This is a genomic window from Mesocryomonas lacus, from assembly GCF_055730135.2.
On record NZ_JBUZWE020000001.1, the window covers coordinates 57,211 to 111,598 of the forward strand.

General features: G+C 69.4%; 57 protein-coding genes (1 of these 57 cut by a window edge). 41 read left to right on the top strand and 16 right to left on the bottom strand.

Going from position 1 to position 54,388, the window contains the following annotated elements:
• The 8 genes from ACZLZY_RS00265 to ACZLZY_RS00300 all read right to left on the bottom strand — a co-directional run.
• A protein-coding gene (locus tag ACZLZY_RS00265; protein WP_472931395.1) for a histone deacetylase family protein crosses the window boundary here: on the bottom strand, positions 1–543 show its 5' portion. Its footprint begins 510 nt before the window's first position; 543 of the gene's 1,053 nt are visible here — the first part of the coding sequence; the start codon lies at positions 541–543; its stop codon lies off the left edge, out of view.
• Between the two features lie 500 nt (positions 544–1,043).
• A complete protein-coding gene (locus ACZLZY_RS00270) occupies positions 1,044–1,934 on the bottom strand; it encodes an NAD(P)-dependent oxidoreductase (RefSeq protein WP_472931397.1) in 891 nt (296 codons plus the stop codon).
• Positions 1,935–2,030: 96 nt separating this feature from the next.
• Positions 2,031–3,017 carry a branched-chain amino acid ABC transporter permease gene (locus ACZLZY_RS00275; protein WP_472931398.1) on the bottom strand — a complete coding sequence of 329 codons (987 nt, stop codon included), beginning with the start codon at positions 3,015–3,017 and terminating at the stop codon, positions 2,031–2,033.
• Positions 3,018–3,905 (bottom strand): branched-chain amino acid ABC transporter permease, encoded by an 888-nt coding sequence (locus ACZLZY_RS00280; protein ID WP_472931399.1) that lies wholly within the window; start codon positions 3,903–3,905, stop codon positions 3,018–3,020.
• A 4-nt stretch (positions 3,906–3,909) separates the two neighbouring features.
• Positions 3,910–4,647, bottom strand: coding sequence for an ABC transporter ATP-binding protein (locus ACZLZY_RS00285; protein WP_472931400.1), 738 nt, complete (start codon positions 4,645–4,647; stop codon positions 3,910–3,912).
• Positions 4,640–5,431 (bottom strand): ABC transporter ATP-binding protein, encoded by a 792-nt coding sequence (locus tag ACZLZY_RS00290; RefSeq protein WP_472931401.1) that lies wholly within the window; start codon positions 5,429–5,431, stop codon positions 4,640–4,642. The genes ACZLZY_RS00285 and ACZLZY_RS00290 overlap by 8 nt, the downstream gene beginning before the upstream one ends.
• Before the next feature lie 14 nt (positions 5,432–5,445).
• Complete coding sequence (locus tag ACZLZY_RS00295; protein WP_472931402.1) at positions 5,446–6,669, bottom strand: ABC transporter substrate-binding protein; 1,224 nt, start codon at positions 6,667–6,669, stop codon at positions 5,446–5,448.
• Between the two features lie 138 nt (positions 6,670–6,807).
• On the bottom strand, positions 6,808–7,281 hold the full coding sequence (locus ACZLZY_RS00300; protein WP_472931403.1) for a hypothetical protein: 474 nt from the start codon (positions 7,279–7,281) through the stop codon (positions 6,808–6,810).
• A gap of 198 nt (positions 7,282–7,479) precedes the next feature.
• Between ACZLZY_RS00300 and ACZLZY_RS00305 the strand changes: the two genes are divergently transcribed.
• Together ACZLZY_RS00305 and ACZLZY_RS00310 are read left to right on the top strand one after the other, a co-directional pair.
• On the top strand, positions 7,480–7,956 hold the full coding sequence (locus tag ACZLZY_RS00305) for a helix-turn-helix domain-containing protein (protein ID WP_472931404.1): 477 nt from the start codon (positions 7,480–7,482) through the stop codon (positions 7,954–7,956).
• A complete protein-coding gene (locus tag ACZLZY_RS00310; protein WP_472931405.1) occupies positions 7,953–8,471 on the top strand; it encodes a DUF6456 domain-containing protein in 519 nt (172 codons plus the stop codon). Before ACZLZY_RS00305 ends, ACZLZY_RS00310 begins: the two co-directional genes overlap by 4 nt.
• Before the next feature lie 34 nt (positions 8,472–8,505).
• Here the strand turns inward: ACZLZY_RS00310 and ACZLZY_RS00315 are convergent, their stop codons facing one another.
• The gene (locus tag ACZLZY_RS00315; RefSeq protein ID WP_472931406.1) at positions 8,506–8,928 is read right to left on the bottom strand and encodes a SufE family protein; all 423 of its coding nucleotides are present in this window, start codon (positions 8,926–8,928) and stop codon (positions 8,506–8,508) included.
• 62 nt (positions 8,929–8,990) lie between these two features.
• On the bottom strand, positions 8,991–9,512 hold the full coding sequence (locus ACZLZY_RS00320) for a DUF5330 domain-containing protein (protein WP_472931407.1): 522 nt from the start codon (positions 9,510–9,512) through the stop codon (positions 8,991–8,993).
• 431 nt (positions 9,513–9,943) lie between these two features.
• On the opposite strand from ACZLZY_RS00320, the gene ACZLZY_RS00325 reads away from it, so the two are divergent.
• The 4 genes from ACZLZY_RS00325 to ACZLZY_RS00340 all read left to right on the top strand — a co-directional run bounded on the left by ACZLZY_RS00325 (position 9,944) and on the right by ACZLZY_RS00340 (position 13,288).
• Positions 9,944–11,773, top strand: a complete 1,830-nt coding sequence (locus tag ACZLZY_RS00325; RefSeq protein WP_472931408.1) for a sensor histidine kinase — start codon at positions 9,944–9,946, stop codon at positions 11,771–11,773.
• Positions 11,712–12,530 (top strand): peptidoglycan-binding domain-containing protein, encoded by an 819-nt coding sequence (locus tag ACZLZY_RS00330; RefSeq protein ID WP_472931409.1) that lies wholly within the window; start codon positions 11,712–11,714, stop codon positions 12,528–12,530. The genes ACZLZY_RS00325 and ACZLZY_RS00330 overlap by 62 nt, the downstream gene beginning before the upstream one ends.
• Before the next feature lie 46 nt (positions 12,531–12,576).
• A complete protein-coding gene (locus tag ACZLZY_RS00335; RefSeq protein WP_472931410.1) occupies positions 12,577–12,918 on the top strand; it encodes a DUF1491 family protein in 342 nt (113 codons plus the stop codon).
• A gap of 118 nt (positions 12,919–13,036) precedes the next feature.
• Entirely contained in the window at positions 13,037–13,288 is a 252-nt protein-coding gene (locus tag ACZLZY_RS00340; RefSeq protein WP_472931411.1) for an amino acid transporter, read from the top strand.
• Between the two features lie 202 nt (positions 13,289–13,490).
• Here ACZLZY_RS00340 and ACZLZY_RS00345 read toward each other — a convergent pair whose 3' ends face one another.
• Entirely contained in the window at positions 13,491–14,669 is a 1,179-nt protein-coding gene (locus ACZLZY_RS00345) for a hypothetical protein (protein ID WP_472931412.1), read from the bottom strand.
• A gap of 294 nt (positions 14,670–14,963) precedes the next feature.
• Here ACZLZY_RS00345 and ACZLZY_RS00350 point away from each other — a divergent pair, with 294 nt between their 5' ends.
• Positions 14,964–15,125 (top strand): hypothetical protein, encoded by a 162-nt coding sequence (locus ACZLZY_RS00350; protein ID WP_472931413.1) that lies wholly within the window; start codon positions 14,964–14,966, stop codon positions 15,123–15,125.
• 45 nt (positions 15,126–15,170) lie between these two features.
• Here ACZLZY_RS00350 and ACZLZY_RS00355 read toward each other — a convergent pair whose 3' ends face one another.
• The 3 genes from ACZLZY_RS00355 to ACZLZY_RS00365 all read right to left on the bottom strand — a co-directional run bounded on the left by ACZLZY_RS00355 (position 15,171) and on the right by ACZLZY_RS00365 (position 18,587).
• Positions 15,171–15,755 carry a DUF1254 domain-containing protein gene (locus ACZLZY_RS00355; protein ID WP_472931414.1) on the bottom strand — a complete coding sequence of 195 codons (585 nt, stop codon included), beginning with the start codon at positions 15,753–15,755 and terminating at the stop codon, positions 15,171–15,173.
• Positions 15,748–16,332, bottom strand: coding sequence for a DUF1214 domain-containing protein (locus ACZLZY_RS00360; RefSeq protein WP_472931415.1), 585 nt, complete (start codon positions 16,330–16,332; stop codon positions 15,748–15,750). Before ACZLZY_RS00360 ends, ACZLZY_RS00355 begins: the two co-directional genes overlap by 8 nt.
• 107 nt (positions 16,333–16,439) lie before the next feature.
• Entirely contained in the window at positions 16,440–18,587 is a 2,148-nt protein-coding gene (locus ACZLZY_RS00365) for a transglycosylase domain-containing protein (RefSeq protein WP_472931416.1), read from the bottom strand.
• A 131-nt stretch (positions 18,588–18,718) separates the two neighbouring features.
• On the opposite strand from ACZLZY_RS00365, the gene ACZLZY_RS00370 reads away from it, so the two are divergent.
• The 30 genes from ACZLZY_RS00370 (at position 18,719) to ACZLZY_RS00515 (ending at position 45,275) form a co-directional block, all read left to right on the top strand.
• Positions 18,719–19,195 (top strand): YcgN family cysteine cluster protein, encoded by a 477-nt coding sequence (locus ACZLZY_RS00370; RefSeq protein ID WP_472931417.1) that lies wholly within the window; start codon positions 18,719–18,721, stop codon positions 19,193–19,195.
• A gap of 175 nt (positions 19,196–19,370) precedes the next feature.
• On the top strand, positions 19,371–19,745 hold the full coding sequence (locus tag ACZLZY_RS00375) for a hypothetical protein (RefSeq protein WP_472931418.1): 375 nt from the start codon (positions 19,371–19,373) through the stop codon (positions 19,743–19,745).
• Positions 19,746–19,813: 68 nt separating this feature from the next.
• Positions 19,814–21,220 (top strand): DNA-packaging protein, encoded by a 1,407-nt coding sequence (locus ACZLZY_RS00380; RefSeq protein WP_472931928.1) that lies wholly within the window; start codon positions 19,814–19,816, stop codon positions 21,218–21,220.
• 307 nt (positions 21,221–21,527) lie between these two features.
• The gene (locus ACZLZY_RS00385) at positions 21,528–22,757 is read left to right on the top strand and encodes a phage portal protein (RefSeq protein WP_472931929.1); all 1,230 of its coding nucleotides are present in this window, start codon (positions 21,528–21,530) and stop codon (positions 22,755–22,757) included.
• Positions 22,758–22,794: 37 nt separating this feature from the next.
• The gene (locus tag ACZLZY_RS00390; RefSeq protein WP_472931419.1) at positions 22,795–23,139 is read left to right on the top strand and encodes a DUF6107 family protein; all 345 of its coding nucleotides are present in this window, start codon (positions 22,795–22,797) and stop codon (positions 23,137–23,139) included.
• A gap of 2 nt (positions 23,140–23,141) precedes the next feature.
• Complete coding sequence (locus tag ACZLZY_RS00395; protein WP_472931420.1) at positions 23,142–23,966, top strand: HK97 family phage prohead protease; 825 nt, start codon at positions 23,142–23,144, stop codon at positions 23,964–23,966.
• A 91-nt stretch (positions 23,967–24,057) separates the two neighbouring features.
• Positions 24,058–25,326, top strand: coding sequence for a phage major capsid protein (locus ACZLZY_RS00400; RefSeq protein WP_472931421.1), 1,269 nt, complete (start codon positions 24,058–24,060; stop codon positions 25,324–25,326).
• A 129-nt stretch (positions 25,327–25,455) separates the two neighbouring features.
• The gene (locus ACZLZY_RS00405; RefSeq protein WP_472931422.1) at positions 25,456–26,016 is read left to right on the top strand and encodes a head-tail connector protein; all 561 of its coding nucleotides are present in this window, start codon (positions 25,456–25,458) and stop codon (positions 26,014–26,016) included.
• Complete coding sequence (locus ACZLZY_RS00410; RefSeq protein ID WP_472931423.1) at positions 26,016–26,348, top strand: phage head closure protein; 333 nt, start codon at positions 26,016–26,018, stop codon at positions 26,346–26,348. The genes ACZLZY_RS00405 and ACZLZY_RS00410 overlap by 1 nt, the downstream gene beginning before the upstream one ends.
• Complete coding sequence (locus ACZLZY_RS00415; RefSeq protein WP_472931424.1) at positions 26,345–26,578, top strand: hypothetical protein; 234 nt, start codon at positions 26,345–26,347, stop codon at positions 26,576–26,578. The genes ACZLZY_RS00410 and ACZLZY_RS00415 overlap by 4 nt, the downstream gene beginning before the upstream one ends.
• 80 nt (positions 26,579–26,658) lie before the next feature.
• Entirely contained in the window at positions 26,659–27,069 is a 411-nt protein-coding gene (locus tag ACZLZY_RS00420) for a DUF3168 domain-containing protein (RefSeq protein ID WP_472931425.1), read from the top strand.
• A gap of 116 nt (positions 27,070–27,185) precedes the next feature.
• Positions 27,186–27,599 (top strand): phage major tail protein, TP901-1 family, encoded by a 414-nt coding sequence (locus ACZLZY_RS00425; RefSeq protein WP_472931426.1) that lies wholly within the window; start codon positions 27,186–27,188, stop codon positions 27,597–27,599.
• Complete coding sequence (locus tag ACZLZY_RS00430) at positions 27,599–27,934, top strand: gene transfer agent family protein (RefSeq protein ID WP_472931427.1); 336 nt, start codon at positions 27,599–27,601, stop codon at positions 27,932–27,934. The genes ACZLZY_RS00425 and ACZLZY_RS00430 overlap by 1 nt, the downstream gene beginning before the upstream one ends.
• Entirely contained in the window at positions 27,931–28,149 is a 219-nt protein-coding gene (locus ACZLZY_RS00435) for a rcc01693 family protein (RefSeq protein WP_472931428.1), read from the top strand. The genes ACZLZY_RS00430 and ACZLZY_RS00435 overlap by 4 nt, the downstream gene beginning before the upstream one ends.
• A gap of 3 nt (positions 28,150–28,152) precedes the next feature.
• Complete coding sequence (locus ACZLZY_RS00440; RefSeq protein WP_472931429.1) at positions 28,153–28,731, top strand: phage tail tape measure protein; 579 nt, start codon at positions 28,153–28,155, stop codon at positions 28,729–28,731.
• Between the two features lies 1 nt (position 28,732).
• Complete coding sequence (locus tag ACZLZY_RS00445; RefSeq protein WP_472931430.1) at positions 28,733–29,359, top strand: phage distal tail protein, Rcc01695 family; 627 nt, start codon at positions 28,733–28,735, stop codon at positions 29,357–29,359.
• A complete protein-coding gene (locus tag ACZLZY_RS00450; protein WP_472931431.1) occupies positions 29,356–30,243 on the top strand; it encodes a phage/gene transfer agent baseplate hub protein in 888 nt (295 codons plus the stop codon). The genes ACZLZY_RS00445 and ACZLZY_RS00450 overlap by 4 nt, the downstream gene beginning before the upstream one ends.
• On the top strand, positions 30,240–30,770 hold the full coding sequence (locus tag ACZLZY_RS00455; protein WP_472931432.1) for an NlpC/P60 family protein: 531 nt from the start codon (positions 30,240–30,242) through the stop codon (positions 30,768–30,770). Before ACZLZY_RS00450 ends, ACZLZY_RS00455 begins: the two co-directional genes overlap by 4 nt.
• A 3-nt stretch (positions 30,771–30,773) precedes the next feature.
• Positions 30,774–34,673 carry a baseplate multidomain protein megatron gene (locus ACZLZY_RS00460; RefSeq protein WP_472931433.1) on the top strand — a complete coding sequence of 1,300 codons (3,900 nt, stop codon included), beginning with the start codon at positions 30,774–30,776 and terminating at the stop codon, positions 34,671–34,673.
• 95 nt (positions 34,674–34,768) lie between these two features.
• Positions 34,769–34,975 carry a hypothetical protein gene (locus tag ACZLZY_RS00465; protein ID WP_472931434.1) on the top strand — a complete coding sequence of 69 codons (207 nt, stop codon included), beginning with the start codon at positions 34,769–34,771 and terminating at the stop codon, positions 34,973–34,975.
• A gap of 254 nt (positions 34,976–35,229) precedes the next feature.
• Positions 35,230–35,586, top strand: coding sequence for a hypothetical protein (locus ACZLZY_RS00470; protein WP_472931435.1), 357 nt, complete (start codon positions 35,230–35,232; stop codon positions 35,584–35,586).
• 75 nt (positions 35,587–35,661) lie between these two features.
• On the top strand, positions 35,662–36,333 hold the full coding sequence (locus ACZLZY_RS00475; protein WP_472931436.1) for a response regulator transcription factor: 672 nt from the start codon (positions 35,662–35,664) through the stop codon (positions 36,331–36,333).
• On the top strand, positions 36,314–37,696 hold the full coding sequence (locus ACZLZY_RS00480) for an ATP-binding protein (protein WP_472931437.1): 1,383 nt from the start codon (positions 36,314–36,316) through the stop codon (positions 37,694–37,696). The genes ACZLZY_RS00475 and ACZLZY_RS00480 overlap by 20 nt, the downstream gene beginning before the upstream one ends.
• A gap of 79 nt (positions 37,697–37,775) precedes the next feature.
• Entirely contained in the window at positions 37,776–38,171 is a 396-nt protein-coding gene (locus ACZLZY_RS00485; protein ID WP_472931438.1) for a hypothetical protein, read from the top strand.
• A gap of 208 nt (positions 38,172–38,379) precedes the next feature.
• Positions 38,380–39,615 carry a c-type cytochrome biogenesis protein CcmI gene (gene ccmI / locus ACZLZY_RS00490; RefSeq protein ID WP_472931439.1) on the top strand — a complete coding sequence of 412 codons (1,236 nt, stop codon included), beginning with the start codon at positions 38,380–38,382 and terminating at the stop codon, positions 39,613–39,615.
• Positions 39,612–40,109 carry a cytochrome c maturation protein CcmE gene (ccmE, locus tag ACZLZY_RS00495; protein WP_472931440.1) on the top strand — a complete coding sequence of 166 codons (498 nt, stop codon included), beginning with the start codon at positions 39,612–39,614 and terminating at the stop codon, positions 40,107–40,109. The genes ccmI and ccmE overlap by 4 nt, the downstream gene beginning before the upstream one ends.
• Positions 40,106–42,097, top strand: coding sequence for a heme lyase CcmF/NrfE family subunit (locus tag ACZLZY_RS00500; protein ID WP_472931442.1), 1,992 nt, complete (start codon positions 40,106–40,108; stop codon positions 42,095–42,097). The genes ccmE and ACZLZY_RS00500 overlap by 4 nt, the downstream gene beginning before the upstream one ends.
• Before the next feature lie 53 nt (positions 42,098–42,150).
• Complete coding sequence (locus ACZLZY_RS00505; RefSeq protein ID WP_472931930.1) at positions 42,151–42,618, top strand: cytochrome c-type biogenesis protein; 468 nt, start codon at positions 42,151–42,153, stop codon at positions 42,616–42,618.
• Positions 42,619–42,940: 322 nt separating this feature from the next.
• Positions 42,941–44,473 carry a Do family serine endopeptidase gene (locus tag ACZLZY_RS00510; protein WP_472931443.1) on the top strand — a complete coding sequence of 511 codons (1,533 nt, stop codon included), beginning with the start codon at positions 42,941–42,943 and terminating at the stop codon, positions 44,471–44,473.
• A gap of 127 nt (positions 44,474–44,600) precedes the next feature.
• Positions 44,601–45,275, top strand: a complete 675-nt coding sequence (locus tag ACZLZY_RS00515) for a winged helix-turn-helix domain-containing protein (RefSeq protein WP_472931444.1) — start codon at positions 44,601–44,603, stop codon at positions 45,273–45,275.
• Positions 45,276–45,281: 6 nt separating this feature from the next.
• On the opposite strand, the gene ACZLZY_RS00520 is transcribed toward ACZLZY_RS00515, so the two are convergent.
• Positions 45,282–45,671 (bottom strand): winged helix-turn-helix transcriptional regulator, encoded by a 390-nt coding sequence (locus ACZLZY_RS00520; RefSeq protein ID WP_472931445.1) that lies wholly within the window; start codon positions 45,669–45,671, stop codon positions 45,282–45,284.
• 98 nt (positions 45,672–45,769) lie between these two features.
• Between ACZLZY_RS00520 and ACZLZY_RS00525 the strand changes: the two genes are divergently transcribed.
• From ACZLZY_RS00525 to ACZLZY_RS00540, 4 genes are all read left to right on the top strand, one after another.
• Positions 45,770–46,501, top strand: a complete 732-nt coding sequence (locus ACZLZY_RS00525) for an SDR family NAD(P)-dependent oxidoreductase (protein WP_472931446.1) — start codon at positions 45,770–45,772, stop codon at positions 46,499–46,501.
• 112 nt (positions 46,502–46,613) lie between these two features.
• Complete coding sequence (locus ACZLZY_RS00530) at positions 46,614–48,044, top strand: sensor histidine kinase (RefSeq protein WP_472931931.1); 1,431 nt, start codon at positions 46,614–46,616, stop codon at positions 48,042–48,044.
• A complete protein-coding gene (locus ACZLZY_RS00535) occupies positions 48,019–50,988 on the top strand; it encodes a bifunctional [glutamine synthetase] adenylyltransferase/[glutamine synthetase]-adenylyl-L-tyrosine phosphorylase (RefSeq protein WP_472931447.1) in 2,970 nt (989 codons plus the stop codon). Before ACZLZY_RS00530 ends, ACZLZY_RS00535 begins: the two co-directional genes overlap by 26 nt.
• Positions 50,989–51,028: 40 nt before the next feature.
• A complete protein-coding gene (locus ACZLZY_RS00540; RefSeq protein WP_472931448.1) occupies positions 51,029–51,793 on the top strand; it encodes an EF-hand domain-containing protein in 765 nt (254 codons plus the stop codon).
• 111 nt (positions 51,794–51,904) lie between these two features.
• Here ACZLZY_RS00540 and ACZLZY_RS00545 read toward each other — a convergent pair whose 3' ends face one another.
• Positions 51,905–54,142, bottom strand: coding sequence for a sensor histidine kinase (locus ACZLZY_RS00545; protein WP_472931449.1), 2,238 nt, complete (start codon positions 54,140–54,142; stop codon positions 51,905–51,907).
• Positions 54,143–54,388: the final 246 nt, after the last annotated feature.

Sequence of the window (54,388 nt, forward strand, 5' to 3'; positions counted from 1 at the left end):
GGCATTGTTCAGGAAGCAGAAGCCGTTGGCCCGGTCGGCATAGGCGTGGTGGCCGGGCGGGCGGCAGAGCGCAAAGCTGGCCCTTGCCCCCGCGCGCACGCTCTCGGCGGCGCTCACCGCCGTCTGGGCCGAGGCATAGGCGGCCCGCCAGGTGCCCTCCATCATGGCGCAGGAGAGATCGCCGATGTACCAGCCGGTGCGCCCGAGAATGCCGGTCGTGCGCGGCTTCCCCCGCGGCGCGAAGTCAGGCCCGGCCGAGACATAGGGATGGACGTTCGGAAACACCTCCGGCCCGGCATTCGGCAGCTCCTGGAACAGCGCGAAGGCTTCCTGGAGATAGGCGAGGTAGTGGTCTTCATGCACTTTTAGGATCGGGCCGAGGCCGTGGTCGACGGGCGTCTCGTGGATAAGGCCGAGCTTGGCGAGCCCCTCGACCAGCGTCGCCGCCCGGTCCGGGTTCTCCAGCGGCCGGATGAACTTGCCGTGCACGCCGTATTGGGTCGGGCGGTGGTCTGCCTGGGCGGGATCGAAGAAGAGCTGCATGGGGCGTCCTGCGGTGGGAGATGCTCAGGGGAGCCTAGGCGAGGCTCGGCGGTTCGTCATCCCGGTGGGTGTGTTCGTGTGGGTGTGGGTGTGTGTGTCTGCGTCTGCGTGTGCGTCGTCGCCGCCTTGCGGTTCGGCGTCTCCAGAGGCACCGGTCTCCCTCGACGTTCGTCATCCCGGACTTGATCCGGGATCCATTCCAAACCGCCGGGCATGACTGCTTGGGTGGACATTCCCGCTTCAACAACGCCCCGTTCTAACGGGGAGAGCGGCGCAACCGCTGAGGAATGGATCCCAGCGAAACCGTTGGTTTCGCAGAGATCAAGTCCGGGATGACGAATTCTTCTGATGGGTCGCCGACGCCTCTCCACCGCTTTCCGGCGCCTAACCGCCGCCCTCCGACGCCTGACGGCCGCTCTCCAACGCCTGACCGCCGCTCTCCGGCGCTTGGTCGCCCGCACCCCCTCTGCCTGCCGGCATCTCTCCCGCAAGGGGGGAGATCAGGCCCGCTTGATCCCGTTCAGCTCCGCCACGATGTCCGACAGCATCGGCACGAAATCGTCGCCGCGGCCGATGGCTTCGGCGGTGGCGAAGCTGTTCTTCACGGCGCTGGCGACATGGCTGGCGATGCCGGCCTCGTTGGCCATGGAGACGAGGTAGCGGGTGTCCTTGTGGGCGTTCTTCAAGGTGAACTTGTGCGCGTCGCGGTCGCGGCCGACGACGTATTGCATGAAGGTCTGGTAGAAGCCGCAGTCCATCCGGCCGCCGGAAAGGACGCCGTGGAAGGTTTCGGCCGAGATGTCGGCCTTGGCGCCGATCGCCAGCGCCTCGGAATAGAGCGCGGCGTAGCCGAGCGAGACGAAGTTGTTGAGGAGCTTCATCGTGTGGCCGGAGCCGGGGCCGCCGGTGTGGACGATCTTGCCCGACCAGGTCTCGATCAGCGGCTTCACCGTCTCGAACATCTCGGGCGTCGCGCCGACCATGGTGTCGAGCGTGCCGGCCATGGCCTCCTTCGGCGTGCGGCCGAGCGGCGCGTCGATGAGCGTCACGCCCTTCTCGGCGCAGAGGTCGAACAGGCGCCGGGTCGAGACCGGGTTCGAGGTCGAGCTGTCGAGGATGATGAGGCCCTGTTTCGGGTTCGTCAGCAGACCACCGGGACCGGCGATGACCGCCTCGACCTGGTCGGAGCCCGGCAGGCACAGCACCACCCGGTCCGAGGTCGCGCCGATGGCGGCGATGTCGGCGTTCTCCGTGGCGCCGCGCGCGATCAGATCCTCGATCGCCTCGCGCTTGGTGTTGGCTTTCGCCTGCAAGGCAAAACCCTTCTCGACGATGTTCTTGGCCATGCCGTGGCCCATGAAGCCGAGCCCGATGAAACCGATGGTGGTCATGTCATGCTTTCCGGAAGGGGAGCGCGGAACGGCGCTTCGGGAGGCTTAAGGGAAGCGCCGTTCGGCGCTTCCGGAGAGGAAAAGGCAAGCGCCGTGTCAGCGCTTCAGGAGGCGGATCGCCTCGCCAACGATGCCGCGGCGGAAGACAAGGACGCAGAGAACGAAGATCATGCCGATGAGAACGGTCACAGGGAAGCCGACGGCGGCCAGATAGTTCTGCAGGAGGATGACGAGGCCCGAGCCGACCGCCGGGCCGAGGATCGTGCCCATGCCGCCGAGCAGCGTCATCAGGATGACCTCGCCCGACATCTGCCACTGCACGTCGGTCAGCGTCGCGATCTGCGTCACCAGCGCCTTGGTCGAGCCGGCGGTGCCGGCGAGCGCCGCCGACATCACGAAGGCGCCGAGTTTGTAGCGGTGGACGCGGTAGCCGAGCGACACCGCGCGGTTCTCGTTCTCGCGGATCGCCTGCAGGATGTGGCCGAAAGGCGAGTGCACGATCCGCCAGACCGCGCCGAAGCCGGCGAGGAAGATGGCCAGCACGAAGAAGTACATGGCGAGCGGCTGGTTGAGGTCGATGACGCCCAGAAGCATGCCCCGCGGAATGTTCTGGATGCCGTCCTCGCCATGGGTGAAGGGCGTCTGCAGGAAGATGAAGGCGATCATCTGCGACAGCGCCAGCGTGATCATGGCGAAGTAGATGCCCTGGCGCCGGATCGCCAGCAGCCCGATGACGAGCCCGATGCCAGCGGCGCCCGCGGTGCCGAGGAGGATCGCCGAGAGCGGCTCGAAACCCCATTCCTTCACTGCATGGGCGGTGAAATAGGCCGCGCCGCCGAAGAAGGCGGCATGTCCGAAGGAGAGGAGGCCGGCATAGCCGATGAGGAGGTTGAAGGCGCTGGCGAAGAGCGCGAAGCAGAGGACGCTCATCAGGAAGACGGGGTAGACGAGGAAGGGCGCGGCAACGAGCCCGACCAGCGCCAGCAATGCCACGGCAAGGCCGATGCGGCCGAGCGGCCGCTGGCCGGCGCGGCGGGCGGGGGACGTCACGGGGACCGCCGGGGCGGTTTCGGCAGCGGACATCTAGGCCTCCCGTCCGAACAGGCCGGCCGGCCGGGCAATCAGCACCACGGCCATGACGACGAAGATGACGATGTTCGAGGCCTCGGGGTAGAAGACCTTGGTGAGGCCCTCGAGTAGGCCGAGCAGGTAGCCGGTGACGATCGCGCCTATGATCGAGCCCATGCCGCCGACCACCACCACCGCGAAGACGACGATGATGAGGTTCGTCCCCATCAGCGGACTCACCTGGTAGATCGGCGCCGCCAGCACGCCGGCGATGGCCGCCAGCCCCGCCCCCAGCGCGTAGGTCAGCGTCAGGAGCAGCGGCACGTTGACGCCGAAGGCCTGCACCAGCAGCGCGTTTTCGGTTGCGGCGCGCAGATAGGCGCCGAGCCGCGTCTTCTCGATCAGGAACCAGGTCGACAGGCAGACCACCAGCGAGGCGAGGATGACGAAGCCGCGATAGTTCGGCAGGAACATGAAGCCGAGATTGGTGCCGCCGGCGAGTAGGGCGGGCGCGGCATAGGGCTGGCCGGCGGCGCCGAACTGCCAGCGGAACAGGCCCTCGAGGATCAGCGCGAGGCCGAAAGTGAAGAGCAGGCCATAGAGCGGATCGAGGCCGTAGAGCCGCGACAGCATGGTCCGCTCTATCACGCCGGAGATGACAGCGACGATGAGGGGCGCAACGACCAGCGCCGGCCAGAAGCCGATGCCGCCATGGTGCAGCAGGAGATAGGCGGTGAAGGCGCCGAGCATGTACTGCGCGCCATGGGCGAAGTTGATCACCCGGAGCAGGCCGAAGATGACGGCAAGGCCAAGGCTCAGCAGCGCGTAGAACGAGCCGTTGATCAGCCCGACCAGCAATTGGCCCGCAAGCGCGGGAAGCGGGACCCCGAAGATCATGGTCATCGCGTCAAACCCCCACGACCTGGCGCAGCCGGTCCATCTTGGCGTCGAGCTCGGCGGTGGCGAAACTCTCGAGGATGTGGCCGTCCTCCATCAGGAAGAAGCGGTCGGCGACCTTGCGGGCGAAGCGAAAATTCTGCTCGACGAGGAGGAGCGTCATGCCCTTGGCCTTCAGCTGCACCAGCACGTCGCCGATGCGCTGGACGATCACCGGGGCAAGCCCTTCCGTCGGCTCGTCGAGGAGGATGACGCGGGCGCCGGTGCGCAGGATGCGGGCGATGGCCAGCATCTGCTGCTCGCCGCCGGAGAGCTTCGTGCCGGGCGAGGCGCGGCGTTCGGCAAGGTTCGGGAAGAGCGTGTAGATCTCCTCGACCGACATGCCGCCCTCGGCGACCTTCGGCGGCAGCATCAGGTTTTCCTCCACCGAGAGGCTGGCGAAGATGCCGCGCTCCTCGGGCACGTAGCCGATGCCAGCATGCGCGGTGCGGTGGAGCGGCACCTTCGTCATGTCGCGGCCGGCCATGCGGATGGTGCCGGTGCGGCGGGAGAGGAGGCCCATGATGGCGCGCAGCGTCGTCGTCTTGCCGGCGCCGTTGCGGCCGACAAGGGTAATGGTCTCGCCCTCGAAGAGGTCGAGCGAGACGCCGTGCAAAACGTGGCTCTCGCCGTACCAAGCGTCGAGGTCGCGTACTTCCAGCAAGGGCTGGCGGGTCTGCGGCGAGGCAGAGACGGCGGCGCTATTCATGCTCGGTCCCGAGATAGGCTTCGCGGACGCGCGGATCGGCGCTGACCTCGGCATAGGTTCCCTGCGACAGGATCTCGCCGCGGGCGAGCACGGTGACGTGGTCGCAGAGGTCGGCGACGACGTTCAGATTGTGCTCTACCATCAGCACAGTGCGGCCCTTGGCGATGCGGCGGATGAGGGCGGAGATGCGGCCGATGTCCTCGGCGCCCATGCCGGCCATCGGCTCGTCGAACAGCATCATCGGCGGGTCGAGCGCGAGGGTGGTGGCGATCTCCAGCGCGCGCTTGCGGCCATAGGAGAGCTCGACCGCCGGAAGGTCGGCACTGTCCGCAAGGTTCACCGCCTCCAGGAGCTCCATCGCCCGCTCGTCGAGCCGGCGCAGCAGGCGGTTGGAGCGCCAGAACTGGGTGGAGAGGCCCTGCGGGCGCTGTAGCGCGACGCGGACATTGTCGAGCACGGTGAGGTGGGGGAAGACCGCCGAGATCTGGAACGAGCGCACGAGGCCAAGCCGCGCCACCTCGGCTGGCGCAAGCTTCGTGATGTCGCGGCCGGCGAAGGTGATGGTGCCCGACGTCGGCGCGAAGAACTTCGTCAGCAGGTTGAATACCGTCGTCTTGCCGGCGCCGTTCGGGCCGATCAGCGCGTGGATCGTGCCCTCGTGGATGTCGAGGTCGACGTCGCGCACGGCGTTGAAGCCGAAGAACTGCTTGGTCAGGCCCCGCGCCGAGAGGATCGCCCCGCCGGACGGGGCGGGACGGGGGACGGGGGCTGCAGCTGTCGTCATCGCGCCGCCGCCGGTTATTTCGGGAAGCTCGCGGTGTCGCAGCCGGCCTTGTCGACCGGCAGATACGCCTCCGCGCCCGGGACGACGGAGACCTGCTTGAAATAGTCCCAGGGCTTGGTCGAGTCCGCCGGCGCCTTCACCTGGAAGAGGTACATGTCGTAGACCATGCGGCCATTGGCCTGGACCACGCCCTTCTTGGCAAAAACGTCCTCGACCGGCATTTCGTGCAATTTTGCCGCGACCGGCTTGGTGGCGTCGGTCTTCGCCGCATCCACCGCCTTCAGGTACTGCAGCACCGCCGAGTACGTGCCGACCTGGATGGTGTTCGGCATGCGCTGGGTGCGCTTCATGAACTTTTCGGCGAAGGCGCGGTTCTCGTCGCTCTGGTCCCAGTACCAGCCTTCGGTGAGGTTGATGCCCTGTGCCGCCTCGAGCCCTAGGCCGTGCACCTCGGCGGCGGTGAAGAGGAGGGCGGCGAGCTGCTGGCCGCCCTGCACGATGCCGAACTCGGCCGCCTGCTTGATGGCGTTGGCGGTATCGAGCCCGGCATTGGCGAAGCCGATCACCTTCGCGCCGGAACTCTGCGCCTGCAGCAGGAAGGAGGAGAAGTCCGTGGAGGCGAGGGGATGGCGCACCGAGCCGAGGATGGTGCCGCCGTTCGCCTTGACGAAATCGCCGGTCTGCTGCTCCAGCGAATAGCCGAAAGCGTAGTCGGCGGTGAGGAAGAACCAGCTGTCGCCGCCGGCCTTGACCAGCGCGCCGCCGGTGCCGACGGCCAGCGCATGGGTGTCGTAGGCCCAGTGGAAGCCGTAGGGGCTGCACTGCTTGCCGGTAAGTTCGGTCGTCGCCGCGCCGGTGACGATGTCGATCTTCTCCTTCTCCTTCGACAGGCCCTGGACGGCGAGGGCGACGGAGGAGGTGGTCAGCTCCATGATGGCGTCGACGTTCTGCACGTCGTACCATTCGCGGGCGATGTTGGAGGCGATGTCGGCCTTGTTCTGGTGGTCGGCGTCGATGATCTCGATCGGCTTGCCGAGGACGGTGCCGCCGAAATCCTCGACGGCCATCTTCGCCGCCTCGACCGACCATTTGCCGCCGAAATCGGCGTAGACGCCCGACTGGTCGTTGAGGATGCCGATCTTCACGACGTCGTTCGATACCGCTTGCGCCGAAGCGCCGACGGGGGCGAGCGCAAGCGCGGCAACGGTCGCGGCGAGCATGGCGGTGTAATGGCGCATATCGATCCTCCCAGATCCCAAGGGCCGGCGTGAGGTTTTCCTCTTCCGCCTGGCCCGCATTGCCGCGGGATTTGGGCTGGTGCGGCAAAACCTGTCAAGGCGGGACGGCGAGATAGGCTGTGGGATCATCCGAAAGGACTAGCCGCCGCCAAGCGGTGCCGGCATCCCTTCCGGCGTGAGCCGCTGCGGCGAAGGACGGCGGCTGCCGCGAGTCCGGCGAAAGCGCCCGTTCAGCACCCAGCCGGAGCGCTTCTCGCCCGGTGTGCCAGGCATCACCCGGGGCGGTGCCGCCTTCGCCCAGCCGATCGCCCGGCGCACCGCGATGTGCCGGTTGATGTCGTAGCCGGGGCTGGCGGCGCGGGCGAGCCGGGCAAGGCGCGTCGCCTCGGCCGCCAGCCGCTGCCGCAACCGTTCCCCCAAGGCCGGCGGCAGCGCCGCGGCGTCCGGGCTGGCGGCGATGGCGTCGAGGTCCTCCGCCGCAAAGCCCAGCCGGGCGCAGAGGAACCGCAGCTCGAACCCGTTGGTCTCCGATTGCAGACGCGCGTGCAGCGCGATCCGGTGCGCCAGGACGGCCGCCCGGAGCGCCGCTTCCATTTTCTCGATCTCGTCCATGCTGCCCTCGCCGGTGGTGGTCGGACGAGCATGCACCGGCGGCGAGGGGTGGAGGAAAACTATCCTTAAATCTTGTTGGGCGTCGACGGGATGCTGCCGGTCCGCCGTAGTTAGGCGCGACCTGCAAAATTTCTAAAAGATATTATTCCTATATTTTCGGATTGGGTGCATGCTGTCTGCGATTCCCAAGGAGGTCCCATGTCGCACACCCTTTCCCGCCCGTTGGAACGCATCCGTCCGTCCAGCCGCATCCCTTCGAAGGCCGAAACTCGCACCTCGGATGGCGGACGTCCGCACTCCGCTCCGGACAATCAGTCCGTCCTACCGGTGGGAGCCGCCGGCTGCCGCGACGACGCCGTCCGCCGTTGTTGCGACCTTGCGCGGGCGGTCGCCGGGATGATGCTGCGGGTTCCCGCCGCGGCGCTCGTCGCGCCCGGCCGGTCGCGGCAGGAGGTCTGCGCCGCGCGGCACGTCGGCATGTATCTCGCGCATGTGGTGTTCCAGCTGTCGCTTCGGGCCATCGCGAGGGAGTTCGGGCGTCACCGCAGTTCGGTCGGCTATGCCGTGCGCCAAGTCGAGGCGCGGCGCGACGATGGCGGGTTCGATGCGCTTCTGACCCGGCACGAGCGGCAAGCGGAAGCCCTGCGCGACCAGCTGGCGGGAGGCCTGCGTTGAGCCCGCGGCCGCCCGCAGCTTCCGGCTTCAACGCCGACGAATCGCCGCTCGCCCGGCTCTCCACCCGGTGCGGCAAGGACGGGGCCCCGTTCATCGGCGCGGCGGAGGCGATGGCGGGGGAGCGGTTGCGGGTGGATTTCACCCGGGCCCGCCTGACGCCGAGCGTCACCCAGCGTTGGTCGCTGACGCCGCGCGCGTCCGGAGTGGCGGGGGGCGCGGGGGACCTCTCCGACAGCGCGCTAGACGCCAAGGCGCGCGTCTTTACAGCGCTCGACGCGGTCGGGCCGGAGCTTGCCGGCGTCGTCCTCGACGTCTGCTGTTTCCTGAAGGGCCTGGAACTGGTCGAGCGGGAGCGGCAATGGCCGGCACGGTCCGCCAAGCTGCTCTTGAAGGCCGGGCTCGGCGCGCTGTCGCGGCACTACGGCTACGCCGCCGAGGCCGGGGGATCCGGCGAGGGCAAGATCCGGCGCTGGGGATCGGCGGATTACCGGCCGACGGTTGGCGGCGGCGGTTGAGGCCGGGCGGGCTTCGCGTCGGGCGGTGGGCGGCTCAGGCCGGGCTCATCGCCTTCTTCGCGTCTTCCTTGATGCGGCCGACCATCGAGCGCAGGCCGTTCGAGCGCTGGGGCGTCAGATGTTCCTGCAGCCCGAGCTTGGCAAAACGCGCTTCGGCGTCGATGTCGAGGATGTCGGGAGCGGTCCGGCCGGAGAACAGCGCCAGCGTGATGGCGACGAGGCCGCGCACGATATGGGCGTCGGACTCGCCCTTGAAGGTCAGCCGCGGCGGCGTCGTCGCCTCGGTCTCGCTGGTCAGCCAGACCTGGCTGACGCAGCCCGGCACCTTGCTCTGGTCGTTGCGGGTTGCCTCGGGCATGTCCGGCAGCTGGCGGCCGAGCTCGATGAGATAGCGGTAACGGTCTTCCCAGTCGTCGAGAAGTTCGAAATCCGCCTCGATGTCGTCGATGCTGTTCATGCCGTGTCCGCCGCTGAAGGTGCTCCCGCGGATATAGGCGGTTCCGGCCGGCTTGTCAGGGGTCAGACCCGCGGGGCCGGGGTCGGGATGGCCGGGATGACGGCGTGATGCGGCCGGGCACCGGTGGTCGCCGCCGGCGTCTCGGCGGTCGCGGCGGCGTCATCGACGTCCGCCTCTGCCGTCATCCGCTTCGGCGGCATGTAAGGGAGTGGACCCTTGGGTGCGGCAGCCTCGGCGGGGATCGCCGGCAGGGCGGCACCGGGCACGGCGCCGGTGTTCACCGGATCGGTCGGCAAACTGGCGGCGACCGTCGGGGCGTCGCGCCCCTCGACCTTCTCCTGCACCAGGCTGTAGGCGAAAGCCGCGCCGTCGGTGATCCGCTCGCCGGCGAAGACCGCCAATTCGCGTCCGGTGTCGCAGGCCTGCGGTGCCCGGTCGCAGAAGCCGGTGAGGTCGGCGATCGCCTGCTGGGCGCCGACGAAGGCGCCGACCATCGAGATATTGGCTTCCTTCGGCGCGCCGCCGAAAGGCATGAAGAAGGCGATCAGCCCGAGAAAGAACGCCGCCTTCAAGATGAAACGCATCGGTTTGCCCCTTTCCCCGAGCCGTCCGCCGGCGCCTTGCCGGGGATCGTCCGGCCCGCGAAAGCCGTCTGTCTGCCCTGTGAAACAGACCATGCCAGAGCCCGCGCGAAAGCGGCGTTCAAAACGGTGGACGAATTTGATTCAAATGCGCTCGATCTTGCGGATCAAGGCGTGAAGTCAGGCCTGAAACGCATTTGAGTCAAAGGCTTGGCGTTTTGGCGGGCGTCTTTAGACTGCGTTAACCATGATCGCACTTGGCGCTTGATGGCCGTGGCGAGGGCCGCGCTGCGGGGGCCTGGCGGGCGGCAATCGCCAAGCGCTTATGCCTTCCTTAAACCGTTCGGGGCCATGATCGTTTCAACCGGCGAGGGCGCCTCGACTCACGTGATGTCGAACACCCGGCCCGGCATCGAAGCGGACGCGGGTTGTGAATGACTGGATTGATCGGGGCAGACAGCAGGGGGACGGCCAAGCGCGGCGGGTCTCTCGCAAAAGTTCTCCTCGGCCGCTTCGAGGGCCTTGTCGCGCCCGCCATATTGGAGGCTGACGCGCGCCGCACGCAGGCCAAGGCGATCGGCGCCCTGGTCGCCGCCGGCCTCGTCGCCGCTTTGCTGTCGCCTTTTGCAAGCCTTGCCGAACTCGGCACGCGCGGCGTCGTGGCTCCGATCATCGTCGCCGGCCTTTGCCTTGCGCTCGCCGGGCTCCTTGCTTCTACCGGTCGCCTCGGCCTCGTCCTTTCCTGCGCCACGACGAGCCTTGCCGTGCTGATCGGTCTTGTCGCCGGCCTTGGCGCAGGGCTTGCCTCGCCCCTCCTCTGGCTGCTGCTGCTGGCCCCGGTCGAGGCGCTGGTCGCCGGACGCCGCTCGCTGGCAGGCTTTGCCGGCGGCATGGCGTGCTTGACCCTTGGCGGTGTCGCGCTGGCCGAGTGGAGCGGCGCGATCGCCGGGACGGGCTTTGCCGCCGAAGCCCCGCTCGCCGTCGTCCTCGGCCTCGCCTTCACCGCCCTGCAGACGCTCCGCCTCGCCAGGACCCGCAGTGCCGGCCAGAGGGTGCGCGCGCTGGAATCGGCCGAGACCGTGCTGATCGAGAACGCCTTGTCGGATGCGGTCCTGCGCTTTGCCGCCGACGGCCGTCTTGTCTCGGCCTCGAAGGCGGCCGAAAGCCTTTTCGGCGGCGGACCGCTCGATGATGCCGCGATATTCCAGCAGCTGCACGTCACCGACCGCGTCCGCTACCTGAAGGCCTTCGGCGACATCAAGGCGGGTGCCGAGACGGTCTGCACCGAGCTGCGGCTGCAGCGCGCGACCGGCGGCGGGTTCTCCGACATCGTCCTGAAGCTGATCGCGCTGCGCGAGGCCGGTGCGCTGCAGGCAGTGCTGTGCCTGGCCCGCGACGTCACCGCCGACCGGCTGCGCACCGCCGAACTCAGCGACGCCCTGGCGCTGGCCAAGAAGAGCTCCGACGCCAAGAGCCAGTTCCTTGCCTCGGTCAGCCACGAGCTGCGCACGCCGCTCAACGCCATCATCGGCTTCTCCGACGTGCTCGACCAGGAGTTTTTCGGCAGTTTCGAAAACCCGCGGCAGAAGGAATATGTCGGACTGATCCGCCAGTCGGGCGAGCATCTGCTCTCGGTGGTCAACAGCCTCCTCGACATCTCCAAGATCGAGGCCGGCCGCTATGAGCTGCAGCACGAGCCTTTCGGCATCGAGTCCGCTTTGAAAGCGGCGGTCGACCTGATGCGGCCGGAAGCCGAACGCAAGGGCCTGCGCTTCGACGTCAGGCTCGGATCGGGCGCGGCCGAGATGGTCGCAGATCCCCGTGCCTGCCACCAGATCCTCCTCAACCTCCTGTCGAACGCGGTGAAGTTCACCGACATCGGCAGCATTGCGCTCGAGGCGGAGCGGCGCGATGGCGCGCTTCTGGTTCGCGTCTCCGATACCGGCATCGGCATTGCCGACGCCGACATCCCGCGCCTCGGCCAGCCTTTCGTCCAGGCCTCCACCGGCCCGGCGCGGCGCTACCAGGGCACGGGTCTTGGCCTGTCGCTGGTGAAGGCGCTGAGCGAGTTGCACGGCGGCTCGATGGAGATCGCCAGTGCGCTCGGCCGCGGCACCACCGTCAGCGTCCGGATTCCGCTCGACTGTCCCGCCCGAATCGCAGAACTACAGACCTCCAACGACAAGATCGTAGCGCTCACCGATGCCCGCAAAAAAAGCCCAACCACCGCGCAGGACAACCGGCAGACGCGTCGTTCGGCCTAGCGTCTCGGCGCGGCTGATCGGCGGCTCGACCGCGCTCCTCGGCAAGATCGGTGCTCCGATCGCGGCCCGCCCCGTGCTGTCGGGCGGCATTGCCGGGGTCGCGGTGCTGTTCGCCTTCGTGGCCGGCAACGCCTTCTATTCGCAGCCGAGCCGGCACCCGCGGCCGATGATGGCGACGCGCGGCGGCCCGCTCGACATGGCGCCGCTCGTCACCAGCGATGCCGGGGTAGACGAGAGCCTGATGGCGGTACCGCTGGTGCTGGAGGTGCAGAACCTTCTCGCGCGGACGGGGCACTATAGCGCCGCGCTCGACGGCAAGCCGGGCAAGGCGACCACCGCAGCGATCAAGGCCTTCCAGACGGAATACGCCTTGCGTGTCGACGGCGAGCCCTCGACGCAGCTCCTGCGGCAGATCGAGGCGCACATGCGGGTCGCCGACGCCGAGCCTTCGGCGGGCACCGTGCCGGTCGCGCAGCCCGCGCCCGAGCGCTATGCCAGCAACACCGCCGCGACCGCGAACGACGGCGAGGCGCGCGATCCCGGCACCACCGGCTCGCTGCCGGAGCGCGAGCTGGTGCGCCGGATCCAGAGCGGCCTGACCCATGCCGACGTCGCCAAGCTCGACGCCGACGGCATCCTCGGCGAGCGCACGCGCGAGGCGATCCGCACCTTCGAGGCGCTGGAAGGGCTCGACGTTACCGGCCAGCCCAACAAGCGAATCCTCGAGCGACTGGTCTCGATCGGCGCGGTGCAGTAGAGCGGGATCCTGAGGCCGGCGACGCCGGCGCGGCGGGAGTAATCGCATGCGCGTGACCAGCGACCTCTACGTCTCGCAACTGCTGCGCAGGGTGTTTGCCGATGGCGGCTTTGCCGCGGTCGCGCGCCGGGGCGCCGAGGCGGCCGGGGCGATCTACATCATCGCCCGGAACCGGGACGGCTCGATCCGCCTTTTCGGTCCAGCGGTCCAGACGATGTCCTCCGGCGACGGCGACCGCAGCTTCATGACTGAGGCCGTGACGGACGACGCGGCGCTGACCCGCCGCTTCGAGCAGGAAGCGCGGTTCGATCCGGATTTCTGGGTGGTGGAGATCGAGACGGCGGCGCCCGAAACTTATCTCGAGATCATCGATCCCGACGCGGCTTAGGGGCCGGGGTAGGGGGAGAGCCTTTGTTCAGACAATGAAACTCCTGATGGCAAGCCCGTAGACACCCGCGCACGGGCCGTGAAACCTTTCCGCCCGCTACTCCTGCGGAAACCGCGTCATGTTCAGCCTTCGGGATCGCAAATCGCCACGCGAGGAAACGGCTAAACTGACGGCGGCCTATGGGAACGGCCTGGCGATCGGACTGACCATCGTCGGCGGCATCGGTCCCATCATCAACGTCGTGGTTTCCAACGCGTCTTCGCTGTCGGCGGCCAGCATATTGCCACTCATGCCCGTCGGTTGCATGGGCGGTAGCGTGGCGCTACATCTGTGTGCCAGAGCCTATCTCAAGCGGGAGCTCAGCCGATGACGCCCGATATGGCCGTCGTTTTCATAGGGCCTGTGGCCATCGTCGTGACGGGCCTTGCGGTGCTCTACTTCACGAGTAGCCCACGGCTGAAATAGGCTGTCAGTCGCCCGCTCCGCGGGCCTGCTGCCGTCTCGAAGAGACGTCGTGTCGACTTCAGTTTCTTGAGCAGCGCTTCCGCGATGTTTCCCGGTTTGCGATAACCTCAGGCCCTTTTGCTGCCCTTGTCGGTCTCGCCGGGGCGGCTGGCGCGGCGGCCGAAGATCGGGCGGGGGGCCTGACGCTCGAGCGGCTCGAGATCCTGGTACTGCGGCTCGAGGCTGGGGGCGGCGACGGTCTGGCGGCGCAGTGCGGCGCCAGTGAGAGAGGCGCAGTCCTCGACCTTCAGGGCGCGATAATACTTGGTCATCCGGCCGAAAGCCTCGACGTCGAGACCGATGCGCGGCTTCATCATCATCAAGATGGTGAGGGCGTCGGCAGCCCCGGCGTTCATCGCCTTCAGCGCCACGGCGAGCCGGTCGCCGGTCTCATCCTCGACGATCTTTCCCAGCATGTCCATCGGCAGCATCAGCTTGCGGCGCAGGCCCGTGTAGAAGCGGTCGGCGTCCTGCTGCACCGCGAGGGCGACGAGGTCCTCGAGTTTGGGCGCGGGATCGGCCGAAGGTCCGGCCTGGCGGCCGGCGAGCGCCAGGCGCCGCAGCGTCTCGCGCACCAGATCGGCGCGGGTGGCGGATGGTGAGGGCGGCGTCGCGACCGGCGCGCTGCGGGCACGCAGCAGCGGCGGGGCCGGCGTCGCCTCGACGGCTGGCGCGGAATGGGGGGAGGGCGCCACGGATGGCGTGGCGGCGGCTGGACGCAAGGCTGCCGGAGCTGCAGCGGATGTTGCCACGGGGGCGGCAACCGGGGAGGCTTTTGCGGCTACCGGCACTGCGGCGGCGGGCGCGGCGTGCGCTACGGGTTCGTCTGCGACGGGCTCAGTCATGAAGGCGGGCGCCGCCGGGGCGATCGGATTGCGGCCCTCGACGATCCGCTGCATGCGGGTGTCGGAGCTTGCCTTGAGGATGTCGAGATCGGCGGGCTCCAGCACCGGGCTGGACATCAGGAAGGGGGCGGAAATCTCGATGGGCTCGGCGACGAGCCGGGCGACGATCGCCCGGGGAACGCGGCTGCTGTTGGACAGCGCGGCGGCGACGGAGCGGCGGGTCTCGGGGGTGATCTTCGTCCACAGCGGATCGACCAGACGGCCGAAATCGCGCACTTGCGTGTCGTTCGGCAGGCGCAGCGAGCCGTAGGAAGCCACGGCCGCACCGACGATCGTGTCAAAGCCGTCCCGTCCGGCGGTCTTTTCAAGATTGCGGAAGATGCGCGGGCTCTTGTCCTTCATGGGACTCCGGTGGGCTTGTCAGAACGTCAGATGCAAACAATTAGCTAAGATGTCTTAGCAAGCTGTTAAGCATGATCGCTTTCCCGAGGGTTTCGGCCTGATGTCGCGTCTCAGAGAGTTGCCGATACCGGGAAGCAATGGTGCAGTGTACGCATTGAGTGGGCGATAGGCCCGGCTGGCACGGGGCGCACCGAGGCGACGTAGCGTTAGCTCCGCGAAAGGTAGGCTGCTCATAGTCTGCCGGAGGTCAGAGGCTGACGAGCATCCGTCAGGGGCAGGCAAGGGTTCGTAGCAATGGCAACCGTACTTCGCTTTCCGGAGCGCCCGCCGATGGCGACGCCGTCACGCCCCGCCGGCGCGACCGCCGAGGTGGTGATCCTGCCGTGCATCCGCCGCGAGCCGATGACCGGCGGCGCACGGGCGGCGGTTGACCTGCTCGAGCAGCTTCAGGCCTGACCCTGCCGCTTCGGGCGATTTGCCGGAGGCAGACCTTTCAACGCCTTATTCGTCGCTCGGTGGCGGCACGGGATCGCAGGTGAGCGAGCGGACGAAGGCGTCGACTTCCGGCCGCTTGCTCTCCTCGTCGACCAGGATGCGCAGCGTCAGATAGCCCTCGTCGATGTCGACGCCGACGGGGATGGCGGTCTCGTCGCGCTCGTCCGAGGTTCCCGCCTCGGTCAGCTGCTCGGGAGTCGCCACCAGGAGATTGAACTGTCCCTCGACGGCCGAGCGATCGTTGATCGAATAGAGATTGTCGCCTGAGCGCGAGTAGATCGAGGCCGACCAGAAGTCGATCCGGCCGTTTGCCAGGAGCCGGACCGGACCCTCTGCGAGGGAGAAGCGGCAGGCGGCGGTGACGAAGCTCGGGTCTATGAAGGCAAAATCATGCGCGCCCGGCTTGTCGGTGGAGGCCGCTGCCTCGCCGCTGAGGGAGTCGATGCGGGCCACCTGGTTGATCTCGGCGATGCGCGCGAGCCGGCCCCAGGCGTTGTTCTCGGCGAGCTCCGGGATGGCGAAGATCGCCGCGATGTGGACCGCTGCCGCGCCGATGAGGCCGGCCACGATGGCGAAGAGCACTCTAACCATCGAGGCAGTCTCCGCGCACGAGGCTCGGCATGTCGAGCTGGCCAAGGCCGCTCGAGGAGCTCGCCGGGGTGTCGTAGAGCGTCAGCGCCAGCACATAGGCGCCCCGCCCGGTGACGGCGAGCCAGTTGCCGGCCTGCGCGACCGGGGAGATCGCGATGCCGACGCTGTTGTCCTCCGCCCGCATCAGGCCGCGCGAGCTCAGCCAGCCCGGCCGGTTCTCGCCGGCCGGCACCAGCTGCCCGGCCGGCGCGAAGGCGGCGAGCGTCCAGATGCGGGCGGGCGGCGTCTGGCCGGCCAGGACATAGCTGCATTCGCGCCTGAGCACCTCGCCGCCGCTGTCGCGCGTGGCGCGGAACAGGATGCCCTCGCCGATGCCGAGCGTCAGATTGCCGATGCGGGCAAGGCGCGCCTTGGAATAGGGATCGGCATCGACCGAGCCGGCGAGCGGGTTGGCACGCCACGGGCCGACCTCGACGGCGCCGAAATCGGCGGCTTCCCCCAGCGCCCAGTTGGCACTCCAGGTGCCGAGGCCGAGGGCGATCGCGATCGACACGGCGAGAAGGATCAGGAAGCGCATACGGTCTCGTTCCAGGGCGGGCCGTTGCGGCTCATTTCACTTCCCGCCGCCGCTGGCAAGTCCGAAGCCACTGGCCGGGCCCGTGCGGCGACGGCGCAGCGCCGGGCTTACTGCGGCGATGGCGCGGGGGAGGCCGGGCGGTTGGCGGCGACCTTTTCAGGCCCGAGCGGCGGGGCCGTCTCGAACTGGCGTCCGAGGTCGAGGAGCAGCTTCTGCGCCGCGTTGTTCAGCGACAGCGGGCGCACTGGCCGCGGGGCGGCATCGGCGACCGCGGCGACCTTCTCGGTCGACGGCGCCGGCAGGGGATCCTTGATGAACGGGATCGGCTTCAGCTCGATGCCCTGGTGCGCGGCCTCCATGAAGCGGTGCCAGGTCTGCACCGGCAGGGAGCCGCCGGTCAGCTTGTTGGTGGGGCGGAAACTGTCATTGCCGTACCAGACGGCGGCGGTGAAGTTGCCGGTGTAGCCGACGAACCAGGCGTCGCGGTAGCCTTGCGTGGTGCCGGTCTTGCCGGCGGCGCGCGTCATGGTCAGCTGCGCCTTGCGCGCGGTGCCCTTGATCGGCACCTGCACCAGCATCTCGTTCATCGATTTCGCCGCCTGCTCGGACAGGACGCGGTGGCGGGGGGGCATGTCGCGGTTGGCGTCCCACAGGATGTCGCCGCTGCCGTCGGCGAGCGACAGGATGGCATGGCGGTGCGAATCCATGCCGCCGGCGGGGAAGACGGCATAGCCGGTCGCCTGGTCGAGCACGGTGACCTCGGAGGTGCCGAGCGCCATGGTCTTGTCGCCGCGCAAGGGGCTCTCGACGCCCATCGCCTTGGCCAAAGCCGTGACCTTGGCCATGCCGATCTTCTGGCTGAGCCGGACCGGGACGGTGTTGATCGAGCGGGCGATCGCGTCTTCCAGCGTCACCCGGCCGGCAAACGAGCGGCCGTAGTTCTGCGGCGACCAGTTGCCGACGGTGATCGGGCCGTCAGAGATCACGTCGAGCGGCTTGAAGCCGTTCTCCATCGCGGCCGCATACACATAGCCCTTGAACGAGGAGCCGGGCTGGCGAAGCGCCTTGGTAGCGCGGTTGAACTGCGACAGGCCGTAGTCGCGCCCGCCCACCATGGCGCGCACGCCGCCCTCGTCGTCGAGCACCACCATCGCCGCCTCGTCGACGCCGTAAGGCTTGCCGAACTGCTGCAGGTGATAGGAGACCGATTCGTCGGCGAGCTGCTGCAGGCCGGCATCGAAGGAGGTGCGGGCGACGAAATTGCGGTGCGGGATCTTCTCGGCGATGCGCTGCACCTCGGCGAAGGCGAAGTCGAGGAAATAGTCGGGCGAGGTGATGGCCGAGCGGTCAACGGCGGTGGCAGGCTGGCGGCGGGCGGCGACGACCTGGCCCTCGGTCATGAAGCCGGCCTGCACCATGTTGGACAGGACCTCGTTGGCGCGGGCGCGCGCCGCCGGCAGGTTGATGTGGGGGGCGTATTTCGCCGGGGCCTTGAACAGGCCGGCGAGCATCGCCGCCTCGGCAAGGCTCACCTCGCGGATGTTCTTGGCGAAATAGAACTCCGCCGCGCCCGCCGCGCCGAAGCTGCCGCCGCCCATATAGGCGCGGTCGAGATACATGCCGAGGATCTCGCGCTTGGTGAGATTGGATTCCAGCCAGAGCGACAGGAAGGCCTCGTTGATCTTGCGGTCGATGGTGCGCTCGTTGGACAGGAATAGGTTCTTGGCGAGCTGCTGGGTCAGCGTCGAGCCGCCCTGGACGACGCCGCCGGCCCGGGCGTTCTCGCTGAGCGCCCGCGCGAGGCCGAAGAAGTCGATGCCCAAATGGTCGAAGAAGCGCCGGTCCTCGGTGGCGAGCACCGCCTTGACGAAGGGGTCGGGCATCTCGTCGATGGGGATGGCGTCCGAGCGCAGCACCCCGCGCCGGCCGATCTCATTGCCGTGACGGTCGAGAAACAACACGGAATAGTCGGTTTCGAGCGGCAGGCCGTCGACCGTGAGCTTCATCGCCGGCTGGGCAAGGACGAGCATCATCACCATGCCGGCAAGGCCAAGCGTCAGCCCCTCGCAGGAAAGTTCGACCAAAATGCGCTTGAAGCCGGTGGCGCGAAACCGCCGGGAGAAGATGGTAATGCTTTCCCAAATGGCGGAAAAGGCGTGAAAAAACCGCCACAGGCTGGAGTCGATCCACGCGTCGAGCTCGATCAGCCGCGTGGGGTTCCAGCGTTTCGGGGTCTTGGGCGACGATGATGGCACGTTCGACCTGTTCTCCAGCGGCCGGAGCCGTCTTTCGGACGGCTCTAGCACCGCAGTCCCTTCGATGAGATTAAGTGGCCGGATTATGCGGCGACAACAAGAAGACATTGAGCTTATGAACGAAATTCCCCATGCGTGATTTCGGCAACAAACCGTTCTGGCAGCATACCACCCTCGAGGCGCTGAGCCCGGAGGAGTGGGAGAGCCTGTGCGACGGCTGCGGGCGCTGCTGCCTGAACAAGCTGGAGGACTGGGACACCGGCGAGATCGCCTGGACCAACGTCGCCTGCACGCTGCTCGACGGCCACAGCTGCCGCTGCTCGGATTATGAGAACCGCCGCGCCACCGTGCCCGACTGCATCGGCCTCGACGTCGAGGCGGTGAAGAAGATCGCCTGGCTGCCGCCGACCTGCGCCTACCGCTTGGTGCGCGAGGGCCGCGACCTCTACTGGTGGCACCACCTCGTCTCCGGCGATCCCGAAACCGTCCACCACGCCGGCATCTCGGTGCGCGACCGGACGATTTCCGAGGACGGCATGGAGATGGAGGATTTCGAGGAGCATCTAGCGGACTGGCCGGGGGACGATCCGGGGGAGGGGCGGCGGTAGGCGCTCGGCCGAGAGTCCCCGCGCTGCCGGCACTAGCAAAGTAAGAATAATATCCTTAATATGAAAATATGCCTTGACTGCGTGACGGTGGTCGGGTAGCTCTAGGGTACAGTCGGAAAAGTGTGGCGGCGGGCTTTTGGTCCGGCCGCCTTTTTCATGTCCGGAGGGTGCGGGAATGGCGGAGGTGGCGGGTTCGTCCTTGTCGGAGCGGTTGCTGGCGGTGTTGACGGGCGAGATGGCGGCGCTGGAGGCGGAGTGTGCGGGCGGGGATGGGCCGCCGGGCGGCGCCAAGGGGCGGATCGAGGCGGTCGGGCAGATGACGCGGACGCTGGAGAAGCTGCTGGAGCTGAAGCGCCTGGAGGCGCTGGAGGCGCGCGGCGGCGAGGATGGGGACGGCGAGACCGCGCGGCTGCGGGCCGAAATGCTGCGCCGGCTGCAGGCGCTCGATGCGCGGCGGCGCGGTGGGGCCACGCTGTTCGACGGCGAGGGGCGGTTCGCGGGGGAGGGTTCCGGTCAGCCCGTTGGGGTGGCCGCCCGGGAACCGGCCTGACGGACCGGGCGGAAGGCATCGCGTTGACGCTAGATGACGAGGCTTTCTGGGCGGCCGTCGGGGCGGCGATGGCGGACTGCCCGCCGGCGGTGCTTGCGGCGGCGATGCCGGGCTGGGCGAGCCTTGCGCGGCCGGAGCAATTGCCGCCGTCGGGCGACTGGCGGCAATGGCTGCTAATCGGCGGGCGCGGCTCGGGCAAGACGCGGGCGGGGGCGGAATGGGTGCGGGCGCTGGTCGAGGGGCAGGCCGGGGCGAAACCCTATGGCCGGATCGCGCTGGTGGCGGAGACGCTGGGCGACGCCCGCGAGGTGATGATCGAAGGCGAGAGCGGGCTTCGGGCGAATGTCGGCGGGGTCCGCCCGGTCTATGAATCGACGCGGCGGCGGCTGGTGTTCGGCAATGGCGCGGTGGCGCAGGTGTTTTCTTCGGAGGATCCCGAGGCGTTGCGCGGCTACCAGTTCGACGCGGCCTGGGGCGACGAGCTGGCGAAATGGAAACATCCCGAGGCCTGTTTCGACAATCTGCAGATGGGATTGCGGCTGGGCGACCAGGCGCGGGCGCTGTTCACGACGACGCCGCGGCCGGTGCCGCTGTTGAAGCGGTTGCTAGTCGAGGCGGGGGTGTTGGGTGGCGGCGGGGATTTGGACAGGGGGAGCGGCGGCAGGGATTTCGTCGCAGAACCTGGTGAGGCACCCCCCTCTGGCCTGCTGGCCATCTCCCCCTCAAGGGGGGAGATCGGCGCGTTGGGGGCGCGGCCTTTCCTGCTGAAGTCGATGACCGTCGCGACGCGGATGCGGACGGCGGAGAATGCGGGGAATCTGGGGGCCGGTTTCGTCGAGGCGATGGCGCAGCGCTATGGCGGCTCGCGGCTGGCGCGGCAGGAGCTGGAGGGCGAGTGGATCGCGGCGCGCGAGGACGCGCTGTTCGACCGCGCCGCGATCGACCGGCTGCGGGTGCGGGCGGCGCCGCCGCTGCGGCGGATCGTCGTCGGCGTCGACCCGCCGGCGACGGCGGGCAAGAACTCGGACGCCTGCGGGATCGTCGCGGCCGGGCGGGCGGCGGACGGGACGATCTACGTGCTTGCCGATGCCAGCCGGCAAGGCGCCAAGCCGCATGAATGGGCGGCGGCCGCGGTGGCGCTCTACGAGCGGCTGGAGGCCGACCGGATCGTCGCCGAGGTGAACCAGGGCGGCGACATGGTGGAGGCGGTGATCCGCACCGTTTCGCCTCTGGTGCCGGTGCGGGGCGTGCGGGCGACGCGCGGCAAATGGGTGCGGGCGGAGCCGGTGGCCGCCCTCTACGAGCAAGGCCGCGTCCGGCACGCCGGGAGCTTCGCGGCGCTGGAAGACGAGATGTGCGATTTCGGGCCGGACGGGCTGTCGAACGGGCGCTCGCCCGACCGGCTGGACGCGCTGGTCTGGGCGGTGACGGCGCTGCTGGCGCCGGTGGCCGAGCCGCGGGTGCGCGGGCTGTAGGCACGCGCTGCGGCTGATGAATGCGGCCGGTGCTTTCGTTGGTGGGGGCCTGCCGCTTTTCGTGCAGCGAGGCGGCGGCGCACCCCCCTCTGCCCTGCCGGGCATCTCCCTCTCATGGGGGGAGATCGATCGGTGGAGGCCGTCGCGGCTGTGCTCCGGCGCTGAGCCGCGGCGCTGCCGAGGCAAAACCTTTCCGGCTGCGGGTAGAGGTCGACGGACCAAATCGGGCTAGCGCTGCGGCGTCTTCGGAAAAATCTGACATTACGGGGAGACCGACATGGGACTGCGATCGACGCTCGCGGGGATGATGACGCGCGCCTTGACGAACCCGCCGGCAGCCCTTTCGCGGCCGGCCGAGGGCAAGAGCGTCGGCGGTGGAACGCTGGTGTTTACCGACGCCTCGGACGGGGCTTTCGGGGAGCGGAGCTACCAGGGCCTGGCAAAGGCCGGGTTCATGCAGAACCCGGTGGTCTACCGCTCGATCCGGCTGATCGCCGAGAACGCTGCGGCGATCCCGCTGCTGCTCTACGAGGGCACGCGCGAGATCGAGGCGCATCCGCTGCTGGCGCTGCTGCGGCGGCCGAACGGGATGCAGGATGGCACCGGGCTGATCGAGACGCTGTGCGGGCATCTGCTGCTGGCCGGCGACGGTTTTCTCGAGGTGTCCGTGGTCGACCGGCCGCGCGCCCTCTTTGCGCTGAGGCCCGACCGGGTGCGGGTGGTGGAGGGGAGCGACGGCTGGCCGGAGGCCTACGAGTACAGGATCGGCAGCTATGTCCGGCGGATCGCGGCGGAGGGCGGGTCGGGGAGCATTGGCCAAGAGAGCGGGGGGCCGGATAGCGGCGGGGCGGAAGGCGGTGGCGGGGAGCGGCCGGGGCGGGTGCTGCACCTGAAGCTTTTCCACCCGCTGGCGGATGCGAACGGCTTTGCGCCGCTGTCGGCGGCCCGCAGCGCGCTCGACCTGCACAATGCGGCGGCTCGCTGGAACAAGGCGCTGCTCGACAATTCCGCGCGACCGTCCGGCGCGTTGGTCTACCAGCCGGGCGAGGCCGGCAACCTCTCGCCGGACCAGTTCGACCGGCTGAAGGCCGAGCTCGAGGGAGGCTATACCGGGGCGGCGCGGGCCGGGCGGCCGATGCTGCTGGAGGGCGGGCTCGACTGGAAGGCCATGGGCCTGTCGCCGAAGGACATGGACTTCATCGAGGCGAAGAACCAGGCGGCGCGCGAGATCGCTTTGGCCTTCGGCGTGCCGCCGATGCTCATCGGCATCCCCGGCGACGCCACCTATTCCAACTATGCCGAGGCCAACCGCGCCTTCTATCGGCTGACCGTGCTGCCGCTGGTACAGCGGCTCGCCGGCGCCATCGGCGACTGGCTGGGCGGGCATTTCGGCGAGCCGGCGCTGCGCCTCGCCTTCGACGCCGACCGGATCGAAGGCCTCAGCGCCGAGCGCGAGGCGCGCTGGGCGCGGGTGAGCGCGGCGGACTTCCTCAGCGAGGACGAGAAGCGCGCGGCCGTCGGCTACGGGCCGCGGTGACGGGCGACATGGGCAGACGAGCAAGGGGAGAGCGGCCATGACGGCAGAACCGATCACCGCGGCGGCGGTGTGGGTGGCAAAGCTTGCGGGGGCGGCGGCGGGGTCGGCGATCTCGGTCGCCTATCTCCTGCCGCACGGGCGGCGCGAGGCGGGGGCGCGCTTCATGATCGGCGTCGTCACCGGCCTCGTCTTCGGCGCGCCGGCGGGCCTCGCGCTCGCCGCGTGGCTCGGCCTCGACGAGGCGCTGTCGGCCGGCGAGCGGATCATGATGGGCTCGGCGGCGGCAAGCCTCTGCGCCTGGTGGGCGCTCGGCATTCTCGCGCGCCTCGCGGCGCAGCTGGTGCCCGGCAAAGGCGGAACCGCCGCCGGCGGGGAGGGCTGAGCATGGCGAGCCCGGCGGGACCGCGACAGGGCGAACGGGAGACGCATGCCGCCCGGCCGCCGGAGACGGCGGCGGCACGGCCCGGCGCGGCGGCGGCCGGCATGGTCGCGGGACGGCCGGCGCCGCTGCAGACGAAGGCGGCCGCGATGGTGCCGCTTCGGAGCAAGGCGGCCAGCGGCGTGCCGGTGCCGCTCCAAAGTAAGGCGGCTGGTGCGCTGGGCGTGGGTCTTCGCGGAAATGCCGGGATGGGCCGAGCTCTCGGAGGGGCACGGGGCGGCGGGATGGCGCCGGTTCCTGCGGCGGCGCGGGACACTGCCGCCGGGGCGGCGGCCGGGACCGTGCGGGGCTATGCGGCGCTGTTCCACCAGGTGGATCTCGCCGGCGACCGCATCCTGCCGGGCGCCTTCGCCGCCTCGCTGGCGCGGCGGGGCGCGGGCGGCATCCGGATGCTCTGGCAGCACGAGCCGGGGCGGCCGATCGGGGTCTGGACCCGCGTCGCCGAGGATGCGCGGGGGCTCTTCGTCGAGGGCCGGCTGGCGATGGAGACGCGCGGCGGGCGCGAGGCTTTCCAGCTGATCGCGGCCGGGGCGGTCGACGGGCTGTCGATCGGTTTCCGGACGACGCGGGCGGCGCGCGAGACGGCGCCGGGCGGCGCCAGGCGGCGGCTGGTGGAGATCGACCTCTGGGAGATCTCGGTCGTCACCTTTCCGATGCAGCAAGGCGCCCGGGTGCGGGCGGTCGGCAACGAGGCCGCGCCCCTGGCGCTGCGGCTGCGCGACGGCGCGCAAAGGCTGCGCGCGGGCGAGCAGGAGATCGCGGGCGCCTAGCGGCGCTGGGCGGAAGGGCCGCTTGACGGTGCCGGCGCTTCGCCGGCGGCCGGGCGGCTTCAGGACAGTTTCAACCGAAGGAGGAGACGACATGCCGCAGACCATGAGCGCACCGGAGATCAAGGCCCAGACGGAGATGGGGCCCGCGACAGGCGAGGTCGGCCAGGCCTTCGACCAGTTCATGCAGGCCTTCGAAGGATTTCGCGAGGCGAACGACGGACGCCTGTCGGAGATCGAGCGGCGGATGACGGCGGACGTCGTCAGCGAGGAGAAGGTCGACCGCATCGGCCGGGCGCTTGACGAGCAGGAGAAGCGGCTGGAGCGGCTGGTGCTGAAGCAGATGCGGCCGGCGCTCGGCGGTGCCGGCGGCGAAGGGCACGAGGCGCGGCCGAGCGAGCACAAGACGGCGTTCGAGGCCTATATCCGCGGCGGCGACGAGCGGCACGTGCGGCGCCTTGAGGAGAAGGCGATGTCGGGCGTCACCGGCGCCGATGGCGGCTTTCTGGTGCCGGCGGAGACGGAGACCGAGATCGGCCGGCGGCTGGCGGCGATCTCGCCGATCCGTGCCATTGCGAGCGTGCGCACCGTGTCGTCCTCGGTGCTGAAGAAGCCGTTCGCGGTGACCGGCGCGCAGACCGGCTGGGTGGCCGAGACCGACATCCGCCCGGGCACCACGGCGCCGACGCTGGCGGAGCTGAGCTTCCCGACCATGGAGCTCTACGCCATGCCGGCGGCCACCAACGCGCTGCTCGACGACAGCGCCGTCGATATCGACCGCTGGATCGGCGAGGAGGTCGAGCAGGCGTTTGCCGCGCAGGAATCCTCGGCCTTCGTCAGTGGCAACGGGGTCGCCAAGCCGAAAGGCTTCATGACCTACGACACCGTGGCGGAGAACGCCTGGGTCTGGGGCAAGGTCGGCACCGTCTCGACCGGTCAGGCCGGCGGCTTCCTGCCGGGGCTCGGCGCCGATGCGCTGATCGACCTCGTCTACGCCGTGAAGGCCGGCTACCGGCAGAACGGCAACTTCGTGATGAACCGGCGCACGCAGAGCGCGGTGCGCAAGCTGAAGGACCCCGACGGCAACTATCTCTGGCTGCCGCCGGCCGGTGCCGGCGCCAAGGCGACGCTGATGGGCTTTCCGATGGTCGAGGCCGAGGACATGCCGGACATCGCGGCCGGCTCCAAGGCGATCGCCTTCGGCGACTTCCAGCGCTTCTACCTCATCGTCGACCGCCAGGGCGTGCGGGTGCTGCGCGACCCCTATTCGGCCAAGCCCTACGTGCTCTTCTACACGACCAAGCGGGTCGGCGGCGGGGTGCAGGATTTTGACGCGGTGAAGCTGCTGGCCTTCGCGGCATAGCCGGACGCGGCGCCGGCGAAAGGTGCCGGCGGCGCGCCCGGGCGACGGGACGCGACGAGAGGAAAGGCCGGGCGGCAACGTCCGGCCTTTCGCATGTGGGGCCGTCAGAATTTTGGAAGGATGCAGGTGATGACGTTGATCGACCTCGGGGGCGTGCTGGCGGAGCCGGTGAGCGTCGCCGATCTCAAAACCTTCTGCCGCATCGAGCGGGACGACGAGGACGGGCTGATCGCCGCTCTGGCCAAGGCCGCGCGCGAGACGATCGAGGCCGAGACGCGGCTGGTGCTGGTGCGGCGGGCGTTCCGGCTTGCCGTCGATCCCGTGCCGCGCGATGGCTGGATCGGGGTGGAGCGGCACCCGCTGCACGGGGTGAGCGGGATCACCGCTTTCGACGCGGCCGGGGTGCCGACAGTCTTCGGACCGGAGGAGGCGGTGATCGAGCGGGCGCTGGGCATCGAGGCGGTGCGGGTGTCGCGCCGCGTCGTCGCAGCAGCGGCGAACGGGGTGGAGATCGAGGTCGAGGCCGGTTTCGGGCCGGGCGAGGTGCCGGAGAACCTGCTGCTCGCGATCCGGCGGATCGTCGCGGTTTCCTACGAGCTGCGGGCGGCGGTGCCGGTGGCGATGCAGCCGGGGCTGGTGCCGCCTTCGGCCCGCGTGCTGCTGCAGCCGTTCCGGCGGGTGCGGCTCTGATGGTGCTGAGCTTCATCGATCCCGGCCTCCTGCGCCGGCGCGCGGTGCTGCAGGCGGTAGAGCTCGTGCCGGACGACAGCGGCGGCGCGGTGGCTGCCTGGCACGAGGTGGCGGAGGTCTCGGTGCATGTCGAGCCGATCTCGGCCGAGCGCCAGCAACGCTTCGGGCAGAACGAGGTGGCGGTGACGCACCGGGTCACTTGCCGGGCGCGGGGCGACGTGGAGCGCGGGATGGCGTTCGCGATCGGTCTGCGGCAGCTGGTGGTCGAGGACGTCCGCGATCCCGACGAGAGCGGGCGCTATCTCGTCTGCCGCTGCCGGGAAGAGACGTGAGGATCGTCGTGCGGGTGCGCCTGCCCGAGCGGCAGTTGCGGGCGGCGATGCGGCGGGCCGCGGCGCGGGCATCCGCCGGTGCTGGCATGGACGGCGGGGGCGTGGGCGGCGAGGGCTGGGGAGGCCGGTTGCCGGGAACGTCGATGCTGTCAGCGCTGCTGCGCCCTGTCGCCAGCGGACGGGCTAAAACGGCGGCAGAGACTGCATCCGGAAAGATTGACGAAAATTAACGGTTGGGCGCATCGACTTTCGAGAGGCCTCACAGCATATTTTGATGCAACACGATGGGTGATGCCGGAGGTTTCTGACCATGATGCAGGCGAGCGCCGAGTTGCAGACAACCATTTTCCAGACCCTGACCGGTGATCCGGCGCTGACCGCGCTGCTCGGTGGGCCAAAAGTCTTCGATCATATTCCGGAAAAGGCGCGGTTTCCGTACCTGACCTTCGGCCGCACGACGGTGGTCGACTGGTCGACCGGCACGGAGGATGGCGCCGAGCATCTCCTGACGCTTCACGTCTGGGGCAAGGGCGGCGGCAAGGCCGAGACCTACGAGATCATGAACCAGGTCACCAACAAGCTGCACGACGCGCACCTGCCGGTTTCCGGCCACACGTTGGTGAACTTGCAGCTGCAGTTCGCCGAGGCGCGGCAGGAGCCGGAGTCGACGACCTATCACGGGATCCTGAGGTTCCGCGCGGTGACCGAGCCGGTGGCGTAAGCCGACACCTAAGAGGCCGGACCGGCAGCGGACGGCTATCCGGCACAGACGACAGACGAGAGCACTGACAACAGGCGGTCCCCCCGGGGCCGCCTTTTTCTTTGGGAGAAGCTGAGATGGCGGCGCAGAGGGGCAAGGATCTTTTGCTGAGGCTCGACGCGGCGGGCAGCGGCACGTTCGAGACGGTGGCGGGGCTGCGGACACGGCGGATCGCCTTCAACGCCGAGACGGTGGATGTGACCGATGCCGAGAGCGTCGGGCGGTGGCGCGAACTCCTCGGCGGCGCCGGGGTGCAGCGCGCGGCGCTGTCGGGCGCCGGGGTGTTCAAGGATTTGGCGTCCGACGCGGCGGTGCGGCAGATCTTCTTCGAGGCGAGGATTGCGGCCTTCCAGGCGGTGATCCCGGATTTCGGCCGGATCACCGGGCCGTTCCAGCTGACCGCGCTCGAATATGCCGGCGAGCACAATGGCGAGGTCAGCTTCGAGCTGACGCTGGAATCGGCGGGCGCGCTCGCCTTCGTGGCGCTGTGATGGCGAACCGGCGGCGCGGCGAGGTGGGCGTGCTGATCGACGGGCGCGAGCGGGTGCTCTGCCTGACGCTCGGGGCGCTGGCCGAACTCGAGGATGCGTTTGCGGTGGAGGACGTCGCGGCGCTGGTGCAGCGCTTCGGCTCGGGCCGGCTCGCAGCGCGCGACCTGATCCTGATCATCGCGGCGGGTCTTCGCGGCGGCGGCGAGAGCGCGAGCGCGGCGGAGGTGTCGGTGATGCGGATCGAGGGCGGCGTGGCGGGCGCGGCGCGGGTGGTGGCCGATCTCCTCGGCGCGGCTTTCGGCGAGGGCGACAACGCTGCGCCCCTTCGCCCGTGAGCGTGGCGCCGGACGAGGACGGCGCGGCGTTTCCCTGGGACGAGGTAATGGCGGTCGGGCTCGGCGTGCTGCGGCTGGCGCCCTCGGAGTTCTGGCGAATGACGCCGCGCGAGTTCGCCTCCGCCATCGCGCCCTCCCTGCCGGCGCGACCCGTGCCGATCGGGCGCGCCGGGCTGGCGTCGCTGATGCAACAATTTCCAGATGGGGCGAGGTAAGCGATGGCCGACGAGACGCTGACGGTGGCGGTCGAGGCGGACACCGCCGCATTCGACAAGGCGCTGGGGGACCTGTCGGGCAAGGCGAACGCCTTCGGGGCGGCGCTGACCTCGGCGCTGCGCGGGGCGACGACCGGCGGCAAGTCGCTGGACGGGGTGCTGCAGCAGCTGGCGACGCGGCTCTCCTCGATCGCGCTCGGGGCAGCACTGAAGCCGCTGGAGAACGCGCTCGGCGGCGTCGCCGGGCAGATCTTCGGCGGGCTCGGCAGCCTGTTCGGCGGGGGCGGGGCGGGCGCCACGGTGACGCCGTTCGCCAAGGGGGGCGTCGTGGCTTCGCCGAGCTATTTTCCGAGCGGCGGGCAGATCGGGCTGATGGGCGAGGCGGGGGCCGAGGCGATCCTGCCGCTGAAGCGCGGCGCCGACGGCTCGCTCGGCGTCGCCGCAAGCGGTGGGGGTGCGAAGGCGGCGCCGACGATCGTCTTCAACGTGACGGCGAGCGATGCGGCGAGCTTCCGCCGCTCCGAGGCGCAGATCCAGGCGATGCTCGCACGGGCGACGCAGCGCGGGCGGCGGGGGCTTTGAGATGGAATCCTTCAGCGAAGAACGCTTTCCCCTGCGCATCGCCTTCGGCACATCGGGCGGGCCGGAGCGGCGGACCGACATCGTCCGGCTGTCGACGGGCTTCGAGACGCGCAACCAGCGGCACCGGCACGCCTTTCGCCGCTACGACGCAGGATCGGGCGTCAGGAGCCTTGCCGACCTCTCGGCCGTGCTCGGCTTCTTCGAGGCGCGGCGGGGCAAGCTCGTCGGCTTTCGGTTCCGCGATCCGCTGGACCATGGGTCCGCCGCCTACGGCCACGCGCCGACGGCCTTCGACCAGGCGATCGGGACGGGCGACGGGACGGTGCGCAGCTTCGCGCTCTGCAAGCGCTACGGCACGGGAGGCGACGCCTATGTCCGGCCGATCGAGAAGCCGGTGGCGGAGAGCGTTCTCGTCGCGGTGAACGGGGCGGTGACGGCGGGTTTCACGGTCGATGCCGCGACCGGGACCGTCCAGCTGGCGACGGCGCCGGCGGCGGGGGCGGTGGTGACGGCGGGGTTTACCTTCGACGTGCCGGTGCGCTTCGACCTCGACCAGCTGGTGGTGAACCTTGCCGCCTTCGAGGCGGGTGAAATCCCGACGATTCCCCTGGTGGAGATTCGGCCATGAGAGACGTGCCCGAGGCGCTGAAGGCGCATCTGACGGGACAAGCGACGACCACGGCGCAGTGCTGGCGGCTGACCCGGACGGACGGCGTGGTGCTCGGCTTCACCGACCACGACGAGACGATCCGCTTCGACGGCACGGATTTTCAGGCGGCCACCGGGCTAACGGCGAGCGAGGCGGAGACCGCGCTCGGGCTGTCGGCGGGGACGCAGGAGGTGGAAGGGGCGCTGTCCTCGCTGGCGATCCGCGATGCCGACATTCTGGATGGGCGCTATGACGGCGCGGGGATCGAGGTGTTTCTCGTCAACTGGCAGGCGCCGGCGCAAAGGCTGCGGATCGATGCGGGGATGCTGGGCGAGGTGAAGCGCGGCGGCCAGGCTTTCACCGCCGAGCTGCGCGGCATCGCCAGCCGGCTTGACCGCCAGCGCGGCCGGCTCTACCGGCGCCGCTGCGACACGGTGCTGGGCGATCCGCGCTGCCGGGTCGACCTTGCCGCCGCGGGCCGGTCCGTCGACACGGTGCTCTCCGCCCTGTCCGGCGGGGCGCTGATCGTGCCGGGCATCGACGGCGATCTCGAGCGCTTCGGGCAAGGGCATCTCCTCTGGCTCGGCGGGGCGGCGGCGGGGCTGAAGGCGGAGGTCTCGGCGGCGCAGCGGGGGCTGGACGGGAGGGTGCGGCTGTCGCTGGTAGGCGGGACGTCGGCGGGCATCGTCGCCGGCGATCCGCTGCGGCTGTTTGCCGGCTGCGACAAGAGTTTCGCCACCTGCAAGGCGCGCTTCGGCAATGGGCTGAACTTTCGCGGTTTTCCGCACCTGCCGGGCAATGACGCGGCGATGAACTATGCCCGCTCGGACGGCCGGCACGATGGCGGGCCGGTGGTGCCATGAGCTGCGGGGAGGCGGATGGTGCTCTGCCGGAAACCGCTGCTGCGGTGCGGGGCAGCGGAAGCCAGGACGGCGCGGCGGGGCGGGAGCGGGTGCTGGCGGCGACGCGGGGGTTCATCGGGACGCCCTATCGGCACCAGGGCAGCCGCAAGGGCATCGGCTGCGACTGCCTCGGCCTGATCCGGGGGATCTGGCGTGAGCTCTACGGGGCCGAGCCGGAGAATCCCGGCCCCTATACGCCCGATTGGGCCGAGCGCTCGGTCGGCGAGCCGTTGATCGAGGCGGCAGGGCGGCATCTGCGGCCGATCGCGGTCGGCGATGCGCTGCCGGGGGATGTCGTGCTGTTCCGCTGGCGGACCGCAATGACGGCCAAGCATTGCGGCGTCCTCGACACCGGGGATGGCAGCAAGGGATCGCGCGGCGGGGGCATGCGCCTCATCCACGCCTACGAGGGCTCGGCCGTCCTGTCATCGCCGATGCCGTCGGCCTGGGTCCGCAGGATCGCGGCCGCCTTCAGATTTCCGGAGTAGGCCATGGCGACGATCCTTCTGCAGGCCGTGGGCGGCGCCGTCGGCGGGCTGATCGGCGGGCCTTTCGGCGCGGTTCTCGGCCGGGCGGTCGGCGGGCTCGGCGGCTATGCGCTCGACAGCGCGCTGTTCGGCACGACGCGGCGGAGCGAAGGCGCAAGGCTCGGCGCCAGCCGCATCATGGAAGCCGACGAGGGGGCGGGCGTGCCACGGCTTTACGGCACGGCGCGGATCGCGGGCCAGGTGATCTGGGCGACGCGCTTCGAGGAGACCAGCCAGACCGAGCGGCAAGGCGGCAAGGGCGGCGGGCAGACCAGCGAGACGACGACCTACAGCTATGCCGGTAATTTTGCGGTCGGGCTTTGCGAGGGGCCGATCGCCGGCATCAGGCGGGTGTGGGCGGACGGCGAGGAACTCGACCTCACCGGCGTGACGCTGCGGGTCTACCGCGGCGGCGAGGACCAGATGCCGGACCCGCTGATCGAAGCAAAGCAAGGCATGGGCAATGCGCCGGCCTATCGGGGCCTCGCCTATGCCGTGTTCGAGCGGCTGGCGCTGGAGCCTTTCGGCAACCGCCTGCCGCAGATCGCCTGCGAGGTGATCCGGTCGGTCGGCACGCTGGAGGAGCGGGTGCGCGCGGTGACGCTGATCCCCGGCGCGACCGAGCACGGGCTGGACCCGGCACCGGTGCGCGAGACTGTGCGGGGCGGCGAGGACGTGGTGCTGAACCGGCATGCGACGACGGCCGCGACGGATCTCGAGGCGGCGCTCGACGATCTCGAGGGGCTCTGCCCGAACCTTCGTCGCGTGGCGCTGGCGGTGACCTGGTTCGGCGACGATCTGCGCGCCGGGCACTGCCGGATCCGGCCGGCGGTCGAGGTGGCGGAGCGCGATGAGACGCGGGCGTGGCAAGTGAACGGCGTCGGGCGCGCCGAGGCGCCGCTGGTCAGCTGGAGCGGCGGGGGGCCGGCCTATGGCGGGACGCCGAACGATGCCGGCGTCGTCGACGCGATAAGGGCGCTCGCCGCGCGCGGGCTGGCGGTGACCTATTACCCGTTCCTGCTGATGGACGTGCCGGCCGGCAACGGGCTGCCGGACCCCTATGGGGCCTTGCGGCAAGCGGACTATCCCTGGCGCGGGCGGATCAGCCTCGACGTCGCGGTCGGGCGGCCGGGCTCGGCGGACGGCAGTGCCGCGGCGGCCGCCGACATCGCCCGCTTCGTCGGGACCGCGCTGCCGGCGCATTTCAGCCTAGCCGGCGGGCGGGTTTCCTATAGCGGGCCGACGGAATGGTCGTATCGGCGCATGGTGCTGCACCAGGCGTTCCTTGCAAAACTTGCCGGCGGCGTCGACGCCTTCGTCATCGGCTCGGAAATGCGCGGGCTGACGCGGGTGCGCAATGGCGCCGGCGGCTTTCCCTTCGTCGCCGCGCTGATGGCGCTCGCCGCCGACGTGAAGACGGTGCTGCCGCAAGCAAAGCTCGGTTATGCCGCCGACTGGAGCGAGTATTTCGGCTACCAGCCGGCGGACGGCTCGGGCGACGTCTTCTACAATCTCGACCCGCTTTGGGCGCATCCGGCGATCGCCTTCGTCGGCATCGACAACTATCTGCCGCTCTCCGACTGGCGCGCCGAGGATGCCGGCGGTGCCGGACCGGACGGCGCGCGCTCGGCCTACGACCCCGACGCGCTGCGGCGCGGGATCACCGGTGGCGAGCATGCCGATTGGTACTATCGCAGCGACGCCGACCGGGCGGCGCGGACCCGCACCGTGATCACTGACGGGGCGGCGGGCAAGCCCTGGGTCTACCGCGCCAAGGACATCGCAAGCTGGTGGGCGGAGCCGCATGTCGAGCGGCGCGGCGGGGTCGAGGTCGGCGGACAGACTGCCTGGGTGCCGCGCTCGAAGCCGATCTGGCTGACCGAGCTCGGCTGCCCCGCCGTCGACAAGGGCGCCAACCAGCCGAACGTCTTCGTCGACCCGAAATCCTCGGAGAGCTTCATCCCCTATTTCTCGACGGGGGCGCGGGACGATCTGATCCAGCGCCGGTTCCTCGACGCGCATCTCAGCTGGTGGGACCCGGCCGTGCCGGGCTTCGACGGGGCCGCCAACCCGCTATCGCCGGTCTATGGCGGGCGCATGGTGGAGCCGTCGGCGATCCATCTCTGGACCTGGGACGCGCGGCCCTATCCGGCGTTCCCCGGCCGCACCGACGTCTGGCGCGACGGCGACAACTGGCGCCTCGGCCACTGGCTGAACGGCCGGCTCGGCGCGGCGCCGGTCGGCGATCTGATCCGGCGGCTGCTCGCCGACCACGGCTTCACCGATGTCGACGTCGCCGGCGTCGACGCGCTGGTCGGCGGTTATGTCGTCGGGGGTCCCGGCACGGCGCGGGCACAGCTGGAGGATTTGCTGCGGCTGACCGGCGTCGTCTGCCATGCCGACGGCACGCGGCTGGTGTTCCGCTCGCTCGCCAACCTGCCGGCAGGACGGGAGATCTCGGTCTATGCCGAGGAGGAGGACGGGCCGCTGACCGAGTTCCGCCGCCGAGAGGCGAGCGAGATCCCGGACGAGGTGGTGGTCGGCTTTTCCGATCCCGGCCGCAGCTACCAGCCGGCGGCGGCCGAGGCGCTGCTGGCGCTGGCGGACAGCCCGCGGCAGGAAGCGATCGAGCTGCCGGTGACGCTGGAGGAGAGTCAGGCGCGGCGCTTCGCCGCCGATCTCCTCTCGGACCTCGCGGGGTCGCGGGAGACGGCGCGGTTCTCGCTGTCGCCGGCCGAGATTGCTGTCGAGGCCGGCGACGTGCTGCGGCTGGCGGACGTAGCGGGGCGGTGGCTGGCCACGCGGATCGAGAGCGGCGCGACGCGGCGCGTCGAGGCGCGGCGGCTGCCGGAGGCCGGGGAACGGGCGGGCGAGCGGACGGGGGCTGCGCTGCCGGTGCCGGTGCCGACGGGGCCGACGACGGCGTCGCGGCCGCTGGCGCATTTCGTCGACTTGCCGATGGGGACGGACAGCCTGCCGGAGGCAGCGCCCCGCCTTGCGGTCTTCGCCGCGCCGTTCCTGCCAGTGGTGGTCGAGGCGGCGGCGGGCGGCGGTTTCACCCGGCGGCTGGTGATCAGCGCTGCCGCGACGCTCGGCACGCTGGCGGCCGCGCTGCCGCCGGGGCCGGAGGGGCGGATCGACGCGGCGAACAAGCTGACCGTCGATCTCTCGCGCGGCGCGCTCGCCTCGATCGGCCGGGACGCGCTGCTCGGCGGCGGCAATCTGTCGGCGGTGCTGTGCGCCAACGGCGAATGGGAGGTGCTGCAGTTCGAGACCGCCGAGGAGGTGGCGCCGATGCGCTTTCGCCTGACGGGCCTGTTGCGGGCGCAAGGCGGCACCGAGGATGCGATGGTCGCGGGCGCGGCGTCCGGCACCGCTTTCGTGCTGCTCGACGGGGGGCCAGTGTCGCCGGGGCTGCGGGCGGACGAGATCGGGCGGGCGCTGGAGTGGCGCCTGTCGCCGGTCAGCCGGCCGCTCGACGACCCCGCGGTGCTCGTTCGGACCGTCACGCTCGGCCTGCGCGCGGTGCGGCCGCTGTCGCCGGTGCATCTGTCCGGGCGCTTCCTCGAGAATGGCGCGCTGGCGCTCGGCTGGATCCGGCGCACGCGGCTCGGCGGCGACGGCTGGGACGGGCTCGACGTGCCGCTCGGCGAGGAGATCGAGCGCTACCGGGTCGACCTCGTCAACGCGGCGGGCACGCGGCTGACGCTGGAGACGGCGGGGCCGGCGGCGACGGTCAGCCTGGCCGAGCAGGTCGCCGCCTTCGGCACGGCGCCGGCGGCGCTCGATGTGGCGGTGGCGCAGCTGTCGCTGACCTTCGGGACCGGCACGGCCCGGCACGCGACGGTGGCGCGCTCGTCCTGAGACGACACGGCGCCGGCGCCCTCGGGGCGATGCCTTCTCGGCGCCGAGGGCCGGCGCCTGACATCAACGACATCATCAACAGGGAAGGACGAGCAATGACGGACGAAAAGCACTGGTACCAGTCGAGGACCATCTGGGGCGGCCTCGTCGCCCTCGGCGCGGCGCTGGCGGGCATTGCCGGCATCGACATCGACGCCGCCACCAGCGACGCGCTGGCCCTCGGCCTCGCCAATGCGGCGGCCGCGGTCGGCGCTGTCGTGGCGATCCTCGGCCGGCTGGACGCGGTGAAGACGATCCGCTGAGGTCGGAGGCGGGGCGCGGAAGGTTGGCCGCGCCTCTTCATTCCGTTTGTGGACGGTCACGGCGGTGCTGGAAGATCCTGCCTTGTCCGGCCTCTCAAGGGGGATGTCGCCGTTCCGGCGGCATAAATGCGTTCTCGCACTTGGGTGAGAGGTGCGCGTCAGAGGCGATATCATTCGAGGCGTATTGGCTCGCTGTTCATTCGACATTCAGTGCGGGTACGATAGTGTTGCGAGGCTCTTACTGCGGACCTGACATGATCTTTCGCCCTTGCTCCCGTATCCTGCCTGTCGCCAGCCTTCTGGCGGCGCTGTGGAGTTGCGGGCCGGCGCTGGCGAGCGTCTCCGGCGGGACGGTCGCACCAACCGGCTTTTCCGCCCTTGTCGGGGAAGGACCGAGCGGCAGCGCGGCGGGCGCGGTCGATGCCCCGGTGCTGATGGCGGCGGCGGATTGTTCGGGGGCGGCGGCGCAGGCGGCGGCGGACAGCGGGGGGCAGGTGCTGTCGGTGTCGAGCCGGCAGCAGAACGGCCGGACGGTGTGCGTGGTGACGGTGCTGGTGCCCGGCTCCGACGGGGGCCGGCCGCGCAAGCAGACGATCACCCTTCCGCAATAGCGCGCGCTCGCCGGAAACGGGAACGCCGGAGCGTTTCCGCGGACGGGCGTCGCGGACGAGACTGAACGGATACCCATGCGCATTCTCATCGTCGAGGACGATCCCAACCTCAATCGCCAGCTGCACGAGGCGCTGATCGGCGCAGGCTATGTCGTCGACCACGCCTTCGACGGCGAGGAGGGGCATTTCCTCGGCGACAGCGAGCCTTACGACGCGGTGATCCTCGACGTCGGCCTGCCGTCGATGGACGGGATCAGCGTGCTCGAGCGCTGGCGCCGGGACGGGCGCACCATGCCGGTGCTGATCCTCACCGCGCGCGACCGCTGGAGCGACAAGGTCGCCGGCATCGACGCCGGCGCCGACGACTACGTGACAAAGCCCTTCCACATCGAGGAAGTGCTGGCGCGGCTGAGGGCGCTGATCCGCCGGGCAGCCGGGCATGCCTCGTCGGAGATCAACTGCGGGCCGCTGCGGCTCGACACCAAAGCCTCGAAGGCGACCGTCGACGGCACGCCGCTCAAACTCACCTCGCACGAGTACCGGCTGCTCGCCTATCTCATGCACCATCACGGCGAGATCGTCTCGCGCACCGAGTTGATCGAGCACCTCTACGACCAGGACTTCGACCGCGACTCCAACACGATCGAGGTCTTCGTCGGGCGCCTGCGCCGCAAGATCGGCATCGACCTCATCGAGACCGTGCGCGGCCTCGGCTACAGGATGCGGGATGAAGCTCCGGGCGTTTGATTCGCTCACCGTCCGGGTCATCGCCTTTTCCAGTTTCTGGGCGATCGCCGCGTTCACCGTGATTGGCGGGCTGATCTCGGCGCTCTACAGCCAGACGGCGTCGCGCGGCTTCGAGGAACTTTTGACGGCGCAGCTCTACAACATCGTCAACGCCGTCACCGTCACCCCCGAGGGCCAGCTCGCGGGGTCGCCCGACCTTGGCGACCTCCGCTATTCGCAGCCGCTGTCGGGCTGGTACTGGGAGGTGCTGCCGGCGAGCCCCAACACCAAGGGGCGGCTCGCCTCGGTGTCGATCGGGCCGGCCGACATCGCCGCGCCCGACCCCAAGGAAAAGCCCTTCGACCTCTACTATCGCCGCGATTACGAGGCGGTGGGGCTCGATGGCGAGACGCTGAAAGTGGTCGAGACCGAGATCGTGCTCGACCAGGAGAACCACATCGCCCGCTTCCGGGTGATGGGCAATGCGAGCCTCCTCAACGCCGACATCGCGCAGTTCGACTGGCGGCTCGGCTTCTATCTCGGCGGTTTCGGGCTTGGCTCGATCCTGATCAATGGCGGCGCCATCCTGTTCGGCCTGCGCCCGCTCGCCAAAGTGCGGCGGGCGCTCGGCGAAGTGCGGGCCGGGCGGGCGGAGCGGCTGCAAGGGCCGTTCCCGGCCGAGCTGCGCTCGCTGGCCTTCGAGATGAACGGGCTGATCGACAACAACCGCCGCATCGTCGAGCGCGCCCGCACGCAGGTCGGCAACCTCGCGCATTCGCTGAAGACGCCGATCGCGGTGCTGACCAACGAGGTGGCGGCGATCGGCGGCGAGAAGGGCCGGCTGGTCGGCGAACAGACCGAGCGCATGCGCCAGCAGGTGCAGCACCATCTCGACCGGGCCCAGGTCGCCGCGCAGAGCGAGGGCGTGGTGTTCCGCTCGCCGGTCCGGCCGGCGCTGGAGCGGCTGGTGCGGGTGATGGCGAAGCTGAACCCGGAGCTTCATCTCGACGGGCCGCATCTCGCCGGCGCGCCAATCTTCGCCGGCGAGCGCCAGGACTATGAGGAGATCGTCGGCAACCTTCTGGAGAACGCGGCGAAATGGGCGACGGGCACGATCCGCGTCTCGGCCGAGACTGCCGGCGACGGCCGTTTCCGGACGGTGATCGAGGATGACGGGCCGGGCCTGACCGAGGCCGAGATGGTGGAGGCGGTCAAACGCGGGCGGCGGCTGGACGAGAAGAAGCCCGGAAGCGGCCTCGGCCTATCGATCGTTTCGGACACCGCACGGGAATACCGCGGCGCGCTGTTGCTCCAGCGCTCCACCCTCGGCGGCTTGAAGGCCGAGGTGGTTCTGCCGCTGGCTCTCGGCAGCGAGAGTCCATAGATAGGGAATGCGCGGGAACCACGGGTGCCCGGCGCGGTTTGCCGATGCCGGTGACGGATGGTCACGCTGGGAAAATGCCATGTCGAACGTTCTGCGCCCGCTCCTGATCGCCGCCCTTGCCGCCACGCTCAGCGGTTGCCTGACCGGCGGCACCAGCCGTCTTGCGCCGGCGTCGGAAGGCGTCGTGGCGCTTGGCGACGGCCTGGTCGGCCAAACCCAGGTCCGCTTGCCGGGCGATGTCCGGGCGAAGGCGCTCGAGGCCGAGTTCCAGGCGCTGCAGTTCGCCCCGGCTGGCACGCCCGTCGACTGGACCGAAGACCGCTACCAGGGCTCGGTCGTCCCGACCCAGCTCTACCGAATCGGCGAGAAGGATTGCCGCGGCTACGCGCACACGCTGGTTGCTAAGGGCGCCTCGACCAAGACGGTGGGCACCGCCTGCCGGGGCGAGGACGGCTTGTGGCGGCCGGTGGTCTGAGCGGCGTCTTTCCTCGATAGACGACCGGTAGAACCGCTGATCGCCATAAAGTGACGGTGTAGAACGGCCTCCTGTTGCGGCATCTTCTCCTGACGGTGGCAGGGCCGCGCAGGGCTTGCTATGTCAACGCCCGGAAGAGTGGCATCGACCGGCCCTGCGCCGGGCGGCAAGCCACGGGCGCATGGCCCGCGGGAGGAATTGCATCGTTTTGTTCTGGATTATCGTCGTCCTCCTGACCGTCATCGTGACGCTTTCCTCGGTCTGGCCGATCCTGCGGCGGCGGGACGCGTCGACACCGCTTCGGGCCGAGTACGACGTCGAGGTCTATTCCGCTCAGATGAGCGAGCTGAAGGCGGATCTGGCGCGCGGCACGATCTCGGCCGACGAGGCGGGAATTGCCCGCGCCGAGATCGGCCGCCGGCTGCTGAAGGCGACGGCGGAGGCCGAGACGACGGCCGGCGCGCCGAAGCGGACGCGCGTCAAAGTCCGGCGCTGGCTGGCGGCGGGGCTGGTCGGGGCCGCGATGCCGGTGGCGGCAGTGGTGTTCTACTTCGAAACCGGCTCGCCGGAGATGCCGGACCTGCCGCTGCAGGCGCGCCTCTCGGTCGATCCCGCGCGGGCGGATCTGCCGACGCTGGTGGCTCAGGCCGAGGCACGGCTGCGCAGCAATCCCAATGACGGCGCCGGCTGGGATCTGCTCGGCCCGATCTACCTGCGGAGCGGCCGCGCCGACGAGGCGGTCACGGCGATCCAGAACGCCATCCGGATCCTCGGCGACAGCCCGGAGCGCGAGGCGGTGCTCGGCGAGGCGCTGACCCAGGTGGCGTCGGGCGAGGTGACGGATCTCGCCAAGGCGAGCTTCGAGCGGGCGCTGGCGCTGAACGCCGACTATTTGCCGGCGAAATTCTTCCTGGCGCTCGACCTGTCGCAGGAGAATCGTTTCCAGGAAGCCGGGCCCGCCTGGCAGAAGCTGATCGCGGCGAGCCCGCCGGGTTCTCCCTGGCTGCAGCTCGCGGAAATGGCGCTGGCCGATGCGCAGCAGAAGATTGCCGCGGCCAACGGCGCGCCGGCAGGGAATGCGCAAGGTGCTCCCGCCGTCGCCGGGGCTCCCGCCGTCGCCGGAGCTCCCGAGGTTGCGAGCACGGCGCCGCGTGGGCCGAGCGGCAGCGACATCGCGGCGGCTTCTGGCATGAGCGAAGACGACCGCAAGGCGATGATCGAGGGGATGGTCTCGCAACTGGCCGAGCGCCTGAAAACCGCCCCGAACGACGTCGAGGGTTGGAAGCGGCTGATGCAATCCTATAGCGTGCTCGGCGATGGAGAGCGGGCTCGCGGTGCCTACGCCGAGGCGAGCGCGGCGTTTGCGCAAGGCACGCCGGAGCGGACGGCGATCGACGGGGTGGCGGCACAGCTGGGCGTGGCGCCCGCCGGAGGGGTGAAATGACGCGCAAGCAGAAGCGGCTGGGCTCCATCGGCGCCATCCTCGTCGTCATCGGCGGCGCGGTGGCGCTGGTTCTCTCGGCGATGTCGAGCAGCGTCGCCTACTTCAACTCGCCGACCGACATCATGGCGCATCAGGTCGGCTCGACGCAGCGCATCCGGCTCGGCGGGCTGGTGGAGCAAGGCTCGGTCGACCGCGAGGCCGGCGAACTCGTCCGTTTCCGGGTGACCGACAGCGTCGAGAGCGTCGCGGTCGAGTATCACGGCCTGCTGCCGGACCTTTTTCGCGAGGGGCAAGGCGTGGTGACGGAGGGCGTGCTCGGGCCGGACCGGGTGTTCGTCGCCGACACGGTGCTGGCCAAGCACGACGAGACCTACATGCCGAAGGAAGTCGTCGACGACCTGAAGAAGCGTGGCCTCTGGGAGGACGGCAAGGGCAAGCCGATGCCGTCGAAGGCGATGGGCGCGGCGGCCGCGCCGACGGGAGCTGGAACATGATCGTCGAGATCGGCCATTACGCCCTGGTGCTGGCACTCGCCACCGCCATCGTCCAGTCGATCCTGCCGCTGATCGGCGCTCGCACGGGCGACGGCCGGCTGATGGAGACCGGCGAGGTCACGGCGATCGCTTGCTTCGCTCTGATCGGCCTGTCCTTTGGGGCGCTGACGGCGGCGCATGTGACCTCGGACTTTTCGGTCCGCAACGTCTTCGAGAACTCGCATTCGGCGATCCCGATGCTCTACCGCTTCACCGGCGTCTGGGGCAATCACGAAGGCTCGATGCTGCTCTGGGTGCTGATCCTCAGCCTGTTCAGCAGCCTCGTCGCGCTGTTCGGTCGCGATATTCCGGGCAGCCTGAAGGCGAATGTCCTGGCCGTGCAGGCCTGGATCACCGCGGCCTTCCTCCTTTTCATCCTGACGACGTCGAACCCGTTCCAGCGCCTGTCGCCGGCGCCGTTCGAGGGGCAGGACCTCAATCCGGTGCTGCAGGACATCGGCCTCGCGGTGCATCCGCCGATGCTCTACCTCGGCTATGTCGGCTTCTCCGTCGCCTTCTCGTTTGCGGTCGCCGCGCTGATCGACGGTCGGATCGACGCTGCCTGGGCGCGCTGGGTGCGACCGTGGACGCTGACGGCGTGGATCTTCCTGACGCTCGGCATCGCGATGGGCTCCTACTGGGCCTATTACGAGCTCGGCTGGGGCGGCTGGTGGTTCTGGGACCCGGTCGAAAACGCCTCCTTCATGCCCTGGCTCTCCGGCACGGCGCTGTTGCACTCGGCGCTGGTGATGGAGAAGCGGGCGGCATTGAAGATCTGGACGGTGCTGCTGGCGATCCTCACCTTCTCGCTGTCGCTGCTCGGCACGTTCCTCGTGCGCTCGGGCGTCCTGACCTCGGTGCACGCCTTCGCCACCGATCCGTCGCGCGGCGTCTTCATCCTCGCCATCCTGACGATCTTCATCGGCGGCTCGCTGGCGCTGTTCGCTGTCCGCGCGCAGTCGCTGGAATCGGGCGGCCTGTTCGCGCCGATCTCGCGCGAGGGCGCGCTGGTGTTCAACAACCTGTTCCTGACCACGGCCTGCGCGACCGTCCTCATCGGCACGCTCTACCCGCTGGCGCTGGAGGTGCTGACCGGTGAGAAGATTTCCGTCGGCGCGCCGTTCTTCGACCTGACCTTCGGGCCGCTGATGGTGCCGCTGCTGCTGGCGGTGCCTTTCGGGCCGCTGATGGCGTGGAAGCGCGGCGACCTCCTGGCGGCGGCGCAGCGGCTGTACTTCGCCGTCGGCGTGTCGCTGGCCGCCGTCATCATCACGCTGGCGGTGACGCAAGGGACGCGCATCCTCGCCGCTTTCGGCTTCGGCCTCGCGGTCTGGCTGATCGCCGGCGCCGGCGTCGACCTCGCGCTGCGCTCCGGCCTGCCGAAGGCGAAGGCGGGCGTCGCGCTGCGGCGCTTTGCCGGACTGCCGCGCTCGGCTTTCGGCACGGCGCTGGCCCATTGCGGCCTCGGCGTCACGGTGCTCGGCATCGTCACCACCTCGGCCTTCCAAACCGAGACGATCACCACCATGCAGGCGGGCGAGGTGCGCGATGCCGGCGGCTACCAGATCCGCTTCGACGGGATCACGCCGCGGCAGGGACCGAACTACACCGAGGAAGTCGGCACCTTCGTGCTCAGCCAGGGCGGGGTGGCGCAGAAGACGCTGGAGAGCGCCAAGCGCTTCTATCCCGCGCGGCAGATGCCGACGACCGAGGCCGGGATCCACACCCACTGGTTCAGCCAGACCTATGTCTCGCTCGGCGATACCGTGGCCAATGGCGGCCGGACCGTCGTCCGGCTCTGGTACAAGCCGCTGATCACGCTGATCTGGCTCGGCGCGGTGATGATGGCGCTCGGCGGCACGGTGTCGCTGGCCGACCGCCGCCTGCGGGTCGGCGCGCCGGCACGGGCGAAGGCCAGGCCGAAGCGCAGCCCGGAAGTGACGGCATGAAGCGGCTGGCGGAAATCGTCGTGGTGGCGGCGGGGCTCCTGATGGCGCCGGTGATGCTGCCGGCGATCCCCGCGGTGCCGTCCGACGGCCTCTTCGTCTCCGGCATGGCCTTCGCCGTTCAGCCGGACGAGGTGCTGCCGGATGCGGGGCTGGAAGGGCGGGCGCGAAAACTGTCGGAGGGGCTGCGGTGCCTCGTCTGCCAGAACCAGTCGATCGACGAGAGCGACGCAGCCCTTGCCAAGGACCTGCGCGTCCTCGTGCGGGAGCGCCTGGTCGCCGGCGACAGCGACGAGGGCGTGATCAGCTACATCGTCGCGCGCTATGGCGAGTTCGTGCTCCTCAAGCCGCGGCTGTCGATGGCGACGGTGCTGCTCTGGTCAACGCCGGTCGCGCTGATCCTGGCGGGCGCCGCCTTTGCGTTGTTCGCCTCGCGACGACGCCCGCGCGAAGGCGCGAGCGCCGGATTGACCGCGGACGAGGAGAATGCGGTCGAGCGGGCGCTGGCGGAGCGCGGCCTCTAGAACGCCGCATGACAGTCAGCCGGACAGCTTGAAAACCGCAGGGTCCGGACGCTGCCGGTCAACTTTGCTGTCTGCCTTGCCCCGGCCGACCGAAAGAGACGGCTTTTCGTGCTTCGCTCGGACTGTCCGTCCTCGGTCCCGTTGTTCCGCAACATTACCAAGCTTTCACGCATCCGAAGGGGTCCCGTAATCTGAACTCCCCTATCTCTGTCTGCGAAGCGGGAGAGGCATCGACGATGCCGCCGCCAGAGAACTTACGAAAAGGACGAAGCGCCGGTCGGGCAGCGTCGTTTTCGGGGACCTAGGGAAAAGGATGATTTCGATGCCAGACGTGATCCAGAAGTCCAAGCGCAATCGCCTCCTCGCCGCTGCCCTCGCCGCTGGCGTCGCCGGTTCCGCCTTCGCCGGCGGCGTGATGGTCAACATGGTGCCGAGCTACGCGGCGCCGGTGACCATCGAGGCGCCAATGACGAATTTCGGCTTTGCCGACGTGGTCGAGAAGGTGACGCCCGCCGTCGTGTCCGTCCGCGTCAAGGAAAAGGCGACCGTCGCGATGAACGACACCGACAGCGACCAGGCCAATCCCTTCGAGAACCTCCCCGAAGACCACCCGATGCGCCGCTTCTTCGAGTTCGGCCAGCGCGGCCAGGACGCGCGGCCGGGCGCACCGAAAAAGATGGATCCCCGCCGCGAGAACCGCCAGGCGACCGCGCAGGGCTCGGGCTTCTTCGTCAGCGATGACGGCTTCCTCGTCACCAACAACCACGTTGTCGAGGGCGGCGAGAACTTCACCATCGTCATGAACGACGGCAAGGAGTACGACGCCAAGCTGATCGGCACCGACAAGCGGACCGATCTTGCGGTGCTGAAGGTCGACGCCAAGAACGTCAAGTTCACCTATGTCGAGTTCGGCGACGATGCGAAGGCGCGGGTCGGCGAGTGGGTCGTGGCGGTCGGCAATCCTTTCGGCCTCGGCGGCTCGGTGACGGCCGGCATCATCTCGGCGCGTGGCCGCGACATCGGCGCGGGTCCTTATGACGACTTCCTGCAGATCGACGCGGCGGTGAACCGCGGCAATTCCGGCGGCCCGGCCTTCGATCTTTCCGGCAAGGTGATCGGCGTCAACACCGCGATCTTCTCGCCGTCGGGCGGTAATGTCGGCATCGCCTTCGCCATTCCCGCCTCGACCGCGAAGGGCGTCGTCCAGTCGCTCCGCGACAAGGGCTCGGTGCAGCGCGGCTGGCTCGGCGTGCAGATCGCCTCGGTCACCGGCGACATCTCGGATGCGGTCGGGCTTGCCAACGAGGACGGCGCTATCGTGACGCTGCCGGACAATTCGACCCCGGCGTCGGAAGCGGGCATCAAGACCGGCGACGTCATCACCGCGGTGAACGGCGAGACGGTCAAGGGCCCGAAGGAGCTGGCACGCAAGGTCGCCGAGTTCGCGCCGAACACCTCGATCGACGTCACGGTGTGGCGCGACAACGCGGCCAAGACGATCGCGGTGAAGCTCGGCAACATCGCCAGCCTCGACGAGGCCTCCTCGGCGGCGGGCTCGAGCGACGGCGCTCCGGTCGATCCGTCGGCGCTGTCGGGCTACGGCCTGACGCTGACGCCGTCGGAAGACGGCAGCGGCGTCGTGGTCACCGAGGTCGACCCGTCCTCCTCGGCCGCCGACAAGGGCGTGCAGGCCGGCGACATCATCGTCTCGGTCAACGGCAAGGCGGTGACCTCGCAGGCGCAGGTCCAGTCCGCACTGAAGGAGGCCGACAAGGGCGGCCGCAAGGCGGCGCTGTTCCAGCTGCGCAATGGCGAGCAGAACCGCTTCGTCGCCTTGCCGATCGCCAAGGGCTAAGCGGCCGGGCGAAAGCCCGGTCGTTCGAACGGGGGCGGCGGCTTGGTCCGCCGCCCTTTTTCATGGGGCATGATGAAAGGAGCGCAGCGCCATGGCGTTGTCCGCTGAATCCGCTACATCCCAATCCATGCGAATTCTGATCATCGAAGACGATCGCGAGGCGGCGGCCTACCTCGTCAAGGCGCTGAAGGAAGCCGGCCACGTGCCGGACCATGCGGGCGACGGTGCGTCCGGCTTCCACATGGCCGATACCCGCGACTATGACGTTATGGTGGTCGACCGCATGCTGCCCGAGCGTGACGGGCTGTCGGTGGTCTCGGGCCTGCGCGAGAAGGGCAACGGCACGCCAGCGCTGATCCTCTCGGCGCTCGGCCAGGTCGACGACCGCGTGACGGGCCTCAGGGCCGGCGGCGACGACTATCTCGCCAAGCCTTATGCGATCGCCGAGCTGCTCGCCCGCGTCGAGGTGCTCGGCCGGCGCCGGGGCGGGCGCGACGTCGAGACCGCGTACAAGGTCGGCGATCTCGAGCTCGACCGGCTTTCGCACGAGGTGAAGCGCGGCGGCAAGCCGATCGTGCTGCAGCCGCGCGAGTTCCGCCTGCTCGAATACATGATGAAGAATGCCGGCCAGGTGGTGACCCGCACCATGCTGCTGGAGAATGTCTGGGACTATCACTTCGACCCGCAGACCAACGTCATCGACGTCCACGTCTCGCGGCTGCGGTCCAAGATCGAGCGCGAGTTCGGCTCGCCGTTGCTCCATACGGTGCGCGGTGCCGGCTACATCATGCGCGCCGAGTAGGGCGCGCTACTTGGGGTCGCGCCGGTCGAAGTCGCGTTGCGCCTGCTGGACGTTCCCCGCGTGCTCCAGCGTCCAGACATAGAGGGCGGCGAAGGGGTCGCGCAGCGTCTGGCCGAGCGGGGTGATGGAGTACTCCACCGCCACCGGCGAGGAGGCGATCACCCGGCGCAGGATCAGGCCGTTCCGCTCCAGTCGCCGCAGCGCCTGTGTCAGAGCCTTTTGGGTGATGCCTTCCAACCGACGCCGCAGGGCGTTGAACCGTTGCGGCTGGGTGCAAAGCACGGACAGGATCATGATCGACCATTTGTTGGCGATCTCGTCGAGGATCGGCCGAGTTGCGGAGGCCAGAGCGAACACGGGGTCCGTCGGGTCGTCAAAGGGGATGTGAACGTTCATCGCGGTATCCTCTGATATACCTAGGCGATATGAAGTGCCTAATTGACCCCAGATATACAGGATATACCTAGGAGCTCCACTCAAAATGGAGCATTAACATGTCGAAACTGAACGGGAAGATCGCTGTTATCACCGGCGGCAGCAGCGGGATCGGACTGGCCACCGCAAAGCGGTTCGCCGCAGAGGGCGCCACCGTCCTGATCACCGGGCGCCGGCAGGCGGAACTCGACAGGGCGGTGAGCGAGATCGGTGGGAAGGTCGAGGCGGTGCAGGGCGACGTGACGGTTGCCGCCGATCTGGACCGTCTCCGTATGGCGGTGGCAGCGAAAAGTGGCCGGCTCGACATTCTCGTCGTCAATTCCGGCCAGGCCGAGTATGCGGTGCTGGAAGACAACAGCGAGGAGCACGTCGACAAGATCTTCGGTCTCAACGTGCGGGGGCTGGTGTCCACGGTGCGGACGCTGGTTCCGTTGATGGGCGAGGGCGGTTCGATCGTGCTGATCGGCTCGATCGCCGACGTGATGGGCAATCCGGGCTACGGCACCTACAATGCCAGCAAGGCGGCGGTGCGTTCCTATGCCCGGACGTGGACGGCCGAGCTTTCCGGCCGGGGGATTCGCGTCAACACGCTGAGCCCGGGGCCGATCGACACGCCGATGATGGCGGCGGCCTCCGAGGATATTCGGCAGAAGATTGAGTCGCGCATCCCGATGCGGCGGATGGGACGGCCGGAGGAGGTCGCGGCGGCCGCCCTCTTCCTTGCCTCGGACGAAAGCAGCTACATCGCCGGTGCGGAATTGTGCATCGACGGCGGGCTGACGCAGGTGTGAGGCGAGGGCAGGTGCCCGGTCTCGTGACAGAGAGAAGGGCGCTTGCCATGTTCGACAATTCCGCCGCCATCGCAGCCTCTGCGGCCGCCGTGCAAGCTGTCAGGGCCGATACCTGATGCGGCGGCTGCGGGCCTTGATGCGGATGACGGCCGTCCGCCTCTCGGCGGTCTATCTCGCGCTGTTTGCCATCTTTGCCGTGGTGCTGGTGGTCTACGTCACCGCGACGGCTGGCGGCATCCTGCAGAACCAGAGCCACGAGACCATTTCCGAGGAGATCGCCGAGCTCGGGCAGATCTACCAGAATGGCGGGATCGTTGGCTTGGTGCGGGCGATCGAGCGGCGTTCGCGGCAGCCGGGCGCCTCGCTCTACCTCGTCACCGACGCGACCGGGCGGATTCTTGCGGGCAATGTCGAGAGTCTCGAGCCCGGCGTCCTCGACGACAGCGGCTTTACCGAGAAGGCCTTCGGCTACGAGCGCTTCGCCGACGACGTCAACGACCGCTACCACATGGCGCTCGCCGAGATCGTTAGCCTGCCGAACGGCATGCGCGTGCTGGTCGGGCGTGACCAGAGCGAGCAGGAGCGGTTCCGCTTCATCGTGCAGCGGGCTCTGATCCTGGCGCTGGCGCTGATGGGGGCCGGGGCGCTGTTCGCCTGGTTCGTCGTCGGTCGCCGCGCGCTGCGCCGGCTGGACCAGATGTCGGCGTCGAGCGCGCGGATTCTGGCCGGCGACCTCGGCGAGCGGCTGCCGGTGACCGGGGCGGAGGACGAGTTCGACCGCCTGTCGGCCAACCTCAACACGCTGCTCGCCCGGATCGCCTTGCTGCAGGAGGGCTTGCGCCAGGTTTCCGACAACATCGCGCATGATCTGAAGACACCGCTGACCCGGCTGCGCAACCGCGCCGAAGGGGCACTGGCGGACGCTTCGTCCGGTGGCGATCCGCGGGCGGCGCTGGAGAGCAACATCGCCGAAGCCGACCAGATGATCCGCACCTTCGACGCGCTCCTGATGATCAGCCGCGTCGAGGCCGGCTTCCATCCCGCCGAGAAGGACGCGACGGACGTCGCCGCGATCGTCGCCGATGTCGCCGAGCTCTACGAGCCGCTGGCCGAGGATGCCGGCGGGCGCCTGGAGGTCCGGGTATCGGGGCCGGTCGAGGCGCATGCCAGCCGCGAGCTGATCAGCCAGGCGCTCTCGAACCTCATCGACAACGCCCTGAAATACGCGCCGCGGGAGGGTGCCGAGACCGTCGTGACCGTCGGCCTCGAGAAGCGGGGCGAGCGCTGCCTGCTGTCGGTCGCCGACAATGGTCCCGGCATTCCCGAGGACAAGCGCGGCCGCGTGCTGGAGCGGTTCTATCGGCTCGACGACAGCCGTTCCAAGCCGGGCTCCGGGCTCGGCCTGTCGCTGGTCCAGGCGATCGCGCAATTGCATGGCGGGCATGTTTCGCTTGAGGATGCCGGCCCGGGCCTTAAGGTCGTGCTCGACTTCCCCCTCGACGGAAAGGCCCGCGACGATGCCCGAAGGACCGACGCCGGCTGACGGCCTGAGGATTGGCGGCACGGCACAGCTGCTGCCGCTCGATTCGGCACGCGCCGCGGCGTGGATCGACGACCTCCACCGGCGTGCAGACGAGGACGGCTGCGCGCGCCTGTCCGCGCTCCTCGCGGTGCCGGGCGCGGACCGCGACCGGCTCGGGGCGGTGCTCGACCTTTCCGGCCATCTCAACGCCATCCTGCTCGCGCGGCCGGACTGGCTGGAGCAGCTGTTCGACGGTGATGCGCGCGCGCGGATCCACGCTATCATCGCGGGCCTTAGCGCTTTGCCAGGCGAGGCCGCGACCGAGAGTTCGCTGATGACGCTGCTGCGCGAGGCCAAGCGCGAGGCCTCGATGCTGATCGCGCTGCGCGACCTCTTCGGCGCGGCGGACGGGCGCGAGACCACCGCCGACCTCTCGGGCCTTGCGGAGGCCGCGGTGCGGGCGGCGGTGCGCTTTCTGCTCCTGGATCTACACGGCCGGGGAAAGCTGTCGCTGCCAGATCCGTCTCGACCGGAAACCGGCTGCGGCCTCTTCGTGCTCGGCATGGGCAAGCTCGGCGGGGGCGAGCTGAACTATTCCAGCGACATCGACCTCATCGTCCTGTTCGATCCCGAGGCCCCGGCGATCCTCGACGCGGACGAGGCGATCGACCTGTTCTCGCGGGCGGTGCGGCGCTTGATCCGGATGATCGGCGAGCGCACCGGCGACGGCTACGTCTTCCGCACCGATCTCCGGCTGCGGCCGGACCCCGGCGCCATGCCGCTGGCCATCCCGGTGCCCGGCGCCATCGCCTATTACGAGGCGTCGGGCCGCAACTGGGAGAGGGCGGCGATGATCAAGGCGCGCTGCGTGGCCGGCGATGCGGCGGCGGCCGCCGCCTTCCTCGACGAGATGACGCCCTTTGTCTGGCGCAAATATCTCGACTTCGCCTCGATCGCCGAGATCCAGGCGATGAAGCACCGGATCGACCGGCACCGCGGCTTCGATGGCGTGGCGGTGGCCGGGCACAACGTCAAGCTCGGGCCGGGCGGCATCCGCGAGGTTGAGTTCTTCGCGCAGACCCAGCAGCTGATCGCCGGCGGAAGGGCGCCGGGGCTGAGGCTGCGGCGGACGGAGGAGACGCTGCTGGCGCTGGCCGGCGGCGGCTGGATCGACCGCGCGGTCGCCGACGAGCTGATCGAGGCCTACTGGTTCCTGCGCCGCGTCGAGCATGCCATCCAGATGGTCGCCGACGATCAGACCCACACGCTGCCCGAGGACGTGCCCGGCCTCGAGCGGGTCGCGCGGCTGGCGGGATTTGCCGATCTCGAAGGCTTCTCCGGCGCCTTGCTCGGCCGGATGCGGGCGGTGGAGCGGCGGTTCTCGCAGCTCTTCGCCGGCGAGGAGAGGGGATCGGACGCGCCGTCGGTCGACAGCCTGCTCGGCGGCGAGGAGGATGCGGCCTTGCTCGAACGCCTCAGCGCGATCGGCTTCCAGCGCCCCGGCGACGTTGCCCGGATGCTGCGCAACTGGGGCGAGGGGCGTACGCGCGCGACCCGCGCAGAGGCGACGCGCCAGCATCTGGCGCGGGTGCTGCCGGCCTTGCTCGCGGCCTTCGCCAAGGCCGGCGACCCGGACGCGGCGATGGCGAGCTTCGACGGCTTTGTTGCCAAGCTCCCGGCAGGGCTGCAGTTCTTCTCGCTGATCGCCTCCAATCCGCGGCTGCTCGATCTGCTGGCGCTGATCATGAGCGCGGCGCCGCGCCTGGCCGAGACGATCTCGCACCGGCCGCACGTCTTCGATGCGCTGCTGGAACCGGCTTTCTTCCGCGAGATGCCGCGCGCCGCCGATCTCGCGGAGCGCCTCGCCGCCTTCCTCGTCGAGGCCGACGGCTACGAGGACCGGCTGATCCGGCTGCGCATCTTCACGTCGGAGCAGAAGTTCCTCGTCGGCGCGCGGCTTTTGGTGGGCGCAATCGAGGGCGAGGCGGCAGGCCGTGGATACTCGGCCATCGCGGACGTGGTGCTGGCCGCGGCGTTCGCGGCGGTCCAGGCGGATTTCGCCGAGCGGCACGGGAAGGTGCCGGGCGGCCGCGTGGTGCTGCGCGGCATGGGCCGGCTCGGCAGCCGCGAGATGACGGCGGGCTCCGACCTCGATCTGCTGCTGCTCTACGACCACGACGCCGAGGCCGAGGAGTCCGACGGCCCGAAGCCGCTGCCGGTCAGCGTCTACTACATCCGCCTGACGCAGCGGCTGATCGCGGCGCTGACGGCGCCGATGGGGGAGGGCGTGCTCTACGACGTCGACTTCCGCCTCCGCCCCTCTGGCAACAAGGGCCCGCTCGCCACCCATGTCGACGCCTTCCGGCGGTATCAGGAGACCGAGGCCTGGACCTGGGAGCGGATGGCGCTGACCCGCTCGCGCAACCTGGCCGGCGATGCGGATCTCTGCGCGGCGGTGGACGAGACGGTGCGCGACGTCATCGCCGCGCCGCGCGATGCCGACACCTTGCGGGCCGACGTCGCGGCGATGCGGGCGCGGCTGTTGCGGGACAAGCCGCCCCGGGGTGCCCTCGATCTGAAACGGCTTTCCGGCGGGCTGACGGACCTCGAATTCCTCGCGCAATGGGCGGTGCTCGAGGGTCTCGTCGGCGCGGACATGGTCGGAGCGCCGACCGCGCAGGTGCTGGCCGCGCTCGATGATCTGCCAGCCTTACGGATTGGTAAGGCGGCAGTCAGTCTGCGTTCATCGATGGACGCCTACACCAGGGTCATTCAACTGACCCGGCTCGGCCCGTCCGATGTCCAGGGGATCGCCTCTCTTCCGCAAGGCCTCGCCGAGCGGGTGGCGAAAGCCCTCGGCGTCGACGGGTCCGAGGGGATCGAGCCGGTCATTGGAGAAACCGCGGCCCTCGTGCGTTCCACGTTCGAGCGGCTGCTTCCCCTGGTTTCCGAGGACGGCGTCTGAAGCCGCCCGGAGTGCACCCCGCGGTGCAGAAGGAGTTCACATGAACCGAATCAAGCAGCTCGTCCTGTGCGGCGTCGTCATGACCATCGGCGCGTCCGGCTTCGCTTACGCGCAGCCCGCGACCCCGCCGGCGCCACCGGCCGCCGCCGCCCCAGCGCCGGATGCCGCCGCGCCTGGCGCCACCGCGCCCAATGAGGCGATGTCCGACGAAGCGATGCCGGGCGACGAAATGCAAGGCGACGCCATGGCCGGCGATGATGACGACGACGCCGATGACGCAGACGTCAGGCCGATGCCGGGCCCGGGTGCTTCGGCCGAAGAGGGCCAGCGCGGCCGGCGTGGACCGATGGGCTGGATGGACAAGAACCAGGACGGCACCATCGACAAGGCCGAGTTCCAGGCCGGCAAGCTCGAGCGCCTGAAGGCGGCCGACACCAATGGCGACGGCACGCTGTCCGAGGACGAGCTCGAGGCCATGGTCCTGAAGCAGATGGCCGAGCGCCGCGCGGCGCGGATGATGAAGCGCCTCGACATCGACGGCGACGGCGTCGTCACGCTGGCCGAGAGCGAGGGCATGCGCGACAAGCGCTTTGCCGTTCTCGACCTCAACAATGACGGCAAGATCGACGCCCGCGAACTGCGCGAGGCGCACCGCGGCGTCGGCCCGTCCATGAAGGGTCACGGCATGAAGGGCCATGGCAAGGGTCCGCACGGCGAGGGCCGCCATCACGGCGGGCGTCACGACGGCGGCATGGAAGGGCGTCACCACCACGGCAAGTCGATGGGAGGCCCGCGCGGCGAATAATCTGCCGGCCACCTAAGACAAGGACGACATGAGAAAGGCCCCGGAGCGATCCGGGGCCTTTTCTGCGGGCGGTCTTTATTGGGGCGGTGGGGGGGTCAGGTGTTTCCGGCGTCAGGCAGCTTCGGCGCGATAGCTGTCGACCGGGGCGACGAAGCGGGCATCCAGCGGCAGCCGGACCGACACCACGGTGCCGATGCCGACCTGCGAGGCGATGCGCATGGTGCCGCCGTGCAGCTCGACCAGCGAGCGAGCAATGGCGAGGCCAAGGCCGGTGCCCTTGTTGGTGCGCGTCAGCTCGTTTTCCACCTGCTCGAACGGGCGGCCAAGGCTGCCGAGGGCGGTGCGCGGGATGCCGATGCCGGAATCGCGGATGGTGATGACCGCCGTCTCGCCGATCTGGCGGGCCCTGAGATCGACGGTGCCTCCGGGATCGGTGAACTTCACGGCGTTGGCGAGGAGGTTGAGGAGGATCTGCTTGGTGGCGCGGCGGTCGGCGGCCAGATTCAGCTGGCGCGGCACGACGGTGCGCAAGGCCAGCCGCTTCTGCTCGGCCTGGATCTCGACGAAGCGCGTCGCCTCGACGATGATCTCGCTGAGGTCGATCGGCTCGGGCGAGAGCATCAGGCGTCCCGCCTCGATCTTCGACATGTCGAGGATGTCGTTGATCAGCTTCAGGAGGTAGTGGCCGCTGTCGTGGATGTCGGCGGCATATTCGGTGTATTTGGCCGAACCGATCGGGCCGAAGGAGCCGTCGCGCATGATCTCGGAGAAGCCGATGATCGCGTTGAGCGGCGTGCGCAGTTCGTGGCTCATATTGGCGAGGAAGGTGGTCTTGGCGCGGTTGGCGCCTTCCGCCCGCTCCTTCTCGACGATGTAGGACTCGTTGACGTCGGACAGCTGGCGGGCCTTCGCCTCGGCATCGCGGCGGGCGGCGGAGAGATCGTTGATGGTCGCCATCAGGCGGCGCTCGGAATCGCTGAGGCGTTCCTGGTGGACCTTCAGCTGGGTGACGTCGGTGCCGATGGAGACGAAGCCGCCATCGCTGGTGCGTCGCTCTGAGACCTGCAGCCAGCGCCCGTCGGCGAGCATCGCCTCGGCCGCACGCTCGCCGGCGACGAAGCTCGGGCTGGTCAGTTGGCGCGTCTCGATCGGCTTGCGGGCGCGCGCCATCACGGTCTCGTAGCTGGTGCCTGCGGTCACCTCGGCATCGGCGAGGCCATAGACCTCCTGGTATTTCTTGTTGCACAGCACCAGGCGGCCGCGGCTGTCCCAGAGGACGAAGCTCTCGGAAATGTTCTCGACGGCGTTCTGAAGGCGGGTGTTCGCCTCGTCGGTGCGCTTGGCCAGCGCATGCTGCTCGGAGACGTCGACGGCGACGCCGATGACGTGGATCTCGTTCTCGGCGTTGCGGGTGACCTCGGCACGGGCGCGGAGCCAGATGTACTGGCCGTCGCTGCGGCGCATGCGGAAGGAACGGTCGAGGTTCACGACCTTGCCGGAGGCCGCGGCGCGGGCGACCTGGAACAGGCTGCCATCGTCGGGGTGGAGAAGCTGGGCAACCTCGGAGAAGGACAGGACGCCGTTCTTGGCGGGCATGCCGAGGATCTCGTACATCGAGCGCGACCAGTACATGCGGCCGCGGGCAAGGTCCCAGTCCCAGAGGCCGCAGCGGCCGCGCGACAGAGCGGTGTCGACCCGCTGGTGCGCCATCATGTAGAGCGCGTCGGCCTCGCGCGCCCGGACGGTCTGGCGGAAGTAGGCGTAGAGCACGACCAGCATCACGAGGCTGGTGAGGGCGAAGAGGGTGACGTTGATCGAGACCGAGCGGCGCCAGTCGGCGTAGAGGTCGCTCTCCTTCTGGATGAAGGTGATCGAGCCGAGCGGGGCGGCGAGGGTGGCGCTGGAGACGAGGGCCGGCTCACCCTCGAAGGTCGTCTCGATGACGCCGGCGCGCTCGCCGAACATCATCAGCGGCTGGATGCCGGATAGAAGCGTATCGAGGCTGGCGCCGAGGTGGCGCTCATAGCCCGGCAAGGCGCCGACGACGGTGCCGGCGGGATCGGCGATGATGGCGAAGCGGCCGTTCTCGATCAGCTCGCTCGGCAGAGCGCTGGTGAGGAGGGCGTCGGCTTCGTCGGCGAGCGTCGCGCCTTCCAGCGGGGCGGCGTTGACCAGCGCGGCGCGCTCGGCGCGCATCAGGCTGGCGCCGATCTTAAGGCTCTGGATCGCCTCGTCCTCGACCAGCCGCCGATCCTCGACCAGCGACAGGAAGCGGGCGATCGCGAGAACCGCGAGGAAGCAAACGATGAGGATGGGGATAGCGCGCCGCAGCGCCGGTTCCGCCGACATGAGCGTCCCGGTATGGCTGGGTCGAACGAGCCCCCTGGCCCGAAGGACGATGTCCGAAAAACGTTTCAGCAGACCCTCGAATCGGGACAAGCGTCCCCCTGCCGGTACGCTTGCTGCGTCCGCACCCATGCCGCCAAACCTTTGAAAGACCCCGTGGTGATCCGGCACGCCGCACATCCGAATCACCGCCACTTGATCAGACGCGAATCACCTTGTCCATACCTTGAGAAAAGGTGAATTTTTACC

Excerpts from the sequence above, each read along its gene's own strand:
- ACZLZY_RS00525 (WP_472931446.1), top strand. The coding sequence starts at position 45,770 with ATGTCGAAACTGAACGGGAAGATCGCTGTTATCACCGGCGGCAGCAGC.
- ACZLZY_RS00420 (WP_472931425.1), top strand. The coding sequence starts at position 26,659 with ATGATGCAGGCGAGCGCCGAGTTGCAGACAACCATTTTCCAGACCCTG.
- ACZLZY_RS00360 (WP_472931415.1), bottom strand. The coding sequence starts at position 16,332 with ATGCGCTTCCTGATCCTTCTCGCCGTGTCGATCGCGATCGCCCTCGGC.
- ACZLZY_RS00385 (WP_472931929.1), top strand. The coding sequence starts at position 21,528 with ATGACGCGCGCCTTGACGAACCCGCCGGCAGCCCTTTCGCGGCCGGCC.
- ACZLZY_RS00375 (WP_472931418.1), top strand. The coding sequence starts at position 19,371 with ATGGCGGAGGTGGCGGGTTCGTCCTTGTCGGAGCGGTTGCTGGCGGTG.
- ACZLZY_RS00395 (WP_472931420.1), top strand. The coding sequence starts at position 23,142 with ATGGCGAGCCCGGCGGGACCGCGACAGGGCGAACGGGAGACGCATGCC.
- ACZLZY_RS00440 (WP_472931429.1), top strand. The coding sequence starts at position 28,153 with ATGGCCGACGAGACGCTGACGGTGGCGGTCGAGGCGGACACCGCCGCA.
- ACZLZY_RS00300 (WP_472931403.1), bottom strand. The coding sequence starts at position 7,281 with ATGGACGAGATCGAGAAAATGGAAGCGGCGCTCCGGGCGGCCGTCCTG.
- ACZLZY_RS00540 (WP_472931448.1), top strand. The coding sequence starts at position 51,029 with ATGAACCGAATCAAGCAGCTCGTCCTGTGCGGCGTCGTCATGACCATC.
- ACZLZY_RS00325 (WP_472931408.1), top strand. The coding sequence starts at position 9,944 with ATGACTGGATTGATCGGGGCAGACAGCAGGGGGACGGCCAAGCGCGGC.
- ACZLZY_RS00320 (WP_472931407.1), bottom strand. The coding sequence starts at position 9,512 with ATGCGTTTCATCTTGAAGGCGGCGTTCTTTCTCGGGCTGATCGCCTTC.
- ACZLZY_RS00425 (WP_472931426.1), top strand. The coding sequence starts at position 27,186 with ATGGCGGCGCAGAGGGGCAAGGATCTTTTGCTGAGGCTCGACGCGGCG.
- ACZLZY_RS00480 (WP_472931437.1), top strand. The coding sequence starts at position 36,314 with ATGAAGCTCCGGGCGTTTGATTCGCTCACCGTCCGGGTCATCGCCTTT.
- ACZLZY_RS00350 (WP_472931413.1), top strand. The coding sequence starts at position 14,964 with ATGGCAACCGTACTTCGCTTTCCGGAGCGCCCGCCGATGGCGACGCCG.
- ACZLZY_RS00520 (WP_472931445.1), bottom strand. The coding sequence starts at position 45,671 with ATGAACGTTCACATCCCCTTTGACGACCCGACGGACCCCGTGTTCGCT.
- ACZLZY_RS00460 (WP_472931433.1), top strand. The coding sequence starts at position 30,774 with ATGGCGACGATCCTTCTGCAGGCCGTGGGCGGCGCCGTCGGCGGGCTG.
- ACZLZY_RS00445 (WP_472931430.1), top strand. The coding sequence starts at position 28,733 with ATGGAATCCTTCAGCGAAGAACGCTTTCCCCTGCGCATCGCCTTCGGC.
- ACZLZY_RS00315 (WP_472931406.1), bottom strand. The coding sequence starts at position 8,928 with ATGAACAGCATCGACGACATCGAGGCGGATTTCGAACTTCTCGACGAC.
- ACZLZY_RS00335 (WP_472931410.1), top strand. The coding sequence starts at position 12,577 with ATGCGCGTGACCAGCGACCTCTACGTCTCGCAACTGCTGCGCAGGGTG.
- ACZLZY_RS00340 (WP_472931411.1), top strand. The coding sequence starts at position 13,037 with ATGTTCAGCCTTCGGGATCGCAAATCGCCACGCGAGGAAACGGCTAAA.
- ACZLZY_RS00390 (WP_472931419.1), top strand. The coding sequence starts at position 22,795 with ATGACGGCAGAACCGATCACCGCGGCGGCGGTGTGGGTGGCAAAGCTT.
- ACZLZY_RS00405 (WP_472931422.1), top strand. The coding sequence starts at position 25,456 with ATGACGTTGATCGACCTCGGGGGCGTGCTGGCGGAGCCGGTGAGCGTC.
- ACZLZY_RS00330 (WP_472931409.1), top strand. The coding sequence starts at position 11,712 with ATGCCCGCAAAAAAAGCCCAACCACCGCGCAGGACAACCGGCAGACGC.
- ACZLZY_RS00475 (WP_472931436.1), top strand. The coding sequence starts at position 35,662 with ATGCGCATTCTCATCGTCGAGGACGATCCCAACCTCAATCGCCAGCTG.
- ACZLZY_RS00295 (WP_472931402.1), bottom strand. The coding sequence starts at position 6,669 with ATGCGCCATTACACCGCCATGCTCGCCGCGACCGTTGCCGCGCTTGCG.
- ACZLZY_RS00515 (WP_472931444.1), top strand. The coding sequence starts at position 44,601 with ATGCGAATTCTGATCATCGAAGACGATCGCGAGGCGGCGGCCTACCTC.
- ACZLZY_RS00545 (WP_472931449.1), bottom strand. The coding sequence starts at position 54,142 with ATGTCGGCGGAACCGGCGCTGCGGCGCGCTATCCCCATCCTCATCGTT.
- ACZLZY_RS00410 (WP_472931423.1), top strand. The coding sequence starts at position 26,016 with ATGGTGCTGAGCTTCATCGATCCCGGCCTCCTGCGCCGGCGCGCGGTG.
- ACZLZY_RS00505 (WP_472931930.1), top strand. The coding sequence starts at position 42,151 with ATGCTGCCGGCGATCCCCGCGGTGCCGTCCGACGGCCTCTTCGTCTCC.
- ACZLZY_RS00470 (WP_472931435.1), top strand. The coding sequence starts at position 35,230 with ATGATCTTTCGCCCTTGCTCCCGTATCCTGCCTGTCGCCAGCCTTCTG.
- ACZLZY_RS00485 (WP_472931438.1), top strand. The coding sequence starts at position 37,776 with ATGTCGAACGTTCTGCGCCCGCTCCTGATCGCCGCCCTTGCCGCCACG.
- ACZLZY_RS00280 (WP_472931399.1), bottom strand. The coding sequence starts at position 3,905 with ATGACCATGATCTTCGGGGTCCCGCTTCCCGCGCTTGCGGGCCAATTG.
- ACZLZY_RS00535 (WP_472931447.1), top strand. The coding sequence starts at position 48,019 with ATGCCCGAAGGACCGACGCCGGCTGACGGCCTGAGGATTGGCGGCACG.
- ACZLZY_RS00455 (WP_472931432.1), top strand. The coding sequence starts at position 30,240 with ATGAGCTGCGGGGAGGCGGATGGTGCTCTGCCGGAAACCGCTGCTGCG.
- ACZLZY_RS00305 (WP_472931404.1), top strand. The coding sequence starts at position 7,480 with ATGTCGCACACCCTTTCCCGCCCGTTGGAACGCATCCGTCCGTCCAGC.
- ACZLZY_RS00465 (WP_472931434.1), top strand. The coding sequence starts at position 34,769 with ATGACGGACGAAAAGCACTGGTACCAGTCGAGGACCATCTGGGGCGGC.
- ACZLZY_RS00400 (WP_472931421.1), top strand. The coding sequence starts at position 24,058 with ATGCCGCAGACCATGAGCGCACCGGAGATCAAGGCCCAGACGGAGATG.
- ACZLZY_RS00355 (WP_472931414.1), bottom strand. The coding sequence starts at position 15,755 with ATGGTTAGAGTGCTCTTCGCCATCGTGGCCGGCCTCATCGGCGCGGCA.
- ACZLZY_RS00345 (WP_472931412.1), bottom strand. The coding sequence starts at position 14,669 with ATGAAGGACAAGAGCCCGCGCATCTTCCGCAATCTTGAAAAGACCGCC.
- ACZLZY_RS00285 (WP_472931400.1), bottom strand. The coding sequence starts at position 4,647 with ATGAATAGCGCCGCCGTCTCTGCCTCGCCGCAGACCCGCCAGCCCTTG.
- ACZLZY_RS00450 (WP_472931431.1), top strand. The coding sequence starts at position 29,356 with ATGAGAGACGTGCCCGAGGCGCTGAAGGCGCATCTGACGGGACAAGCG.
- ACZLZY_RS00500 (WP_472931442.1), top strand. The coding sequence starts at position 40,106 with ATGATCGTCGAGATCGGCCATTACGCCCTGGTGCTGGCACTCGCCACC.
- ACZLZY_RS00370 (WP_472931417.1), top strand. The coding sequence starts at position 18,719 with ATGCGTGATTTCGGCAACAAACCGTTCTGGCAGCATACCACCCTCGAG.
- ACZLZY_RS00380 (WP_472931928.1), top strand. The coding sequence starts at position 19,814 with ATGGCGGACTGCCCGCCGGCGGTGCTTGCGGCGGCGATGCCGGGCTGG.
- ACZLZY_RS00430 (WP_472931427.1), top strand. The coding sequence starts at position 27,599 with ATGGCGAACCGGCGGCGCGGCGAGGTGGGCGTGCTGATCGACGGGCGC.
- ccmE (WP_472931440.1), top strand. The coding sequence starts at position 39,612 with ATGACGCGCAAGCAGAAGCGGCTGGGCTCCATCGGCGCCATCCTCGTC.
- ACZLZY_RS00290 (WP_472931401.1), bottom strand. The coding sequence starts at position 5,431 with ATGACGACAGCTGCAGCCCCCGTCCCCCGTCCCGCCCCGTCCGGCGGG.
- ACZLZY_RS00275 (WP_472931398.1), bottom strand. The coding sequence starts at position 3,017 with ATGTCCGCTGCCGAAACCGCCCCGGCGGTCCCCGTGACGTCCCCCGCC.
- ACZLZY_RS00270 (WP_472931397.1), bottom strand. The coding sequence starts at position 1,934 with ATGACCACCATCGGTTTCATCGGGCTCGGCTTCATGGGCCACGGCATG.
- ACZLZY_RS00510 (WP_472931443.1), top strand. The coding sequence starts at position 42,941 with ATGCCAGACGTGATCCAGAAGTCCAAGCGCAATCGCCTCCTCGCCGCT.